This is a genomic window from Embleya australiensis, from assembly GCF_051903075.1.
Lineage (GTDB): Bacteria > Actinomycetota > Actinomycetes > Streptomycetales > Streptomycetaceae > Embleya.
The window spans coordinates 7,071,059-7,117,762 of the sequence record NZ_CP182422.1 but is presented as its reverse complement, the minus strand read 5'-3'; the positions used below and the strand labels follow the sequence as shown (position 1 = coordinate 7,117,762).

The 46,704-nt window shown below is 70.8% G+C and carries 38 protein-coding genes and 3 pseudogenes (1 of these 41 running past the window's edge); 20 read left to right on the top strand and 21 right to left on the bottom strand.

Annotated elements, in window-relative coordinates; all coding sequences use genetic code 11:
* Positions 1-470 precede the first annotated feature (470 nt).
* A complete protein-coding gene (locus tag ACMXN5_RS30390; RefSeq protein ID WP_439673348.1) occupies positions 471-3,650 on the top strand; it encodes a Helicase associated domain protein in 3,180 nt (1,059 codons plus the stop codon).
* 27 nt (positions 3,651-3,677) lie between these two features.
* Here the strand turns inward: ACMXN5_RS30390 and ACMXN5_RS30385 are convergent, their stop codons facing one another.
* Entirely contained in the window at positions 3,678-4,583 is a 906-nt protein-coding gene (locus ACMXN5_RS30385; RefSeq protein ID WP_439673349.1) for a nucleoside triphosphate pyrophosphohydrolase family protein, read from the bottom strand.
* A 115-nt stretch (positions 4,584-4,698) separates the two neighbouring features.
* Between ACMXN5_RS30385 and ACMXN5_RS30380 the strand changes: the two genes are divergently transcribed.
* Genes ACMXN5_RS30380 through ACMXN5_RS30365 form a run of 4 tightly spaced genes read left to right on the top strand, consistent with a single transcriptional unit; the run spans position 4,699 to position 7,166 of the window.
* A complete protein-coding gene (locus ACMXN5_RS30380; RefSeq protein ID WP_439673350.1) occupies positions 4,699-4,977 on the top strand; it encodes a phosphopantetheine-binding protein in 279 nt (92 codons plus the stop codon).
* Positions 4,974-5,396, top strand: coding sequence for a helix-turn-helix domain-containing protein (locus tag ACMXN5_RS30375; protein ID WP_439673351.1), 423 nt, complete (start codon positions 4,974-4,976; stop codon positions 5,394-5,396). The genes ACMXN5_RS30380 and ACMXN5_RS30375 overlap by 4 nt, the downstream gene beginning before the upstream one ends.
* A 26-nt stretch (positions 5,397-5,422) precedes the next feature.
* Positions 5,423-6,301 carry an ImmA/IrrE family metallo-endopeptidase gene (locus ACMXN5_RS30370; protein ID WP_439673352.1) on the top strand — a complete coding sequence of 293 codons (879 nt, stop codon included), beginning with the start codon at positions 5,423-5,425 and terminating at the stop codon, positions 6,299-6,301.
* Positions 6,302-6,344: 43 nt separating this feature from the next.
* Positions 6,345-7,166, top strand: coding sequence for a hypothetical protein (locus ACMXN5_RS30365; protein WP_439673353.1), 822 nt, complete (start codon positions 6,345-6,347; stop codon positions 7,164-7,166).
* A 3-nt stretch (positions 7,167-7,169) separates the two neighbouring features.
* On the opposite strand, the gene ACMXN5_RS30360 is transcribed toward ACMXN5_RS30365, so the two are convergent.
* Positions 7,170-8,240 carry a nucleotide kinase domain-containing protein gene (locus ACMXN5_RS30360; protein ID WP_439673354.1) on the bottom strand — a complete coding sequence of 357 codons (1,071 nt, stop codon included), beginning with the start codon at positions 8,238-8,240 and terminating at the stop codon, positions 7,170-7,172.
* 30 nt (positions 8,241-8,270) lie between these two features.
* Between ACMXN5_RS30360 and ACMXN5_RS30355 the strand changes: the two genes are divergently transcribed.
* Positions 8,271-8,609 (top strand): hypothetical protein, encoded by a 339-nt coding sequence (locus tag ACMXN5_RS30355; RefSeq protein WP_439673355.1) that lies wholly within the window; start codon positions 8,271-8,273, stop codon positions 8,607-8,609.
* 354 nt (positions 8,610-8,963) lie between these two features.
* Here the strand turns inward: ACMXN5_RS30355 and ACMXN5_RS30350 are convergent.
* From ACMXN5_RS30350 to ACMXN5_RS30335, 4 genes and pseudogenes are all read right to left on the bottom strand, one after another.
* Positions 8,964-10,242, bottom strand: a pseudogene (locus tag ACMXN5_RS30350) (IS256 family transposase).
* A gap of 166 nt (positions 10,243-10,408) precedes the next feature.
* Positions 10,409-11,053, bottom strand: coding sequence for a hypothetical protein (locus ACMXN5_RS30345; protein WP_439673357.1), 645 nt, complete (start codon positions 11,051-11,053; stop codon positions 10,409-10,411).
* Between the two features lie 382 nt (positions 11,054-11,435).
* On the bottom strand, positions 11,436-12,626 hold the full coding sequence (locus ACMXN5_RS30340; protein WP_439673358.1) for a hypothetical protein: 1,191 nt from the start codon (positions 12,624-12,626) through the stop codon (positions 11,436-11,438).
* A 40-nt stretch (positions 12,627-12,666) separates the two neighbouring features.
* The gene (locus ACMXN5_RS30335) at positions 12,667-15,066 is read right to left on the bottom strand and encodes a Helicase associated domain protein (RefSeq protein WP_439673359.1); all 2,400 of its coding nucleotides are present in this window, start codon (positions 15,064-15,066) and stop codon (positions 12,667-12,669) included.
* Between the two features lie 160 nt (positions 15,067-15,226).
* On the opposite strand from ACMXN5_RS30335, the gene ACMXN5_RS30330 reads away from it, so the two are divergent.
* The 4 genes from ACMXN5_RS30330 (at position 15,227) to ACMXN5_RS30315 (ending at position 20,756) form a co-directional block, all read left to right on the top strand.
* A complete protein-coding gene (locus ACMXN5_RS30330; protein WP_439673360.1) occupies positions 15,227-16,309 on the top strand; it encodes a TniQ family protein in 1,083 nt (360 codons plus the stop codon).
* 273 nt (positions 16,310-16,582) lie between these two features.
* Positions 16,583-17,314, top strand: coding sequence for a TnsA-like heteromeric transposase endonuclease subunit (locus tag ACMXN5_RS30325; RefSeq protein ID WP_439673361.1), 732 nt, complete (start codon positions 16,583-16,585; stop codon positions 17,312-17,314).
* Positions 17,311-19,614, top strand: coding sequence for a Mu transposase C-terminal domain-containing protein (locus ACMXN5_RS30320; protein WP_439673362.1), 2,304 nt, complete (start codon positions 17,311-17,313; stop codon positions 19,612-19,614). The genes ACMXN5_RS30325 and ACMXN5_RS30320 overlap by 4 nt, the downstream gene beginning before the upstream one ends.
* A gap of 71 nt (positions 19,615-19,685) precedes the next feature.
* Positions 19,686-20,756 carry a TniB family NTP-binding protein gene (locus tag ACMXN5_RS30315; protein ID WP_439673363.1) on the top strand — a complete coding sequence of 357 codons (1,071 nt, stop codon included), beginning with the start codon at positions 19,686-19,688 and terminating at the stop codon, positions 20,754-20,756.
* A gap of 431 nt (positions 20,757-21,187) precedes the next feature.
* Here the strand turns inward: ACMXN5_RS30315 and ACMXN5_RS30310 are convergent, their stop codons facing one another.
* From ACMXN5_RS30310 to ACMXN5_RS30290, 5 genes and pseudogenes are all read right to left on the bottom strand, one after another.
* The gene (locus ACMXN5_RS30310; protein ID WP_439677917.1) at positions 21,188-21,439 is read right to left on the bottom strand and encodes a hypothetical protein; all 252 of its coding nucleotides are present in this window, start codon (positions 21,437-21,439) and stop codon (positions 21,188-21,190) included.
* Between the two features lie 523 nt (positions 21,440-21,962).
* The gene (locus ACMXN5_RS30305; protein ID WP_439678127.1) at positions 21,963-22,208 is read right to left on the bottom strand and encodes a hypothetical protein; all 246 of its coding nucleotides are present in this window, start codon (positions 22,206-22,208) and stop codon (positions 21,963-21,965) included.
* A 58-nt stretch (positions 22,209-22,266) separates the two neighbouring features.
* A pseudogene (locus tag ACMXN5_RS30300) lies at positions 22,267-22,410 on the bottom strand (transposase); the annotation flags it as partial.
* A 66-nt stretch (positions 22,411-22,476) separates the two neighbouring features.
* Positions 22,477-23,088 (bottom strand): TetR-like C-terminal domain-containing protein, encoded by a 612-nt coding sequence (locus ACMXN5_RS30295; protein ID WP_439677916.1) that lies wholly within the window; start codon positions 23,086-23,088, stop codon positions 22,477-22,479.
* An 813-nt stretch (positions 23,089-23,901) separates the two neighbouring features.
* Positions 23,902-24,867, bottom strand: coding sequence for an alpha/beta hydrolase (locus tag ACMXN5_RS30290; protein WP_439677915.1), 966 nt, complete (start codon positions 24,865-24,867; stop codon positions 23,902-23,904).
* Positions 24,868-26,041: 1,174 nt separating this feature from the next.
* Here ACMXN5_RS30290 and ACMXN5_RS30285 point away from each other — a divergent pair.
* The 3 genes from ACMXN5_RS30285 (at position 26,042) to ACMXN5_RS30275 (ending at position 27,961) form a co-directional block, all read left to right on the top strand.
* Entirely contained in the window at positions 26,042-27,082 is a 1,041-nt protein-coding gene (locus ACMXN5_RS30285; RefSeq protein WP_439677914.1) for a CU044_5270 family protein, read from the top strand.
* Between the two features lie 80 nt (positions 27,083-27,162).
* Positions 27,163-27,315, top strand: a complete 153-nt coding sequence (locus tag ACMXN5_RS30280) for a hypothetical protein (protein ID WP_439677913.1) — start codon at positions 27,163-27,165, stop codon at positions 27,313-27,315.
* A gap of 16 nt (positions 27,316-27,331) precedes the next feature.
* A complete protein-coding gene (locus ACMXN5_RS30275; protein ID WP_439677912.1) occupies positions 27,332-27,961 on the top strand; it encodes a hypothetical protein in 630 nt (209 codons plus the stop codon).
* A 73-nt stretch (positions 27,962-28,034) separates the two neighbouring features.
* Here ACMXN5_RS30275 and ACMXN5_RS30270 read toward each other — a convergent pair.
* Positions 28,035-28,367 (bottom strand): annotated as a pseudogene (locus ACMXN5_RS30270) (nitrilase-related carbon-nitrogen hydrolase); the annotation flags it as partial.
* 51 nt (positions 28,368-28,418) lie between these two features.
* Between ACMXN5_RS30270 and ACMXN5_RS30265 the strand changes: the two are divergent.
* Positions 28,419-28,565: a hypothetical protein gene (locus tag ACMXN5_RS30265; protein WP_439677911.1), complete on the top strand. Its 147-nt coding sequence runs from the start codon at positions 28,419-28,421 to the stop codon at positions 28,563-28,565.
* Between the two features lie 612 nt (positions 28,566-29,177).
* On the opposite strand, the gene ACMXN5_RS30260 is transcribed toward ACMXN5_RS30265, so the two are convergent.
* Positions 29,178-29,897 carry a response regulator transcription factor gene (locus ACMXN5_RS30260; protein ID WP_439677910.1) on the bottom strand — a complete coding sequence of 240 codons (720 nt, stop codon included), beginning with the start codon at positions 29,895-29,897 and terminating at the stop codon, positions 29,178-29,180.
* Positions 29,898-30,166: 269 nt separating this feature from the next.
* On the opposite strand from ACMXN5_RS30260, the gene ACMXN5_RS30255 reads away from it, so the two are divergent.
* Positions 30,167-30,388 (top strand): hypothetical protein, encoded by a 222-nt coding sequence (locus ACMXN5_RS30255; protein ID WP_439677909.1) that lies wholly within the window; start codon positions 30,167-30,169, stop codon positions 30,386-30,388.
* Positions 30,389-30,502: 114 nt separating this feature from the next.
* On the opposite strand, the gene ACMXN5_RS30250 is transcribed toward ACMXN5_RS30255, so the two are convergent.
* The 4 genes from ACMXN5_RS30250 to ACMXN5_RS30235 form a co-directional block, all read right to left on the bottom strand.
* Complete coding sequence (locus ACMXN5_RS30250) at positions 30,503-31,954, bottom strand: sensor histidine kinase (protein ID WP_439677908.1); 1,452 nt, start codon at positions 31,952-31,954, stop codon at positions 30,503-30,505.
* Positions 31,933-32,544 (bottom strand): phosphatase PAP2 family protein, encoded by a 612-nt coding sequence (locus ACMXN5_RS30245; RefSeq protein WP_439677907.1) that lies wholly within the window; start codon positions 32,542-32,544, stop codon positions 31,933-31,935. The genes ACMXN5_RS30250 and ACMXN5_RS30245 overlap by 22 nt, the downstream gene beginning before the upstream one ends.
* Positions 32,541-33,221, bottom strand: coding sequence for a DedA family protein (locus tag ACMXN5_RS30240; RefSeq protein ID WP_439677906.1), 681 nt, complete (start codon positions 33,219-33,221; stop codon positions 32,541-32,543). The genes ACMXN5_RS30245 and ACMXN5_RS30240 overlap by 4 nt, the downstream gene beginning before the upstream one ends.
* Before the next feature lie 720 nt (positions 33,222-33,941).
* Entirely contained in the window at positions 33,942-35,093 is a 1,152-nt protein-coding gene (locus ACMXN5_RS30235; protein WP_439677905.1) for a DUF6183 family protein, read from the bottom strand.
* A gap of 1,083 nt (positions 35,094-36,176) precedes the next feature.
* Here ACMXN5_RS30235 and ACMXN5_RS30230 point away from each other — a divergent pair.
* Positions 36,177-37,232 carry a hypothetical protein gene (locus ACMXN5_RS30230; protein WP_439677904.1) on the top strand — a complete coding sequence of 352 codons (1,056 nt, stop codon included), beginning with the start codon at positions 36,177-36,179 and terminating at the stop codon, positions 37,230-37,232.
* Between the two features lie 527 nt (positions 37,233-37,759).
* Positions 37,760-39,463, top strand: a complete 1,704-nt coding sequence (locus ACMXN5_RS30225) for a type IV secretory system conjugative DNA transfer family protein (protein ID WP_439677903.1) — start codon at positions 37,760-37,762, stop codon at positions 39,461-39,463.
* A 279-nt stretch (positions 39,464-39,742) separates the two neighbouring features.
* Here the strand turns inward: ACMXN5_RS30225 and ACMXN5_RS30220 are convergent, their stop codons facing one another.
* The 3 genes from ACMXN5_RS30220 to ACMXN5_RS30210 all read right to left on the bottom strand — a co-directional run bounded on the left by ACMXN5_RS30220 (position 39,743) and on the right by ACMXN5_RS30210 (position 42,374).
* Positions 39,743-40,630 carry an aminoglycoside N(3)-acetyltransferase gene (locus ACMXN5_RS30220; protein WP_439677902.1) on the bottom strand — a complete coding sequence of 296 codons (888 nt, stop codon included), beginning with the start codon at positions 40,628-40,630 and terminating at the stop codon, positions 39,743-39,745.
* A 180-nt stretch (positions 40,631-40,810) separates the two neighbouring features.
* Entirely contained in the window at positions 40,811-42,040 is a 1,230-nt protein-coding gene (locus tag ACMXN5_RS30215) for an FxsB family cyclophane-forming radical SAM/SPASM peptide maturase (RefSeq protein ID WP_439677901.1), read from the bottom strand.
* Positions 42,041-42,206: 166 nt separating this feature from the next.
* A complete protein-coding gene (locus ACMXN5_RS30210; protein WP_439677900.1) occupies positions 42,207-42,374 on the bottom strand; it encodes a hypothetical protein in 168 nt (55 codons plus the stop codon).
* A gap of 403 nt (positions 42,375-42,777) precedes the next feature.
* Here ACMXN5_RS30210 and ACMXN5_RS30205 point away from each other — a divergent pair, with 403 nt between their 5' ends.
* Positions 42,778-43,011: a hypothetical protein gene (locus tag ACMXN5_RS30205; RefSeq protein ID WP_439677899.1), complete on the top strand. Its 234-nt coding sequence runs from the start codon at positions 42,778-42,780 to the stop codon at positions 43,009-43,011.
* Between the two features lie 393 nt (positions 43,012-43,404).
* Here the strand turns inward: ACMXN5_RS30205 and ACMXN5_RS30200 are convergent, their stop codons facing one another.
* Positions 43,405-44,649, bottom strand: a complete 1,245-nt coding sequence (locus ACMXN5_RS30200) for a DUF2716 domain-containing protein (protein ID WP_439677898.1) — start codon at positions 44,647-44,649, stop codon at positions 43,405-43,407.
* A gap of 954 nt (positions 44,650-45,603) precedes the next feature.
* Between ACMXN5_RS30200 and ACMXN5_RS30195 the strand changes: the two genes are divergently transcribed.
* Both ACMXN5_RS30195 and ACMXN5_RS30190 read left to right on the top strand, forming a co-directional pair.
* Entirely contained in the window at positions 45,604-46,431 is an 828-nt protein-coding gene (locus tag ACMXN5_RS30195; RefSeq protein WP_439677897.1) for a helix-turn-helix domain-containing protein, read from the top strand.
* A 75-nt stretch (positions 46,432-46,506) separates the two neighbouring features.
* Positions 46,507-46,704, top strand: the 5' portion of a protein-coding gene (locus ACMXN5_RS30190; protein WP_439677896.1) for a YybH family protein. The gene runs 174 nt beyond the window's last position; only the first 198 of its 372 coding nucleotides appear in the window; the start codon lies at positions 46,507-46,509; its stop codon lies off the right edge, out of view.

Here is a 46,704-nt window from a genome sequence, read left to right as displayed (position 1 = left end):
CCCGCGGAGCGGGTCCCCAAGCCGCTGCGCGGCTTGCGAGCGAAAGGCTGCCGCGTTGCGGCAGCCGGGTGGCGCGTTGCGCCACCCGGTGAAGGACGGCCGCGTTGCGGCCGTCGGAGCCCGCTGCGCGGCCTCCCGGTGTACCGCTGCGCGGTACACCCGAGCCACCCGCTGCGCGGCTGGCTCAAGGCCGCAAGCGGCCTGCCGGCAGCGGCAACCGGGGTGTCTGGGTTACGCTTTCGGGGCTCTGGCTCGTATATCTGATGAGCCATCACATTGGATCTGACGCATCGTCAGCTGTGATTTCCAATGCCTGACTCGACGTCAGTCGCAATCTGACTTGCCGTCATGTGGTGCGGTGGGGTTTCCCACGTCCGAGAAGTCCGGTGGGCTTCGCTTCAGGGTGACACATCGGTACCGAGTCACGCCGTCGGCTTGCATCAAAACATCTTCTACCCGAGTCTGTGATTATGAGCCCCTCGTACCGAGGCGTCGCGCCGAGCGTGACTCTACGCCGTCATCAACGCGAAGCCGTGCAGAACGTAGTCGCCGAGTTCCGGCGTCCGCTCGAGGAATTTCGGCTCGGCGACGGGCCGTACGCGGGCCGGCGGGCCCAGGTCGTGTCCGCCACCGGGTCCGGCAAGACCGACATCGCCGCGGCCGTGGCAGGCGAGGTGGCGCCGCGGGGGCGGGTGCTGGTCCTGGTGCCCACCCTGGGTCTGTTGACCCAGACCATGACCGCGTGGCGGCGCGCGGGGCGCGACGGGCCCATGGTGGCGTTGTGTTCGCTGCCGAACAGCGATCCGGTCCTCGTCGACGCCGGCGCGCGGGCCACCACGAACCCGTACCGCTTCGCCCTCTGGGCGGGCCGTACGCGGCACGTCACGGTCTTCGGGACCTACGCCTCCCTCCGGCAACTCCTGAAGGCCCACAAGGGCAACTACGGCCTCCCGGTACTCCCCTGGACCCTGGTGATCGTCGACGAGGCACACCGCACCAGCGGCTACCTGGGCAAGAAATGGGCCGCCGTCCACGACAACCGACGCCTCCCGGCGCAGCGGCGGCTGTACATGACCGCCACCCCGCGGGTGTGGGACCCACAGGCGCGTAGTGCGTACGCGGCGTTGGGGGCGCGGCCGACGTCGGTGCGGTACGAGGCGCCGGAGGAGTTCGACGACGAGGAGGTCGTCGAGGGCTTCGGGGGCTTGGAGGGGGTCGACGGGGGGTCGGAGGGTCTCGATCTGGTCTTCGATTTCGCCTCCGGTGAGGACGACGGGGACGAGGAGTGGGAGGCGTTCGCCGAGGAGACCCCGGATGAGGCCGAGGAGGAGGTCTCGGGGACTGTCGAGGATGTCGAGGCGGAGGAGCGGCTGGTGGCGATGCCGTTGCCGCCGGGGTTGGTGGCGTCGATGGACGACGAACGCCTCTTCGGCAGGGTGGTGTTCGAACTGCCTCTCGTCGAGGCTTGTCGCCACGGGATCTGTGCGCCTTTTCGGGTGATCCTGGTGGAGGTCACCGATGCCGAGGTGGAGGCCGCGGCGGCGGCGAAGGGCCTCGCGCTCAACAGGAACACGCAACGCCCCCAGGACGCGGAGGAGTTCCGGGGTGCACGGTTGGCGGCGTTGCAGACGGCGTTGCTCAAGACCGCCGCCGAGTACGGGCTGCGGCGCATCCTCACGTTCCATCACCGCGTCAAGGAGGCGCAGGCGTTCGCTGAGGGCCTGCCGAAGGCGTTGGGGCGGCTGCACGCGGCGGATCCGCGGACGTATCCGGGGTCGGTGGGCGCGGGGTGGTTGTACGGCGGTGACGACGCGGAGGTCAAGCGCGAGGCGTTGCGGGTGTTCGAGGCCGGTGTCGACGCGGACGGCGTCGTGGCCGAGCGGTCCTTCCTCGCGAACTGTCGGGTGCTGGGCGAGGGTGTCGACCTGCGGGTGGACACCGTGGTGTTGGCGGATCCGCGCGGTTCGGTGGTGGACATCTGCCAGGTCCTCGGTCGTGCGGTCAGGCCCTCGCCGGAGGGCGACAAGATCGCGTCGATCGTCGTGCCGATCTTCCTGCGCAGGGGCGAGACGCCCGACGACATGCTCGTCTCCCCCACCTGGGCGCCGTTGGCCCGCGTCCTGTACGCGCTGCGGTCCCACGGGACGGATGTCGTCGACGTCCTCGCCGTGCCCCAGGTCGACGGGGCGGCGCAGGAGACGGCCCGCCCGTTCGACGACGGTGACGACGAGTCCGGTGGCGAGGGCGGGCCCGGGGGGCGGGGTTCGCTGGTGTGGTTCTCCTCCCGGCGCGACCCGGTCCGGTTGGCGCGGTTCGTGCGTACCCGTGTCCTGGACCCTCAACGGCGCAACTGGCTGCGGGGGTACGCGGCCGCGGAGCGCTACCGCGAGCGGTTCGGGAATCTCGAGATCCCGCTGCACACGGTCGACATCGACGCGCACGGCGTCACCTTCCCCGTGGGGAGCTGGGTGTCGGAGATGCGGCGCGCGTACGCGAACGGCGGCCTGGATCGGACGCAGATCGCCGAGCTCGAGGCGTTGGGGATGGTGTGGGACGCCTACGACCGGGGGTGGCGGGACGCCCTGGCCCACGCCCGTGAGTACGCCCGGCTGCATGTGGGCCTGGCCGCGCCGGTCGACGCGATCATCGACGGCTTCCCCATCGGACGGCAACTGCAGAAATGGCGCCAGGGCAACGGCATGAAACGCCACCCGGAACGCGCCGAACAACTCGCAGCCATCGACCCCGAATGGAACCCCCGGCACTGGTCGATCGACTGGCAGCGCCACCTCAACCACCTCCGCCACTGGCAACAGACCCACAACCCGCCCGCCGCCCTCGAGGGCGGCGACGGCGCAGCGGCGGGTGGACATGAGCCGGGTGTCGGGGTGGGGGCTGGTGGGTCGTACGGCGCAGCGGCGGGTGCGGGTGGGGTGCCCGACGCGGCGGCGGTTCGAGACGGCGGGGGCGGAGGCGCGGCGGCGGGTGTGGTCGGGCCGGGCGTCGCGGGGCCCGGGCACGGGACGGCGGCGTCCCGGGGTACGACGGCGGGTGGGCATGGATCGGGCGGTGAGGTGGGCCTGGCCGGGCCGCGCGGCGCAGCGGCGGGGGTGGCTGGTGGGGTCGGGGTGCGTAGCGCGGCGGCGGGTGTGGCGGGGCGGGTCGCGGCGGGTGGTGTGGGGGCCGACGTCGGCGGTGGGGCGGCGGGGCCGGCGGCGGTGCGGGAGGTGGTTGTTCCCGGGCCCGGGACGGTGTATCGCGGGGTCGGGATCGGGCGGTGGGTCGAGCGGCAGGTCGCGGGGTGGGCGCGGTTGAACGCGGCGCAGCGGGAGGCGCTGCTCGCGGTGGGCGTTGTGGCGTCGGCCGTCGGGGTGGTGGCGGGGCGGGGCGGGGGGTCGGGTGGGCCGAGGGCGGGGCGCAGTCGGGACGAGGCGTTCGCGGTGGGGTTGGCCGCGGCCGGGGTGTTCTTCGCGCGGGAGGGGCATCTGGAGGTCCCGCGTGGGCACGTCGAGGTTGTGGAGGTGCCCGGGGGTGGCGGGGTCGAGGAGGTGCGGTTGGGGGTGTGGGTCACCAACACCCGGGCGCGGCGCGGGAAGTTGACGGGTGAGCGGATCGCCGCGTTGGACGCGATCGGGATGCGGTGGACGTGACGTCGGGTGTGAGATCCGGCGTGAGGTTCAGGGTGCGGTGTCGGTTCTCGTCGAGGGTGGTTCGGGGTGGGGGCTTTGCTCGATGAAGGTGAGTGTCTGGTGGTCCAAATCGAGTTCAACTGTGCCGCCGTTGTGCTTGCGGATCTGACGCCATACGTCGTAGCCGGTCATGATTGCTTTTTCCCAGTCGGCGGCTCTGAGGACGTTGACTTCCAGGTGGGCGGTCATCTGGTCGATCGTGTCGAGGAGTTCGTGGTCGACGTGGCGGGTGTCTTCGAAGAAGCCGTGGCGCGTGGCGTAGGTGAAGACCAGGGCGGATACGCCTTCTTCGATGGCGATTGCGCGGCCTCCGTCTTCGGCTTCGTCGACGCCGGGACGACTGCGGCGTTTGCGCTCCAGGAGGAAGCGGGTGACGGGCGACCAGCCTAGGACTGCGGCGTGCGCAAGGTGGAAGGCGTCGTGGAAGCGGTAGTCGTCCTCGATGTGGGATGCGCTGGTGAGGGGGTCACCTGCTTGGCTGCCGTCCTCACGGGTGAGTCGGACGCGGTTGTCTTCGGTGGGGGTGAACGTGAGGGTTGTGCGGCGGGGAAGTTGCTCGTGGGGCGGGTAGTCGGCGTCGAAGTGGACGCGTTCGAGGTCGGGGGTGACGCGCCATCGGTCCTTGGCCTTTTCGAGGCTGGCGGCGGCGACGTCCTCGAGGTCGAGGTCCAGTCGGTGGGCCAGGGCGGCGACGTACCACAGGACGTCGCCGAGTTCTTCGCGTAGTTGTTGGCGTCCGGTGGTCGTGCCGTCGCGCATACGCTTTTTGTAGGCCGTTGCGACCGAGCCGACTTCACCGACGAGACCGAAGAGGGGCACGAGGACGGGGTCGGCGTCCGGGGTGGGCGGTTGCAGGGTTTTCAGGGCGGCCTGCTGGTAGCGGGCGAGGTGCACGTACCCTCCGTCTAGCGAGTTAGGCGACAAGTCTGTCGGATTTCCCGACACGCTTGGTATGCTAGATGACGTCAGCCCGGCTGTCCGGGAGTCGCGAACACGGGCGGGTGTCGCCATGCCGGACGGAAGCGTCAGGGAGATCGTCGACGTCGTCGTGGAGCTTCTGGCGGAGCAGCAGGGTCGATCGGTCGACGAGTTGTACGAGGAACTTTCGTCCCAGGGTGCGGAGTTGCCGGTGGACTCCGTGTTGATCGTGGAGATCCTGACCCGTGTCGAAAACCGTTTTGGCGTGACGATCAGCGCGGATGCCGAGGCCGGAAGATCTCTGCGCTCCGTGTGGGCTTTCGCCGAGACCGTCCACGAAGCCGTCCCCGCGAAGGAGGGGCTGTCATGACCGCCGTATCCGAGCCTGCGGACGACGATGTCGAGCGTGCCCGGCTCGGGCAACGATTGAGGAGCACCCGCGATTATCTGGGCCTGTCCCAGCAGCAGGTGGCCGAACGGACCGGCATCCCCCGTTCGGCTGTCAGTGACATCGAGCGCGGAGTGCGCAAGGTGGACACGATGGAGTTGAAGAAGCTGGCGCGCCTCTACCGGTTGTCCGCGTCCTACTTCCTGGACGAGGACGAAGACGCGGATGCCGGTGAGCACGCCTTGGCGGGGATGCCTCGGACTCGCAAGGACTTGACGGAAGGGGACCGGATCGAGGTGGCCAGGTTCATCCAGTACCTCAAGGCTCGGCGTGCGGCCGAGGCGGAGGCGGAGTCCTCGGACGCTTCGGATGGGCCGTCGGCGTCCCCGGAGCTCCTTTGAGTTGGGACGAGGCGCACGGGATCGCGATGATCGCCGCAGCGCACGCCCACCAGAGCCTGAGGGTTCCCCGCGACGACTATGTGGACGTGTTCGCCGCTTTGAAGGCTGCGAATGTGGAAGTTGTCGCTCGAAAGTTGGGTCCGTTGTTGGGGTTCTACCTCGCGTCGGGCGACGGCGGGCCGGCTTGTCTGCTCAACGAGGGCTTGGTTGAAACCGACATCCGACACACCCTGGCTCACGAACTGGGCCATCACGTCCTGGGACACGGGACGACCCTGGATCACGACGGGGACAGGAGGTGGGGACGTTGGGGTGAGGACTGGCCGGAGCACGAGAAAGCCGCCGAAGCCTTCGCGTCCTGGTTTCTGATGCCGTTGCCGGCCGTCCGTGCGGCCTGCGCGCGTGTCGGTGTACGGCACCCGTCCAGCCCTGCGGACGTCTATCGGATCGCGCGCTGGCTGGGCACTCCCTACGCCACCACGGTGCGACACCTGGTCCGGCTCAAGGCCATCGGACGATCCACCGAGAGGATGTGGGTGAAAAACGCTCCGGCGGATCTGAAGAACCTGCTCGCGCACGGGCTCGGAATCTCCCCTCGGGCCCATGTCCACGCCCTGGGGCGTGGTGCTCATGATGCGCACATACGTGTGGCCGCCGGGGATCTGCTCTTGTTGGACTTCAGCGGTGCCTGGGACGCGATCCCTCCCGGCTTCGCGAACGAGGATCCGTCCGACCAGACGCAACTTTCTTGGGAGGGTGGCCCCGACGGCAACCGCGCCCTGTGGGTCACCGAAGAGTTGAACGGCGTTTCCACCCTGACTGCCACCTCCGGCGACGAGATCTTCCACGTCACCGTGTCCCCGGTACCGCGACGTCATGGCTCCGATCACTTCTGGGAGTCGTAGCCCGAACGCCGCGCGCCAGTGCTCCGTCGAGGGGAGACAGAAAGTGCACACCTTCACCGTCGACGCTCCCGACGTGTCCTCCGCCTGGCTGAGGGCCTGCGGGCGCCTGGCCGAATTCCCGGGCGCGAAGGGCTACCACACCGTCGTGCGCATCTCCGATCCGCGGCACGAACATCCAGATATGCGAGCCGAGTTGGAGCGCCTGCGCATCGCCAAGGACAAGTACCCGATGGAAGCGGTGATCAACACCCTCTTCCCCGCCGCGCTTGCTGCCTCCAGCAAGGATCACGCCGAGTTGGCCCGACGCTATCTCGCCATGTACGAGCGGCTGCGCAAAGCCGATCGGCGCAACGTCCACGGCACCTACTTCGGGCGGCTGGTGGGCCACCCCGGCCGCGACGGGAACACGGCTCCGGTCGACCAGTTGGGTGTGCTCATCGCGCGGCTACGGCAGCTCAGCCGCAGCAGTCGCTGGAACGCGGTGTACGAGGCCGGCACCGTCCACGTCGAGGACGGTCCGCCGCCGGTCGAGGAGGCTCCGACCGACCTGCCCATCCGCGACCTCGGGGGCGACACCCAGATGCTGGACTTTCCCTGCCTGAGTCACGTCTCGTTCCAGCTGGAGAGCGGCGCCGGCATCGTCCACACGGTCGCCTACTACCGCAGCCACTACATGTTCGACCGCGCCTACGGCAACTACCTGGCGCTCGGCAAGCTCAACGCCTGGGTCGCCGAGCAGGCGGGTCTGCGTCCGGGAAGTCTGATGGTCGTGGCAGGCGTGGCACGTCTGGATTGCACTCGAGAGATCCTCGCCCGGGTGAACAGGGCGCAGCAGCAAGAAGACCTGTTCGCTCCCCAGGGTTGACGCTCAGGGGCACGCCGACGCTCCGGCCGCACTCTCTGTCCCGGGCGCGTCGGCGCCGCCCAGTCCCCACTTCGGGGGAAACCACGGTGTCAACGGCGCGGAGTCGGCGCGGTAGACCTGCTTGATCCGTGCGCGGCCGCTGATCCCGGCGACGTCGGGGTGCGCGACCCTGGCGTACTTGTCGACCTCGCAGAACAGGTTCTGGCAGTCGATCAGTTGGAGTCGGCGGCGGCCTCCCAGCCGCACCGGTTCCAGGCCCAGTCGGGCGAAGTGCTCCTCCTGGGTGTCGGTCATGTAGTGGATGACCTCCGCCTCGATGCCGTCCGCCGCCGCACCGAACGCCTTGCGGATGCCGTCCTTGGCACCCGGGCCGGGCACGACGAAGTCGCCTTCCTCGAAGGGCATCTCGGCCGCGTAGTTCAGGTCGATCACGTACTGGTAGGCCAGGAACGGGCCGATCGCCGGGTAGCCGAGCAGGATCCGGTACGCCTCCTGGAGGCTCTTCGCCGCCAGTACCCGCGCGGGCGCGTTCGTGGCCATCATCGTCTCCAGCACGCGCAGGTGATTGGCGTGCTTGCGCGGCTCCCCCATGGCCGGCGGCGGGGTGATGTAGGCCGCCGAGTACAGCCGCCCACCGGACGCGAACGCCTTCGACAACACTTCGTCGTAACGACCGAAGTCGTAGTCCGCCCACGTCGGCGTCCCGCCGAGCGCGCCCACCAACAACTCCCACGTGGACGCCTTGTTGAAGAACTTGAACAACAGCGTGCGGAAGAACACCTCCTCCCAGCGCTGATCACCCCGGTAACTCACCCCCGCGATCAGCTGCTGACTGACGCGATCCGCCGCGCGGAAGCAGTTGGTGAACCGGTGACGGGCCAGAATCGGGTCGCTCGTCCACGGCGCGGGCGCGCCGGCCACCCGGGCGCGATACACCCGGTCGCGCAGCACGGCGAACCGCCAGTAGGTGTCGAAGACCGCCGTCGGCCGCAACCGCCGCCCCGCCACGACCACCTCGTCGCGGGCGCGATGAGCATGTTCCTCGGCAGCGGGGCTGGCCAGCAGGGAAGGCATGCGTTTGAATATATATTCAATCTATAGTCGATGAACAGGGGCGCCGCCGTGGGCAGGTCCGTGGAGCGGGTCCATCAGGGGACGCGGCGCAAGGTCCTGCTCACCTGGCCGCAGGAGATCGACGCCCGCCTCGACCTTCTGGTGCGCATGGCCACCGAGGCGGGCGAGCGCACCAACCGGTCCGAACTGCTGGCCGCCCTGATCGCCTCCACCGAGACGACCCCGAAGAAACTCGCGGACACGCTGCGCGCCTATCGACGACTGGACCCGGAGACGTTCACCGCCGCCCACGACCGGCCCGATCTGCCCACCGTGCGCCGCACCGGACCCAAGACCACGAGCGGGGACACCACCGCGCCCACGCCGTAGCCGCACGCCCCCGCGGCCGCCGCCACGTGGACCGGCCCGCCGGCGGCAGATGTTCCCGCCCGGTCCGCACCGCACGGGTGAACCACCACCGCGTCTCGACGCGGCGTCCGACGAAGGCAACGACACGCGGGTTCAACCCCCCCACACGACACCGAGGACACGGCCCGACCCCCACGACCACGCGCCGGCCGCAACAGGAGCCCCCGGCAGTCGAAGACGGCTCACCCTCGGCGGAACGGGGCACGACATCGCGTGCTCTACCGCTCGCCGCCCCCGTACACCGCACCGCCGGGCCGGCCCCACTCGCGGTTGCGGGTCTGTAAATCGAACGGTGTAACGGGGTTGATGTAGTGGTCAGTTGCGTCCGGCGGACAGGCGTCCGTCGAAGGCGATGTCGAAGGCGTTCAGGGCTGCTTTCCAGCGCATGGTCCAGCGTTTGCGGCCCTGACCGGTAGGGTCGAGCGACATGATCGCCATATAGACGCACTTGAGGGCGGCCTGCTCGTTGGGGAAGTGTCCGCGCGCCTTGACCGCCCGCCGGATCCGCGCGTTGACCGACTCGATCGCGTTGGTCGAGCAGATCACCGTGCGGATCTCCGTGTCGAAGCTCAGGAACGGTACAAACTCCGACCAGGCGTTCTCCCACAGCCGTACGATCGCCGGGTACTTCTTCCCCCAGGCGTCGGTGAACTCCACGAAGCGTTCGAGTGCGGCCTCCTCGGTCGGAGCCTGATAGACCGGCCGCAGGGCCTTGGCGATCTTGTCCCAGTCCTGCCGTCCGGCATAGCGAAAACTGTTCCGCAGGAGATGGACGACGCAGGTCTGGACCACGGTCCGCGGCCAGACGGCCTCGACGCTGTCGGGCAGACCTCTGAGCCCGTCGCAGACGAGCATGAGCACGTCCTCGACGCCGCGGTTCCTGATCTCGGTCAGCACGTGGAGCCAGAACTTGGCCCCTTCCGCGCCCGTCGCCGGCCCACAGGCCGAGGATGTCGCGGTGGCCCTCGGCGGTGACCGCCAACGCGACGTAGATCGGCCGGTTGGCGACCTTGCCGTCGCGGACCTTCACGTTGATGCAGTCCACGAACACGACCGGGTAGACGCGGTCGAGCGGCCGGTTCTGCCACTCGGCCATCCCGTCGAGGACCTTGTCGGTGATCGTGGAGATCGTCTGCCGCGACACGTCGGCCCCGTAGACCTCGGCCAGGTGGGCCCGGACCTCGCCGGTGGTCAGACCTTTCGCGGACAACGAGATCACCATCTCGTCCACCCCCGACAGACGCCGCTGCCGTTTACGGACGATCCTCGGCTCGAACGACCCCTCGCGGTCTCGCGGCACCGATATCTCCACCGGGCCCACATCGGTCAACACCGTCTTCGCGCGGGTGCCGTTGCGCGAGTTCCCGCTGTTGTCCCCGGCCGGATCGTGCTTCTCATACCCGAGGTGGTCGGTGATCTCACCCTCGAGAGCGGACTCGAGGATCCGCTTGGTCAGCTGCTGAAGCAGCCCACCCTCACCCACCAGATCCAGACCTTGGGCACGGGCCCGGCCCACCAGCTCGTCGATCAACCGGCCGTCCACAGCGTCATCGACGACACCTCCAACCGGGCTGTCCTGCACAGGCTCTGACATCACGTCAGTCATCTCTCGGCGTCACTTTCATGATCAAGTTCCACCGTTAGTTTTACAGTCCCGCGGTTGCCGGATCGGGCGGGTCCACCGCACGTCGCGGAAACCAACGGCCCAGCCGAGGCGCGACACAGGGCGCACCCACGCGCGAGTTCGCTGGTGGAATCCCTTACGTGGACGACTCCCACGTCTTGGCGAAGATTCGTTCCAGGGTCCGATACATGGGCGAGGACACGGGGTACTTGACGACCGCGCAGTGTCGGCCGTGCTCGTGCGCCGAGTAGGGCGTGAAGTAGGCCGCCCGTTCGGTCAGACACACCCGCCCGATGTGCGGGGCGTCGAACCTTCTGAGTTCGATCGTGCCCGCACTCGTGTACGGGGCCACGAACGCGACGTTGGTCTCGATCTGAGTGTGCAACAGGCCCGAGCCGTGACTGCGATCGAACGTCGCGAGTTCCGCCTCGCGGTCGGTCGTCCAGCGGGCGTCCCGGCCGGTTCCGGTACACGGCAGCAGGAGCCGGACCCGGCGCCCGGTCGTACCCGCGGCCGCCAGGAGAGGAGCGAAAGTATCCCGCTGCAGCTCGTTTCCCCGGCCGGTCAACAGGTCCACGCGACGAGCGCGCGCCAACTCCCTGCGGAAATCCTCGTCCGCCTCGACCTTCGTCGGCCACGTCTGACCGAAATCACCACGCGTCAATCGCGCTACCGCCCGGATCAACAACCAACGAAAACGTCCCGACCACAACACCGCGAGTGTGACGGTCAGCCCCGTGGCCGCGAGTGAGGACAACACCCCCATCAAGAACTCGTTCACCACCCACCCCCTCGCACGTCATACCCCGCCGCCCGCTCCGACCAAGCCCCGGGAAGACGAACAACACATGCGATTCGCGACATCGGCGCCACCCGAGCGGATGCGCGACTCCTTTGGCGGCCGGGAACGATTCGTGACGACCGCGTCGCCGGCCACAGGCCGGCTCGCGTCACAAGGGAATAGGTTCCCGGCCGATGTTCGTCGAATCGGTCGGGGACCGGTCGGTCGTGCCGCCCGAGAACGCACACGTGCGCCAGCCCACCCATCGAGCCCGTGTCTTGCTCGCCGCTCCCGTTGCACGGTTCGTCGACGCGTGGGGAGGCCGGGTGGGCCCCTGAGCCGAGCAGAAGCGTGACGAGTGAAGGGACGGCGCAGCGGGGCGCTACGGGGCGCGGGCGTCACCGTGCCACTGGTCGAGGCGGTCGGGGAACTCGGATGCGTCGTGCGGGGTGCGTTGTTTATTCAGGATCCGGTCGGTGAGTTCGACGGTGGCGAGGTACCACCAGAAGATCCAGTCGAGGAAGGCGTCGTCGTAGTCGGCGCGTTGGTCGGCGCGGCCGTGGCGCAGGTCGTATCGGTTGGCGATTTCGAAGAGGAATCCGTCGTCGGGTTTCCCGGCCTCGGTCTTGATGAGGTCGCGGCGTTGTTCGAGGATTCGGGCGAGGGCGACGATGGCCGAGCGTTTGTGGTCGCGGGTGGCCCCGCGTGCGCGGAACAGGGCGATGGCGTGCTCGGTGCTCGCGCGTGTTCGCGGGTCGGGTGTGTTCAGGACCCGGTGGACGAGGTCGCCGCGGGCGTCGTCGGTGAGGGCGACCAGTCGGCCGAGGTCCTCGCCCTCGTCGGCGAGTCGGTAGTCGATGCCGGCGTCGTGGAGGAGGTTGTTGATCCTCCATCGGTACAGGGCGCGGCCGGGGGCGGCGTTGAACTCCTTGTGGTGCCAGCCGCAGCCGGAGTAGGAGTGCATGTCGCGGTTGCGGGGGCGCGAGACCAGGTCGTGGAAGACCTCGATCAGGCCGAAGAAAACGTCGTCGTCCCATGCGTCGGGGTCCAGGGGCCACAGGTTCGCGTGTCCGAGGTGGCGGTCCAGGATCCGGGAGCGGTCCGGGAGCGGATCGGGGTCGTCGACGCAGTCCCGGCCGAAGACCTCGACCAGGTAGCCGTTGGTGTCGAGTTCTTCGACGAGGCGAGCGAACTCGCGGCGTTCGCCGCCCTTGTGGCGTGCGTGGTCGGACGGGGCGCCGTGGCGTTGAGGCCAGTACGGGCGCGGTCGGCGGGCGTGGCGCAGTTCGGCTGCGCGGTCGATCAACTCGCGCAGCCAGGTGCGTTGGGTGTACGCGGGAGGCGCCTGTCCCGCGGGCGGTTTCGGGGACCAGGGGTCGTCGTCGGCCCAGATGGTGGAGGATTCGCCGACCTCGTCGAAGTCGCCCACCGCCGTGGTGCCGGCGAACGCCTCGCCCAACAGCAGTCGTGCGCGTTCGACCCACTGACGGTGGTCCGAACGCGAGATGCGCTCGGCCTCGGCCGTGAACAACGCGGTGGGCCACACGAGTTCGTACACGCTCACATCCAGCACGGGACCATCCTGGCCGAGTGTGTACGGGATCGTCCCCGAATTAGCGCGGCTGCGTGCGGGGTCGCGACCTTGCCGTCGTCGGTCGGGCGCTGTGCAGTTCGATCGGGGGTGAGGGGGCGGTGAGGCCTGGCTGCCATTCCATGCCGAGTGCCTGCAGGGCGTCGAGTTCCGGGCGGGACAGGCGTGTGACGTGGTCGGGGTCGCGCAGGGCGGCGATCGCGGCGCCGAGGGGGATGCGGTCGCGGCGGACGCGTTCGACGTGGTCGGCGGGTACGCGCAGGTGACCGTGGGTGCGACGGAACCGGCGGGCGGCGCGCAGGAGGTGGCAGAACTCCTTCTCCCCCGAACTGCGGGGATTGCGCAGGCCGATGGCGAGGGGGTCCGCGGGCAGGAGACCGGCGAGTTGCTCGCGCTGGCCCGAACGCAGCGCGGGGAAGGCGTCGAACTGGGCGTCCAGCCATCGGGTCAGGTCGTCGGCCTCGGCCTGGGCGTGGGTGAGGGGGATGGCCAGGGCGCCGCCGCGGGCCCGAACGAGGGCGGCGGCGTGCATTCGCTGCCAGGCGTGCGGCCAGGCGGGGTTCCAGTGGCGGTCGATGCCGGCCAGCGCCTGGGCGTAGCGGCGGGGCAGGGTGCCGGCCGTGTGCTTGGCGCGTTGGTGTTCGAGCCAGGCGCCCAGGGGTTGTTTGCGGAAGGTCTCGGTCGGTTCGGGGAGCAGGTGGCCGTGTCGGTGGCGCCAGGCGCGGGCGAGGGCGAGGTGGTGCTCGGCGCTGTCGGCGGAGTGGGGCCAGCTCATGCCGAGTTGGGCCAGGGCGCAGATGCGTTCTGGGGCGAGGTTGCCGGCGGCTTTGAGGGAGCGCTGATAGCCGATCCACCAGCCCAGTTGGAAGCCGTTCTCGTCGATGTGGTCGCTGTCGACGTCGAGTAGGCCGTGGCGGGCGTGGTGGCGGGCGGCGGCATCCAGGCCCTGGAGCCACAGATCGGGAGAGGGGTCCATGGTGCGTAGCCCGAGGTGGGCGGCGATCTCGTCGGCGCGTTCGGGGTGGGGTGCGGGCAGCGGGGTGTGTTCGAGGGGTTCTCGGCCGTTGCGGGCGATGCGGTGGAACAGGTGCTCGTCGTGGGCGCGCAGGGCGATCATGACTTGGTAGAGCAGGTGGTAGGGCGTGCCGAAGGTGGCGTCCCGGGGGTGTTCGCCGGGTCCGAAGAACACCGGGATGATCAGGGTCGAGCATTTGGACATGCCCGGGGCCAGGCGCAGCGCGCGGCCCACGCCCTGGACGATGTCGATCGTGCTGGACTTGGGGTCGGCGAACAGGACCGAGTCGGCCAGGGGGAAGTCGACGCCCTCGATGGCCAGTCGGCAGTTGCAGAGCACTTCCAGGTCGGTCGCGTGCCGGCCGGGGGCGAGGTCGCGGGGCGGGCGGGCGAAGCGGTCCATGCGGCGGCGGCGCTCGGCGGGTGTGTGGCGGGAGTGGACGGCGGTCGCGCACAGGCCCTGGGCGTGGCGGCCTCCGGCGTGGCGGGCGGTGTCCAGGAGGGTGTCGGCGAAGGCGTCGGCATGGCTGATCGCGCGGGAGAAGACCACGGTGCGGCTGATGCCGTGCAGTTCGCGGGCGCGTAGCAGGGCGAGTTGGGCGCCGGCGATGCGCATGCCGCCGGCGGCCGGGTCGTCGTCGTGGTCGGGGCGGCCGGCGAGCAGGGTGCGCAGTTGGGTGTCGTGGATCTCGGGGGCGCAGATGCGGTAGTCGGCGAGTTGGCCCTCCTCGATGGCCTGGGCCAGGGAGTAGCGGAAGACGACGGGCCCGTACAGGGATTGGTCGTCCATGGAGGCGATGGGCTCGTGGGAGAGGGGGCGGGTGACGTCCCAGATCCTGGGGGTGGCGGTGAGGTAGAGGCGGTGGCGGGCGGGGACGGCGTCGTCGTCGTGGATGGCGGCCCATTGCTTGCCCAGGGCTCCCGCGGTGCGGTGGGCCTCGTCGACGACGACGATGTCCCAGCGCGGCAGGGCGAGGTGGAGGTGGGCTTCGATGATCCTGGGGAGGGAGGCGTAGGTGGCGAAGACGGTGACCGGGCCGTCGGCGGTGCGTACGGCTCGGGCCAGGACGGCGGGATCGGTGGTCATGGTCATCAGGCCCTGCAGGGCGGGGTCGGCGGGCTTGTCGTCGCTGAACAGGCCGACGTAGGTGCCGGGTCGGCCTCGGGCGTACCAGCTTCCGGCGGTCTGCTGGAGCAGCGGTCGGGTCGGGCACAGGACCAGGGCTCGCCCGTGGGGGGCGCGCCGGTGGGCGATGCCCAGGGCGATGAGGGTCTTGCCCGTCCCACAGGGCGAGACGAGGGTGCACCGCGCGGCGCCCAGGGCGAAGGCGTTGCCGGCGGCGTCGATGGCGTCCTGCTGGCGGCCGCGCGGTTCGATGGTCAGGTCGTGGACGCGTGGTGGCGGCAAAGGGGGGCCTCCCGGCGGCGCCGGCGCGGCGCCGTGCGGATGCGGCGCCGTCGAAGTGCAGCGTGGGGGAGGAATCGACGGGCGGGGCGGCCCCTGCCGGGGGTTCGCTCGTTCGAGTGAACAGCTCTGGTGGCGATCGGTGTCGGCGTGCTATCCGGCCGTGGAGGGCGGAACGCGCGAAGGGGCGGCGGCGGTGGCCGGAGGGTGGGTGGAGGCCGGGACGTGGGGCTCCTCGCGCGGTTGGCCGCTCGCGGTGCGGTTCGTCGCGGACGAGTCCACCGGCTCTTTCCTGTCGCGGTTCGCCCGGGCCAACGGCCGCGGCGTCGGGGACCTCCTGCAGGATGTGGGCGAGGGTGGGATCGGGCGGTCGCCGGTCGAGCCGTGCCTGGCGGAGGTCTACCTCAGCCGCCCGGCCCTGGAGCGGCTCGCGGTGCTGACCGGCCGCCGGGCGCAGGTGCTGCAGCGGGCGCTACCGAACCTGCGCGATCCGCTGCTGCTGGCGGACGAGGGACCGCGGTGGCACTACCCGTGGACGCCCGCGGCGGGGTCGCTGGTGCGTGCCTGCCCCCGGTGCGCCGCCTCCCGGGGAGCCGACGGCGCGTGGGTGGTGGCGCGGGACCCGTGGCGGGTGTGTCTGCGGCATCGGCGGTGGACGGACGCGGTCCGCGCCGGCGGGCCGGCCTGGTTCGACCTGGCCGCGCTGCCCGAGGTCACCGCCGCCCGACTCGGGTGCCTGCGCCTGGAACGGCGCTTCGGGCCCACCGGGGCGGCGTTGGTGGCCGACGCGTTCGCGATCGCCGGATGGTGGTGGCGCCGCGCGCCGCAGGCGCCGTGTTGGCGCCGCCGCGAGCGGTGTCTGGGGGTGGGCCCCGGTGCGGTGCGCACCGCCGTCCTGGTCGTGACGCCCGAGGCGTTCGCCCTCGCCCGGCTGCTGTTGCGGCACGAGCGGGTCCGCGGTGCGCAGGGCGGGCAGGACGTCGCTGCCGAAGCCGAACTGTTGTGCGCGGCGCGGGCGGTGGCCGGACGGTTGCCGCTGGCGCCGCGGGTGGCGCAGCAACCGGTGGCGGAGTGGTTGGCCCGCCACCACCGCATCCTCTCGGGGACCGAGGACCACGGCGGGGTGCGGGTGGGCCGACGCGAGCCGGTGCGCTGCCTCGTCCACGGTCGGGACGAGGCGCAGGCCTGTCTGAGGGAACGCACGTGCCTGCCCTGGCAGTGGAGCGACCTGCACACACGACCGTGAACGCCCCGGCGGCCGGGCTGTGTTCGGGCGGCGAGCGATTGCCGGCCCCGCCCCGGGCGTGGGGGCCTCGCCTGGCGGGCCTCGCCTGTCCGTGTGGCGGACGCCCCCCGATCGCCGGCGCCGCTCGTAGCGCGTCGCGCGGCGGTTCGGCAAGCGCCGGGGCACCGCTGTCACCCGTGGGAGTGAATACGCGGCCATCGGGTCCCGGGCCGCCGGGTGTCGCCGACGCTGGTGGGGACGGTTCCGCGCCGAGATGCCCGAAAGGGGGCCGGTGTGCCGGAGATCTCCATCGCCTACACCGACGAGAACGGACGCGCTCTCGAAGTGCCCGCGGATCGGGCAGGTGGCATCGCGTTCGAGGAACTCCCCCATCCGCGGCCCCCGATCGCCCATCGGGGGCGGCGCGGCTTCGTCACGGATGGCTGGGTCTCGGGGACCGGGCGGACACTGGCCCTGGGCTCGCTGCGACAGCAGCACGTCGCGATGCTCCTGGACCGGGACCCGTCCGTCGGCGCGTTCGCCGCCGGACCGGTCGAACTGCGCTGGAGCGCCGGGGGCCGGGAACACGCGCTGCGGCCCGACTTCCTCGCCCGCCTGACCACCGGTGTGCGCGCCCTGGTGGCGGTGGTGCCCGACCGCCCCGCCACCGATTGGGACGCGAGGGTCCGTATCCTGCGGGCGGCGGCCTCGCAGGCGGGCTGGCAGGTCCGTACCTTGTCCCCTCCGCGCGGTGTGCGGCTGGCGAACCTGCAGCTGGCTTTCGCGGCCCGCGACCCCAGGGGCCGCGACGAACGGCAGGCCCGGCTGCTGCTGGGCGCCTTCGCCCGGCCGCGGCCTCTCACGGACGGCGCGCGGGCCTGTCCCCTGCCCACCCTGGTCGCGCTGGAACTGGCCTGGCACCTCATCTGGCGTGGTCGCCTCCACGTCGACTGGGACACCCCCATCGTGCCGGACTCCTCGCCGGCCTGGGCCGCCCGACCGGCCCCGGAAGGCGGCCGGCGGTGAGCCCGGCCGCGGTCCGCACCGCACCGCCGCCGGCGCGCGGTGACCGTCTCGAGCTCGGCGACCGGGTCCGGCTGCGCGGGCACGTCTGGCGAGTCGTCTCCTGGCAGGGCGAGAGCATCTCGCTGGCGCCCGCGGACCGAAACGACACGGAATTAACCGCCCTGTTCGCCGCGCTGGTGGGCGCCGAGGACTTCGCCGTGCTGGACCGCGCGGACCGGCCCCTGACGCGCACCGAACTCTCCAGCCGCACCGGGCAGTTCGACGCCCTGCCCGTCGAGGTGCGCGCCGATGCCCTGCGGTGGCAGCGCCACGTGATGGAGGTCCTGCACCAGCAGGCGCCGAACGTGCCCGCCACCGGCGTTCCGCACCCGGCCTACGACCCCGCGACGCACACCCTGCAAGAGCGCTACCGGGCCAAGGCGGCGCAGTTGTCCGCGCTGGGATGGGACGTGTCGCACCACACGGTCGAGCGCAAGTGCCGGGCCTGGCGCAGGAGCGGACCCATGGGACTGGTCGACCGGCGCCGGACGCGACCCCCGTCCCCGTGCGGACGCACCGATCCGCGCGTGGTGGACGTGCTGTGGCAGGTCCTGGACGCCGAGGCGGGAAAATCGGCCGGCACGGTGACGCGGCTGTGGGAACTCGTCCGGGCGCGGGTCGCACGCCGCTACCGAGCGGAGATGCGCGACCCAAAGGAGCGTCGGCGTCTGACGGTGCCACGCGCGACCTTCTACAGACTCCTCCACCGCCTGGGCGTCACCGTCGAGGACGTGGCCGGGTCGACCGCGCGGCGCAGCGCCGACCGGGAGCGGCCCCCACCCCCGTACACACCCACCGCGGCGCGGGTGCCGGGTGAGTTGATGCAGATCGACACGACCGGCCTGGACGTGCTCGCGATCGGCGACGACGGTCGGCCCACCCAGGTCGAGGCCACCGTCCTGATCGACGTCGCCACGCGCACCATCGCCGGCGAGATGATCGTGCCCAAGCGCTCCGGCCACGGGCCGCACGGCAACCGCGTCGGCGGGCGGGCCACCCGCTCGCAGGACGCGGTCTTCGCCCTCGCGCAGGCCCTGGCCCCGGTCCCGGCCCGGGCGGGCTGGTCGCCACTGACCCTGATGGAAGGCTCCGACCTGCCCTACGAGGAGTTGCTGGCCGCCGATCCACGGATGGCCGGGGCCGCGGCCCGACCGGTGATCCGCCCGCGGACCGTGGTAATCGACCACGGGAAGGCCTACACCGGCAGCGCGTTCTCCTCGGCCTGCGCCGAACTGGGCATCGAGGTACGGCACGCCCGCACCCGGACCCCCACCGACAAAGCCATCGTGGAACGCGCCATGCGAACCATCAAGACGCGGTTCGGCCAGTGGCTGGCCGGCCACACCGCCCACCGCCTCGAACTGCGCGGCAAGAACGTCGAGCGGCAACCGCTGTGGCGCATCGACCAGATCCAGGACATGTTCTCGCAGTGGATCGCCCTGGAATGGCAGCAGACCCCACACGGCGGCCTGCGCAGCCCCTACACACCCGGCAAGCTCCTCACCCCGAACCAGATGTACGCCGCCCAGATCGCGCGCTGCGGCTACCGGGCCCTGCCGCTGACCCAGGACCAGAACCGCAAGCTGCTGCCCGCGGTGTGGGTGACGGTCGACCGCAAGGGCTTCCGCATCGACAACCGCACCTACAACCGCGGCACCGAACTCGCCCCGTTTCGCGGCAAGTCCGGCATCCCCGGGCGGCGCGGCCGGTGGGAGGTGCACTACAACCCCTACCGGCCCGAGGTGGCCTGGCTGTTCGACCACCGCGCCCGAGAAGGCGAGGACCCCTGGGTGGAAGTGCCCTTCGTCCACCGCAGGCTCCTCGACGACCCGTGGACCGAGGACCTGTGGGCGCAGGCGAGGGCCGCCCACGTCGCGGCCGGCGGCGACCGCCGCGACGAGGCGGCCATCTGCCGGGCGGTGGGCGAACTGCGCGAACGCGCCCGCCGCGGCCGGCCCGCGGCCGAACGCCGGGTACCCGCCCCGCTGTTCCGAGGCCCCGACGTCGACGTGGACACCCCGCCCCACGACCCCTACGCCGGCATCCCCGACGTCGATCCGAACACGATCACCCCCTACCGCAGCCTCGACGTCCCCGCCGCCGACCTGTTCCCCGACCCCGTACCGCCCACCGAGCCCCTTCCCGGCGAACTACCGGACCACATCGGCTTCCTCAACTGGGACATCGCAGAACTCGACCCGCCCGGCCCGAACCCGAAACCGCCCGAGAGCGCCGGCGACGACGAAGCGGGAGGGCCGTGAGCACCGCGCCCGCGAAACCCACCGCGGCCCCGCCGAGTCGCGCCCCGACCGGACCGCCCGAACCGGAACGGATGACGGTGCGCATCGGCTGGGACACCGCCGTGCACCGCCCCGCGACCATCCCCGACCTGCGTGACTGCGCCCCGGCCGGCACCCCGGTCGGCGACGACGACCCGCGAATGCTCTACCACGGCACCCTGGGACCGGTGGCCACCGCGGACATCGACCACGGCCTGAAGGTGGCCAGGCGACTGCTGCGGGCCAACCGACAGACCACCCAGACTCCCGCCCACGCCGCCGTCGACGGGGAACGGGGCAGCGGCAAGACCACCCTGCTCCACGTCGTGGGCCGCGCCCACCAGGGCCGCGTCGAGAAGTGGCACGGCATCGACGCCAACCGCATCCCCGTCGTGTGCATCAACACCCCGCCCACCCGCGACGACCTCGTCAACTGGTCCGCGCAGATCGCCGTGTTCCTGGGCTGGGACCTGTACCGCAGGGACCCGGACGGCAAGACGGTACAGCGGACGAAGGACTGGACCGGACCGGTCGTACACGTCCTGCGGGCCGCGAAGACCCGACTCCTCCTGGTCGACGGCATCGACCGGTTGCGCACCGGCGACATCGGGCCCGCGTTCGCCTTCCTCGACTTCCTGGCCGCCGAGTTGGGACTGACCGTGTTGTGGTGCGGCACCGGCTCCCGCGAGGTCCTGCGCGAAGCCCGCGGCGACCCCGACACCGACACCGGAACCCTGCTGCCCCGAAACGCCGCCCCCACCCTGTGGGTCCGCCCCGTCCCCTACACCGGCGCCCGGCCCGAACCCTGGCTGCGGACCCTCGACGGCTTCGACGAGAAACTACGACTGCACCACCACACCCGACACGACCTCCTGACCCACGCCACGTTCCTCCACAAGGCCAGCGAAGGACGCATGGACGTCCTGGCCCCGCTGATCTGCCAGGCCGCACAGATCGCCATCGAGAACGGCACCGAAGCCCTCACCACCGCCGTCCTGGCCGAAGCCGCGGAGTTCCTCGGAACCGACACGACCTACCGGGACCCCTCCCCCGCCGGCACTCTCCAGGACACCCCACAGGACACCGGGCCGCCCGGAGGAACCCCACCGGAAACACCCGGCTGACCGACCACACCGCCACGCGTCCGGCCGCCCGCGGCAACCACCCACAGCCGCGGCGCACACCCCCGCCCCGGGGCCGCCGCCCCGACGGTTCCCCGCCACGACCGCCCCCGGGACACAACCCCCGCCCGCCCCGTCGCATGGCCGCCGGCACGCCGCACAGGCCCACCCGCACAACACCCCACAAAACCCCGACCGCGACCACCACCGCGGCCCACCCGAACACACACAAGGCAGTCTCGCTCCACCCGCCGAAATCTCATTCCCCCTGCAAGATCAACCACTTACCCGCCCCCGACCAGCCGACATCCCCCACCACACCCGAAAAACGACCTCCCCACAGGTCGAAACATCCATCTCACGGCACCAGCAGCAATACAGACCACACAGCCACAGAACCAGACAAAACCAGCGAGACGGGACAGGCCGCCGAATCAGTACCGGCCGTCTCGGTCGGTCGCACGTTCCGAGTGATTGTTGAGCATTCTGCTCAGGGAGATGAGCCGTCCGCCCGCAAGGGCCGCGAACCGTCCGCTCACCCGGACGTCTTCATATCCGCAGACACTCCTCGACGCCCTCGTGGTCTCCGGGGGCAACGCCCATTCCAGGGCGACACGCCGCACCGGATGCTCGGGCGGGGTGTCGTAGACGATCTCGTCGAACTCCTCACGCCGTGCCTCGGGCAACGCGGGGCGGATACCGCCCACCCTTCGCGTCAGCGTGATGTCTCTCCCCCGGCACGCGCGTCCAATCCGAATCCGCCATGGCCCCCAGCGTGCCGGCGCGAGGACGAAGATCGGTGGACGGCACACACCACCGGCCGACGCGATCTCCCGGACGACGAACGCGAACGACACCCGGGGCAAAGGAACCCCGCACGGTGCCGGCTCGGCCTGCGGCTGGATCGACGAGATCCTTCGGAAGTGACCGTGACGCGTACTCCGGATGCCGATGGTGATCTTTTCGGCCTCGCACGGTCTACGCGCGGGCCCGGTGCCACCGCACTCGCGAGGCGACGAAACAAGAGGCCCCGAGCCGGGGACCGGGCATCCACCGGCGCCCTCGAGGCGATCTCGCCCTCCGCCCACGGGTCATTCAACGGTACGGTCTCGCAGGCGCTCGTCTCGTCTCCGCGCAGGACGGTGCGGTCTCACCTGCGGTACACAGTCCAGCCGGCCTCGGTAGCCCGGGCAACGTGCTTGGGGCACATCACCCGTCCCCGGTGACGGTGAGGAATGCCACCGAGCCGACCGAGACCAGGGCGACTCCGAACAGGCACCAGTAGCGCGCCGCGCGGACCGCCGATTGGATCTGGTAGACGTGCGCCGTGGCCGGCAGCCGGCGCACCAGAGGATCGGTTCTGGCGATGTTGGCGTGGACTCGGCGCAGTTGCTCCTGCCACTGGGCGCAGCGCTGCGGGTTGTCCTCCGCGAGCGCCGCGCGGCGGATACTCACGGCGATCCGTCGGTGACGTAGCAGGTCGTCGATGCTGGTGGCCGTGGAGCACCCACGACTCGTACCGCTCCGGCACGTCCCGCCAGGCCGTGCCGGTACGAAACTTCCCCACGATCCCATCGAGCACCCTTCGGTCGTCCAACCGCTTCCGACCCCGCTCCGAGACCGGAAACAACGGACGCACGAACTCCCACTCAGACATCGGACAGTTCATGGCGACGTATCACTCGCCCATGACCCACCATCCAAGATCATTTGAAGACACGGCCTAGCGGCGCGTGGCACCGGTCTGGTCGGTGCTTGCGAAGGCGCCGGCGAGGGCGGCGGCGTGGGCGGCGGCCGCGGCGCGGTCGGCGAGCGCGGTATCGAGTGATCGGCGTACGACGAGCATCCGGTAGTAGACCGGCGCCCCCAGCGCGGCGATGAGTTCGATGCCGTCGGTTTCGGGGGGCAACTCGCCGCGTGCGATCGCACGTTCTACGATCACGGCGGCGCCGGCGTTGCGCTCGGCGAAGAAGTCGTGCAAGGCACGCTCCGCCGCCGAATCCCTGGTGGCACCCGCGACGATGGTCTCGATCATGGTGCGAAAACGGATGTCGTCCCGATACAGGGCCACGATGGACCGCGACAGTGCCCGAAGGTCTCCTTCCAGCGATCCGGTGTCGGGGAAGGGGATCTCGTTGAAACTGATCCACGTCAGGAGATCCACGATCAAGCCCTCGACCGTGCGCCAACGCCGATAGATGGTGGCCACGTGCACACCGGAGCGACGAGCCACGTTCTCCATGGTGAGTCCGCCTTGGTCGGGCTCACCGAGTTCCGCCAATACCGCGCTCAATACCTCGGCACGGGTACGCGCCGTGCGTCCACCGGGGCGCACGGATCCGGGCGTGTGCGTCGACTCATTCGCTGACACTGGACCCCACAACGGTCGAACGATCTCGCCGGTAGAACACGGGCGGGATACCCGCGTTCGACGGTGGCCACCCCCGCGGCCGCCGTCCACTCGGTCGTGTGACCCTAGCCGCCCGGAACGCGGTCCATCGTCGGCGGGCCGGATGGTCGACGGCCCGGCGTATGACGAAAGGGCGGACCGCGCGGACGAAAGGGGGGTCACACGGGACGGTCGGGTCCGTCGTCGGGTCATCGGTCATCCTTCGACGCCTTGGCACAGGGCTCGGACGAGTCCTCCGTGGCGGGGAGGTCGGCCGGACGCACCCCCGATCTGCCGAAACAGACGCACCCCCGATCTGCCGAAACAAGCGACCGGGCACTGCCCCAAACATTCGCCTCAACGCGATGAGGCTCCTGTCAAAAGCCCTTGGGGACTCTTCTTCGAGGGCGTCCGAGCAGGGTAGGGAAACCGGCGGGCACGCGGATGCGCCCCACGCGGCGGGCGGGCCGCGTCTGCTCTCCGCCTCGTGGCGCGACGCGTCCGCGGCAGTGATGGGGCATGGCGACCCGACTGCGGGCGACTTCGGCAGGTCCCGCGCGTCCGGCCGACTTCGTGCGTCGGCCGGACGCGGGATCGGGGCGGCGCCCGGTCCCGGCTACCCGGACACTGAGGTTGGAAGGGGCCCGATACCGGTGGCCACGTACGGCTTCCGGCCCTTGCTGCGGCATGAGAAGACGTTCGCTCTCGGGTGGGCCCCTCCCAACGCGTGGCTTTCGTGATTCCTCCGAGGCGCCGGCGTCAGGCGGTGCGAACCTGCCGGGGGTGACTGCCGCTCTCGGCCATCCGTTGCGCGGGAACAGGTGCCGGTCCGACCGCGAGGTGTTCCTCGAAGAACGACGTCATGAGTCTCAGCGATTCCGCGAACTGCTCGTTGTAGACCACGAAGTGGCCACCGGGCAGGATGGCGAGCCGCTTGGGGTGCAACGCGCGTTCGTACGCCGCGAACGCGAGGTCGCTGTGCGTGAGAATGTCCTGCTGTGCGACGACCATGAGCAGCGGCGTGGGCGAGATGCGCCGGATATAGTCCCCCGGTTCGTATCCCGACAGCAGCTCGATCGAGCGCACGGTGATCTCGTTGCGCCACGTGGCGAGGCGTTCGGGTTCGATGGACTGGTACCACGCGTAGGTTTCGCGGTCCGCCATCGCGGCCATCGCGGTCGGATCCTCGGTGATCAGCGGGATGACACCGGGCTCCGCGCCTTGGAAGCGCGCCAGGCGGTCCTGGTCGAACATGCGCCGAATCTCGCGCATGGCCTCGGAGTTGATGAATCGGGACAGGGTCGTCCCACCGCTGATGACCGGGACCTGCGCGTACACGCACTTCACCCGACGGTCGATGGCACCGACGACCAGGACATGGCCACCGGAGAAGCTGGAGCCGAACACACCGATCCGGTCCGAGTCGATCTCGGACCGGGACTGCAGGAAGGTGATGGCGTTTCGGTATCCCTGTATCTGCGCGGCCGGGTCCGCCTCCTGGCGCGGCAGGCCGTCGCTCGCCCCGAAGGAGGGATGGTCGTACAGAATCACCGCGATGCCGGCACTCGCCAGATGCTCGGCGATGGTGTCGGTGTACTGCTCCTTTACCGCGCCCAATCCGTGCGTCACCACGACCGCGGGGTGCGGAGCCGCTCCGGATTCGGGAATGTAGAGCCAGCCCCGAAGCGTCGTGCCGTCGGAGTCGAACTCGATGTCCTGGCGCATCCGCGCTTCCTTTCGACAGATGTGGCCGTGATCAACGTGCGATGGTCGGACGGCGCCGGGCGTCGGTGGCAGTACGCGCCCCGGGGCCGGGATATCCGCGTGCTCCGAGCGTCGATCCAGCCACGGCGCGTGCCGCATGTCGTAGCCGTGGACGAGCCCTCGGAAGAACTCGGGAGCCGTGAAGAATCACCGGATGAGACCGCACCGTCCACGCCCTCGAGCCCCGCGTGTGTCTTGTCGTGCATCGGTGTGCCAGGTGTGAACACGATCATCCCGGGCGTCGAAGGGCCCAACCTCGCTCGAGACGTGTGCGTTCGCGAAGTTTCGGGGTACGGCGTGGCACGCACTTCCGGCCCGGCGCCCACACTAACGCTAGTTCTCTCGTATTAGTAGTCCCGAGGTTCCCGCCCACTCCCCAGTGCGGCACAGGGCACACAGTCGGTGCGTCGTCGCAGTGGGGCCGGACGTCGTTCACCGGGGCCCGCTGCGGACCGCGTCCATTCCCCCTCCCGCCACGGCCGGGCACGCGAACGCCGGGACCGGCGGCGACTGGCCGGCGAGATCGCCCCGGACCGGACTGCCGGACCCGAGACCGCACCGGCATCGGCACCGGCACCGCGAGAAGCCCGTCCGGCCGTCAGGTCGGCGACGTCGAGTACCGGTTCCGGCCCCGAGGCACGGCTGACGGATTCGGGCCATGCAGCCCGGAATCGACCCGATGTGCTCATGGTGCGCGGCTCGAACCCTCCACAGGCGGCCCGGAGTTCGGCACGAAGGCGGGTGTCCGTGATCCCGTCGACCCCGCACACCACACGTTGATCGCGACCAGGGCCTCGCCGACGCTGTCGGAGTCGTCGTCGCCGGAGTCGATCGCCCAGCACTCCGAGAGTCGATGCAGCCCCCGAACCGTGTCCGCAGCCCTCGACGGGTTCCCGTGACGCAGGTCAGTTTCGTGCGCCGGGAGGTCGGCTGTCGTCACCGGCCCGCCGGTTCGGGATCGCATCGGCGCTCGACCTGCCGGTGGGCACCGTGCGCTCCCGCCTCTCCCGTGCCCGGGCCCGACCGCGTGGGCCGGCCGAGGGGGAACTGCGGGCGATGCGAGGCACCTTCGACCCACCCGGCGTGGCGACCGCGTCACCCCCTCCGTCCGTACGATTCTCCGGGAGTCGGCCCCATGACGCACCCGCCCCGCCCGCCCGGCACACCCTCCTGCGCCGAGGCCGCCGAACCCACCGACGTGACCAACCCCGGCGACAATGCGATCGAAGCCGCGCCGGCACACGATGCACGGCCCACCTCCGAGCGGCGGAGACTGCTCGAGGAGCACCTGATGCGCGAGATCACCGAGGACCTCGCCCGCTCCACCACCCGACGGCCCGCACTCGGGCGCCGAGTGCCCAGGTTCGTGGCTCCGCTCGGCGCGGCCGGCGCGGTCCTCGCGGTCGTGACGGCCGTTGCCCTCCTCGGCACTCCCGGCTCCGGCGCGTCCGGACCGGGCCGCACGCCCACGATCCGGGCCGACTCGGCCACCGCGCCGACGATTCCCCGCCCGGGGCAGGTCCTCTATACCGAGTCCGAATCCTCTTCGTGGCCCGACTCCGATGCATCGCCACGGCGTATTCCGCCACACATCCGCAAGGAGTGGGTGTCCCAGGACGGGCGCCGCGTCTTCATCGACGAACCCGGGGCAGGGTTGCACGGGTTGTCGGTCAGCGATCCACCGCTGCGCTGGAACTACCTCGAACCGGCCGCATCGGTCCCGACTCCGGACGCCCTGACGGCGGCGATCCGGCAGCGCAACGCGGACACGCCGGGAGAGATCGATCAGGAGGCGTTCCGCGAGATCGCGAGCGTCCTCTCCCGGGGTGTCCTGCCCCCGGGCATGCCCACCGCGCTGTTCGAGGCCGCGTCCCGGCTCACGGGCGTGGAACGCACCGACGACGCCGTCGATGCACGCGGGCGGCACGGCATCGGGCCGGCCCGTACCGACCCGCGCGGCGGTGTGCGCACGGAACTGGTCCTCGACCCCACAAGTCGCCTCCTCCTCGGCTCACGCGGAGTGCTGACCCACCCCGACGAGAACCACCCGATCGGGACGGTCGTGTGGACATCAACCGTACTCAAACGCGACATCATCGACACCATGCCGGCAGACCCAACGGCCGGGATCAACGGTTCGCACACGTTCTCGATCGCCCCGAAGCCTCGATCGTGACGGCGCCCGCACAACCGCGCGGAGAGCCACAAGAGCAACGGGACACACGATCACCGACCGCACCGGAACGCAAGGACGACATGACCGGCACCACCACGCCCACACTCGCGCCCGACGCGCTTCCGGACACCGCCGCAGGGCCGGAAGCCGCCCTGGGCAAGCGGCACTTCCGTGATCGGATCCGCTCCGGACACAGGTCCTCGACCATCTCGCCATGGCCCTTCCGGTGCTGATCCTGGCCTGGCCGGCATGGGGTGGCACCGGCGGTGGATCACCGACGACGGGCTGATCTACGTACGCGCGGCCCGGCAGATCCTCGCCGGCAACGGTCCGGTGTACAGCCCCGGCGAGCGCGTGGAGACGTCGACCGGCACGTTGTGTCAGTGGCTGCTGGTGCTGCTCGACGCGTTCGCCCCGGGCGATCCGGCCCGCGTCGCCGTCTACGCGGGCCTGGCCCTGTCGGTCGCCGGGTCGCGGCTCGCCCTGTCGGGCACCCGTCGACTACTGCGCGCGGAGACCGGCCGGATCCTCGTCCCCGCCGGCGCCCTCGTCCTGGTCGCACTGCCCCCGGCCTGGGACTTCGCCACGTCCGGACTCGAAACCGGCCTGCTCGTCGCCTGGATCGGCCTGTCGTGGCGGTTGCTGATCGCAGGCGATCCCCGGGCGTGGACGACCCGACATCGCCTCGGCGTAGCGGCGGTGTTCGGGCTCGGCTTCCTGATCCGGCCCGAACTGGTCGCGACCGCACTGGTGTTCCTGATCGCCCTGGCTTTGGTGTCGGGATCGGGACGGCGCGCCGTCGTGGCGATGTTCCTCGCCGCCGGCGCGCTTCCCGCGGCGTATCAGGTCTGTCGATGGGGTGGTGGCCTTCCGGACTGAAGGGCGGGACGGCGGCCGGAAGACGGTCGGCGATGAACAGGCAGTCGTGCCGGCGATCTTCGGCAGTGGCTGCGACAAAGGGTTCGCCGTCGGGGGCCCAGATGCCGGAGGTGCCCTGGTACCGCCAGGCGCCGGCGGGGACCTGTTCCCAACCGCGGCGATTGGCGTACGCGATGAACAGGCGCCACATGCAGGCCATGGCGGGGATGACGGGGCGGGTGGCGTCCTGGTAGGGGACCTGGCTCATGGTGCCGTCGGCCAGGCGGAAGTGCCCGTTGGCGGCGGCCTGCCCGATCACGACCTGCGCGCCCTGTTCGGCCAGGAACTGGTACAGGGGTGGGAACTCGCACTCGTGGCAGTTGAGGACGCCCGCCACGATGCCATTGAGGCTGACGACGGGCGGCAGGTCCTACCCGAAGGAGTAGTTGTGGCGCCTGCGGACCCGTACAGGTGGGTCTTGCGGTCCGCGATCGGCCGAACCCACCCGACCGCCCGCCAAGCCGACGCGCGTACCGCACTGCTCGCCGAATCCCACGCAAGCATCGTCACCGCCGAGTGGACAACGCTGCCGAGCGTCCTCGCACAGACCCACGCCCGCGGCTGACAGACCATCCGTACCAACCCGATAGCGTGCGGCGGCGATCCGGTCCGGACGCCCCGCCACGAGGACGATCGCGCCACCATGTACCCGGCGCGCTTCACGGCGGCGCGCCTTCGCCATCGCGCTGTCCCGCCATGGTCGACGGCACCGGGACCGGGATCAGCCGGGTGAACACGGTCGAGGCCGTGCCTGTCGCCGCGAGCCGACCGCCGGCGCCCTCGGCCGGCTCCCGGGTCGACCACTTCCCCGTGTCGCCGGGGTGAACCCGGGGCGTGTTCCGGGCGTGCGGAACACCGGCGGCCCGGCCACCGGAACGGGGGTCCTCCTCGGGGTGCGACATCCGACCCGTGCGGTGAACGTGCGAGTGCTCGCTGAGGGTGCAGGCCAGGGGCGCGCGCAACCGAGCAGATCCTCGACGTCCTCCTGGACAACGTGCGAGAGTACGGAAGCGGCACGGTACGCGTCACGCTGCGCGAACTCGGCGCCGCGGTGGCCGTCGACATCCGCGGCGAGGGAACGCCCACCCTCGATCCGGCCGGCCTGTTCGACCGGAGCACCAGCGGCACCGGCCAGGGCATCGGCCTGTCCCTGGACGATCGTGGCCGCCACCGCGAATCAATCGGTAACGACCAGCCTGTACCCGACCCCGCGCACCGTCTCGATCACGGGCCGCCGGCCGGGCGCGCCCGACGCGCCGGCGGAACCCGCGCCCGGGTCGCGACCTTCGCCGCCGATCTTGCGCCGGAGGTAGCCGACATACACCTCGACCACGTTCGCGGGCCCCTCGTAGTGCGCGTCCCACACGTTCGCCAGGATCTCCGTCTTCGACAGCGCGTCGCCGGCCCGACGCATCAGGAACTCCAGCAGCGCGAACTCCCGTGGGGTCAGCTGTGCCTCCTCGCCCTCGAACTCGACGCGGCGGCGCGCGGGGTCCAGGGTCAGGCCGCCCACTTCGAGCACGGCCGGTCGCACCGGCGCTCCCCGGCGCACCAGCGCGCGCAGGCGCGCGATGAGGACCACGAAGCTGAACGGCTTGGTGAGGTAGTCGTCCGCCCCCAGGTCGAACGCGTCCGCCTGGTCGTATTCGCCGTCCTTCGCGGTCAGCATCAGTACCGGGGTCCACACGTCCGCCGCGCGCAGCCGTTCACACACCCGGTAGCCGCTCATGCCCGGCAGCATGATGTCGAGCACGATCACGTCGTAGGTGTTCTCGGTCGCGGCCCACAGGCCGTCCGTCCCCGTGTGGACCACCTCGACGTTGAAGCCCGCGTCGACCAGCCCCAGCCGCACGGTCTCCGCCAACCGCACCTCGTCTTCCACCAACAGCACCCGCACCCGATACCTCCGCCGCCCGCGCACCGGCCGCCGGGACCGCCGACCGTGCAGCGAGCACATCATCTCGAACCCAAGAAGACGCTGAGACAGGGCAACGGTGCGTGCGTCCGTGTCGTCCCGGGGCGTTTGCCTTCTCAGCATCTTCTCAGCCGCCGGGTGGTTGGCTGCCGGTGAGGGTGGCCGGACCGGGCCGCGGTTGTGTGACGTCGGAGAGAGAAAAGGCAGTGATCACCCGTTCGAGTTCGCCGCGTGCTCGGCGTGGAGGGCAGATGCGACTCATCGCGCCGGCGGTTCTGGCCGCGGCTGTGGTGGCCATTTTGATGCTGCCGCCGATTGCGGCTCAGGAGCCGAATTCGCGCCCCCGCGACAGCACGGCCGACGCTGTGCAAGCACCGCAAGCGCTGCACGTGGCCGCCGAACACGCGGACAACTTGGTCGACAAGCTTCGGCACACGCACGATGCGCACCCCACGCCGATGAACCCCTGCTGATTCGAAGCCGGACTCGCCAAAGGCTCCGCAGGCTCCCAAAGGCTCCGCGGATTCAGGGCGCGGCGCACATTTCGCGAGCCCGGCCCGCATCGACTGTCGCCCACCCTCGGCGAATCAGCGGTCGGTGGCCTCGTCACCCGCATCCACCGGCAGGACCACCCGGAACAGCGCCCCACCCCGCGCCGAGGCGAGCACCTCCACCGTTCCCCCATGCGCGGTGACCACCTCACGGGTGATCGCCAACCCCAGTCCGGTACCGCCCGAATCGCGGCGCCGGCTCTCGTCCAGTCGGACGAACCGCTCGAACACCCGCTCCCGCTCCTCGACCGGGATGCCGGGCCCGTCGTCGACCACCTCGACGATCGCGTTGCCGTCGACTTCGCGCAGGGTGAACCTCACGCTCCGCTCGGCGTGCGTGGCGGCGTTGTCGGCGAGGTTGCGCAGTACTCGGCCGAGTCGATGGGCGTCGCCGCGCATCCGTACCGGAGTGATCGCTGCGGTCACGGCCAGGCCGGGATGCTGGGCGGCGAGCCGGTGTCGCTCGGCATCGAGCAGGTCGTCCAGATCCACGTCGGCGAAGCGCGGTCGCAGTTCGCGCTCATCGGCGCGGGCGAGCAGGATCAAGTCGTCGACCAGGCGCTCCAGGCGCGAGGTCTCCGCGGTCAACAGTTCGACCATGGCCGTGTCCCGATCCGTGAGCGGGTGCGTGCCCAGCACCTCCAGGCCCGTGCGCAGCGTGGTCAGCGGGCTGCGCAACTCGTGCCCGGCGTCCGCGACGAACCGGCGCCGCGCGTCGACCTGCTTCTCCAAGCGGTCGAGCATCTCGTTCATCGTCTCGGCCAGCCGGGCCACCTCGTCCCGCGCCTCGGGCACCGGGACCCGATCGCCGAGTCGGGCCGCGCCGATGCCGGCCACCTTGCGCCGGATCGCCTCCACCGGTCCGAGCGATCGCCCCACGAAGGCGTACGTGGCGCCGGCGACCACGACCACGAGCACCGGATACCCGACGATCAACAGCGCGGCGGCGTCCTCGACACTGTCCCGGATCGGCTCCAGGGACTCGCCGACCACCACGGTGTACGTCCCGTCCGTCAGGCCCACGCCGAACGCGGCCACCCGGTATCGGTCCTCGTGGCCGATGATCCCGCGCCGGCCCTCGTTCAGAAGCCGGCCCGCCGCCGGCCGGGCGGCCGACATCGGCAGCCGTCCCCTCAGCGTGCCCGACCACGCGAGCACCGTGCCGTCCGGACGCAGCACCTGGACCAGAGCCGACCCACCTCGCTCGGTGGGGAACTCGCCTTCCGGTATGCCGGTGCGGGCCAGGTCGGCGGCGACCGTCCGGGCCTGCCGGCTCGCGTCGGCGTCGATCGTGCGTTCCAAGGACCGCCGGTAGAGCAGGACGAACGCGGCGATCGCCACGGCCAGGACCAACGCCACCACCACGGCGGCGGCCAGCGCCGACCGGGTGCGCACGCCCGCGTGCCGCCGGTACCACCCACGTACCTGCGCCCACCGGCCCGCCGGCACGGTGCGGCCACGCCCGATCATCGCCCGGCGGCGACCCACGGACGCATCCGCGAGTCCCGCATTCGCTCCACCAAGGGCGCGGCCCGACCCGCTGCCAGGGTCAGCGGCCACGCGAACAGCACCCCGACCAGGAGACCGACGAGCACGTCGTGTGGATAGTGCACTCCCACCCACACCCGGGACGCCGCCATCGCCAGTGCCGCGACCGCCGCGAGAATGCCCAGGACACGGTTCAGCAGCCAGATCACGGTCGCCGCCGCGGCCGCGATCACCGCATGGTTGCTCGGGAACGACCAGTCGCCGGAAGCCGGACAGCTCTCGACGGTGAACGAGTTCGCCATGGTCTGACAGGGCCGCTGCTCCCGCACCAGACTCTTGAGCCCGGTGTCCAGCGCGTACACCAGGGACACCACCAGCGGCGCGCACAGCGCCCGCGCCATCCGTACCGTGTCCTGCCCGCGCGCCGACCACCACGCGAGCACCATCAGCGCCACGAAGACGACCAGGCCGTACGCGGTCCAGTCGTCGATCACCCGGTTGACGAAATCCGGCGCCTGCCGGGCCCATTCGGTCACCCGCGTGTACAGCCCGCCGTCGACGGACGAGCCGGAGAGGGCCGACTCGGTCATGATTCCTCCCGATGCCCGGCGTGCCGAGGTACGGTGTTCGGCTTCCGCCGTCGCGCCTTGAGTATTTCGAGGGCGATGGGAGTCAGCGATACCAGGACCACCAGCGCGACGATCGGCAGCAGGTAGGTATCCACGTTGGGCACCGACGAACCCAGGCCGTAGCCCGCCATGACCAGTCCGATCGCCCAGACCGCCCCGCCGAGGGTCTGCCACAGCGTGAAGGTGCGCACCGGCATCTCCAGCACGCCGGCGAGCGGGTTCAGCACGGTACGCACGATCGGTACGAAGCGGGCCAACACCACCGCCTTGGCGTGTCCGTATCGGGCCAGCAGTTCCTCGGCTCGCTGCACACCCTCGTGCAGGCGCTTGTTCCTGTACCGGGCGAGCAGCGCGCGTCCGCCGCGGCGACCCAGGACGTACCCGACCTGCGCGCCGATCAGGGCGCCGGCCACGGCGGCGAGCAGGACCTGCCACAGCGTCAGGTGGACCCCGGAGGAGCTCGACACACACAGCAGACCGGCGGTGAACAGCAACGAGTCACCGGGAAGGAAGAAGCCGATCAGCAGACCGGTCTCCGCGAACAACACCACGGCGATTCCGATCGCCCCGAACGCGGACAACAACGAACTCGCGTCCAGGACGTTCACGGCCAGGCCGGACACGGCCGACGGCGCCATAGTGCTCCCTCTCATATGTCGCCGATCCGACGTCGTTTCGACCACGTATCGACGCACCGGTGCTCTGTCCCCGAAACCATCGCGGATCACGCCTGAGAGAACGCTGAGAGCAAGGGGCGCCGGGCGGCTCGGTGCGGGTCGGCGTGGGCCGGCCCGGTGGCCTCCGCGTGGAGGACCATGATCGAGACGCCGTGCTCCGTGTCGTGGATCCCCCGGGCGATCCGGGCGATCCGGGCGCCCGCGGCGTGACGCGGGCCGTGTGCGTGAAGCCGGCCGCCGCTGCGGCCACCGCCACGCGGGCCGTACCGAGTGACCTGCCCGACTCTGGCTGCTGCTGCTCACCGCCGGCCCGCACGCCCGCTGGGCTTTCTCATCGCCGGCGGCGATCCGCATGTGTGGACCGTCTCCAAAGACCCGGCCTCGTCCAGAGCGAGAAGACGGCGCACCACCAACCGGCGTGTCAGGGCACGGCCCTGAGACGGGGACATGGGTGACGCCGCTTGCGCGGCGGCAGCGGACGGTGGCGGGGTGCGGGAGCCGTCCGGGATCCAAGGCACCGGCGGCGGAGACGACTTCGCGCTGATGAGCGCAAGCACACTCCGCCCTCGAGCCGGCCGACACAGGAATGCGCATCCCCACGACGCTGATGGGAAGTGGCTGTGACGCATATTTCGTATTTCGGATGCTGTTGGCGATCTTCGCCGGGTGCGCGGGGCCGGGTCAGTCCACTTCGCTGGTCGCCAGGATCGCGATGCCTGTGTGGTCGGCATCCAGGACCACGAATCCGAGGTCCATGGCGTCGTCGGCGAACCATTCGTTCTCGTGCGGTCGGACGATGAACCGCAGCCAGCGGCACTCGGCGGCGTACCGGATCGCCTCGGGGAACGGCACGTCGTCGGTCAGTCCCATCAAGGCGTACAGGCCGCGCCAGGCGTTGAGTCTGCCGTAGGCGCCGAGTTGGCCCGGGCGGAGCCCGCGGGTGCCGAACGCGGTTCCTGCGTCTGCGGCGATGTACAGGTCGCCCAGCACGTGGTCGCCGGTGATGTGCAGGGTGTGCACCGTGTCGGGCGTCGTGCCGACGAGACAATCCGCAGGGAGCGCGGACAGCAGGGCGCCGTTGAAGTCGCGTTGGTCGAGCGGGGCGGCCACCGTGAAGAAGCGGACCTCTTTCTGCCTGATGGCGAGGATCGGGGCCAAGGCGGCCTCCGTTCGTGCGGGGTTGATCGGCTCGCGCGCCGTACGGCCCGCCGCGCCGCCGGACGGTGTGGGCGGAACGGGCGGGTTTCGTTCGGCGTCCACTCCATCGACCATGCCGATGGTCCCACCGGAACCGTCGAGCCGGCGGAGCCTGTGCTCGAAGGGGTAGGACTCCAGGGGCAGCCACGCCAGTGGATGGCCGAGCTCGACCAGTCGGGCGTGGTAGGCCCACGCCGCATTCCAAATGTCGTGCGGGCCGCCCGACGGCACGATGCGGGAGATACGCGTGAGCTCCTGGAGCAGGCAGGCCCGGAACTCGGCAGCCAGGCCGAGCTCGAGGGGCGGTTCGCCGAAGAGCGTCATCAGCGCGCGCGGGGTCAGACCGCGAGCCTGGGCGAGTTGCCGTGCCATGCGGCGGACCAGGAAATCCGGCGCGTCCCCGGGGTCGCCGTCTTCGGCGAGATCGTCGACCAGGCGCGCCACCAGGGCAACGCCGGCTTCCGAAGGATGGTGTGTGCACAGCAGGAGCATGGGATCGAGAATCTCGTGCGGGACGCCATGGTCCCGTCGCCCGGTGGCAAGTTCGTACAGGGCGGCCGGGTAGTTCTCGGCACGCCGCCGCCACACCTCGTCTTCGGAACTCGTCTTCGCCGGTCGTCCGCCTTCGTCCGTCACGACAGGCTGGACGCTGACACCGGCTGGGTCCCCGCCCGGCCCCGCGCCTTCCGGAGATCGAACGGCGAAAATCACCGACAGCGTCCCCTTCCCGTGCCAGAGCCCACTTCCACGTCAATCAATATCCCCTACCGGTGGCCTTTCCGGTGCCGCAAGTGGCCAACTATCGGTCAACAGACCGACCGACCATGAATCGTCACCGAGCATCGACCTGCGGCTCCCGGGATGCCACCGGCCAACTATCGGCCGAGGTCACATTTGCGAATGAAGCACGACAGTCCGCGAAACGAGCCCACTGCCTTGGTCGACCTGCGGATTCTCCGGCTGCGGACGGCCGTCGACCTGCTCCAATCGCAAGACGTCGTGCTCCAAACTCGCAAACCACGGCGCTCCGTCACAGCACTGATGACCAAGTAGTCCTGTCCGCACAAGTCCGTTGTCGACTGGCCGAGTTGGTCTGAGGCAGGGCAAGAGAAGGCGGGGCTCTGGGTCATCGGTAGGCGGCGGCGACGGCGAGGTAGATGCCCAGGGTGGTGGCTGCGATCGCCCGCGCCGGTGAGAATCGCCTGGGGGATGCCCACGCCGGATCGGTGGGCGAGCAGGCCGGCGGCGACGGCGAGGTTGAGGGCGGTGGACAGGGCGAGCAGCAGGGACAGGATCTGCAGCGGGCTCATCGCGTGAACTCCCGGTGGCGATGGTGGAGGGCCCGGGGCGGGCCGTGCCGGACGGGACCGACGCTGACCGTCCAGGCGGCCGTCCCACAGGAGTCCACGGTGATTGGGACACTTCGCGATACGAAGTTGGTTTGTGAGGACGACAGTTCACGCCACGACCGGGATGCGTGTCGGTCGGGGTGTCCATGGGGGGTCGGACACGCGGCCGGTGGGAGGATGCATCCGCGATGACGGGACCGGCAACGCGGGAACCGGGCTATGCCGAGCTCATCACCGCGCCGGCCGCGTTCCGCGCCGAGTGCCTGCACCGACAGCCGTCGGACCGTATGTTGGCCGGTGTGGTGGGGTCAGCCCGACCACGATCGGGGGGCGGCTGCGCGGTGATCGGTTTCCGCAGCAGCCCGACCAGTTGTTGGCCGTGGTGCGGGCGATACGGGCCCAGGCCGAGCGGGCCGGACTGGCCGGCGACCCCGTGGCGGTCGCGGTGCCGGACGAGCGGGCATGGAGCCGTGCCTACCGAGGCGAGGCCGGCCGACGCGCGGACGGCACCCGGGCCGCGGTCCGGGCGGAGCAGGCGCGGGCGGTGCTGGAGCGGATGCGACCGGGCCGACCGCTGGCGGAAGAGGCCGACCCGTTCGCTCTGGAAGTGCACCACGCGATCGACTCCCGGACCGCCGGGTTGCCCGTCCTGCCGGCATACGTGCCACGCGAACACGACCACCTGCCGGCCGAGGCGGTGACCCGGGCCGCCGCCGGAGCCGACGGGATCGCGGTGCTCGTGGGCGGCTCGTCCACGGGCAAGGCCCGCGCCTGCTGGGAGGCCCTCCATCTCCTGCGCGAGCGGGAGGAGGGCCGGCGGCTGTGGCATCCCGTCGACCCGAGCCCACCCGGTGCCGCGTCGGCCGAACTGGGCTACCTCGCCCCGTACACCGTGCTCTGGCTGAACGAGGCCCAGGAATACCTGACCCCCGCCCCGCACGGCGAAGAACTCGCCGCGAGCCTGCGCACGGCGCTGCGCGATCCGCGGCGGGCCCCGGTCCTGGTGCCGGCCACCGGCGGGCAACCTTGTGCCCGGGGCGCGCTCGGCGCGTGGCGGGCCGTGCGCTTGCGGACACGGCTCCGTGCCGAGCTATGGGAAGGGCGGTTCGTCGGCGAAGTCCTCGGGTCCTCTCCAGGTATCGCCGAATGTGGGAACCGTGGGGCGCGGGGCGGGGTGGAGCATGTGGTTCAGGGGCGTGTCGTCCCGTGCCGGCGAGGTGGTGCCGCGAGCAGCCGACGCGGGCGTTGCATGCGCAGCACGGCGGTGCCGGACCGCGGAGGCGATGAAGAACGGCACCACCAGGGCGGCGGGAAACAGGTTGCTTCCCATGACGGACACCGAACTCGACATGTTCGGGCAGCGTTTGCGTGCCGTATGTGGTTCCGGGCCACGGTGCGGGAACCCGCGCGTGTGATCGACGGGTGATCGCGGTCGCCGTGTCGCCGGAGCGCGAACAGGCGTCCGACGACTCGAGTGCTCGGTCGCGGATCGGCGGAGTTCGGGCTCGGGTGTCGAAGGCGAGGTGGTCGGCGTCGGCGGGTTCGGCGGTGTCCGGGGCGTCGGTGCGGGTGCCGCCGTCCTGGAGGCGGGACTGGTGCGGGCTGGTGGCGGCGATGTGCTGCTGGTCGTGTTCGGGGGTGCCGGCGGGGTGGGTGTCGGACGATTCTCGTGGTCGCCGGCGGCGCCCGATGGTGACCGGTGTGGTTCCTGTGGTCGGGGAGGTATGAAAGCGCGGTGGGGTACCGGTTCGCGCGAAATACTCCCGCGACGCGGCCCTTCGCGGGACCGTCTTGCTGCGCCGTGTGTCCACGCGCCTCGCTCACACCGGGTTCGGCGGGCTCGCCGCACGACGCGGTTCGCGGGCGGGGCCAAGGCCCGTCGTCGAGATCGCTCCGGCCGCCCTGGCCGGATCCCCTGGCCCCGGCCTCGCCATCGTCCGGACAAGGAGAAAGATGACCGGCACCATCCGACGCCGCGGCCCGGACCTCACCGGCACGTGGTTGGCGGCGCTCCTTCTCATCGGCAACCTGGTCACGGTGCTCCTGCTCCCGCCCCTGGCCGACCTACTCGTGGCCGCCCTCGCCGGCCGGCAACCGACCGGGGCCGAACTGCTTCGCTCCTATGGGGACCCCGCTGACTCCCGCTTTCCGCCGCCGGGCGTGATCGCGCTCTCGGTCGGCCTTGTGCTGCTGCTCGCCGCGATCGACGTGCGCTTGCTCGCATACCTGCGCGGCCGCGATCGGCGCCGGCACGTGGACTCGACCGCTCGGCTGTGGACTCGTCGTGCCGACGTTCGGCGCGTCGGCACCGAAAGCGTGCGCGCCGCGGCGGCACGGATCGCGTATCCCGTCTCGACGCCCGGGGTGTACGTCGGCCGCAGCGTGCGCGACGGGCGCGATGTGTGGGGCTCGTGGGAGGAGGTCCAGGTGGACATCTGCGGTCCGCGCACCGGCAAGACCACCTGCCGGGTCATCCCCAACGTCGTCTCCGCCCCGGGCGCGTTGGTGGTCACATCGTGTAAGCGGGACGTGGTCGACGCCACCCGCGAGGTGCGTCGGCGCAACGGTCGGGTGTGGGTCTTCGATCCACACGAGGTCGTACGCGAACCTCCCACCTGGTTCTGGAATCCACTGGGCATGGTGGCCGGCAACCTGAAGGACGCTGTCGGTGTCGCGGGTCTGATCGCGTTCACCCAGCGCGACACGCACACGCGATCGGACGGGTACTTCCAGCCGGCGGCGCAGCATCTGCTGGCGATGTTCCTGCTCGCCGCCGACGTGGACAAGCAGCCGATCACGGCGGTGCGACGTTGGTTGTTGCGTTTCGACGACGACGAGCCGGAGACCATCCTGCGCGGCGCGGGGCACCTTCTGGCCGCCGAGGCGTGTGCGGCGACCCGCGCGCTCCCGGCGGACCAGCGGGCGGGCGTCTACGGAGGGGCCGCGCAGCTCGTGTCCTGGTTGGCGGCTCCCGAGGTGCTGCCCTGGATCACTCCGGGCGAGGGGCGGGAGGAGTTCGATTTCGTGGAGTTCGCCGCCGGCACCGACACGCTCTACATTCTTTCCGGCATGGACGACGCGAGGGCGAATCCCGCCGCCACGCTGCTGACCGGGGCCATGCTGGTCGCCGCCGAGTATCGTGCGGCGGCGTGCTCGGGCGGCCGGCTGCCCGTCCCCCTCCTGGTGGTGATGGACGAGGCCGCCAACACCGCGCCGCTGCCGATCCTGCCCGATCGGCTCTCCCACTACGGGTCCCGGGGCGTGGTGGTGATGATGATGCTCCAGTCCTGGGCACAGGGCGTACACGTGTGGGGCGAGGCCGGCATGGCGAAGATCTGGAACTCGTGCTCGGTGCGGGTCTACGGGGCCGGCGGCTCGGAGAGCGAGATGCTCCGGGCCCAGTCGGTGTTCTCCGGCCGATTCGAGGCGCGCACCACCGCGCTCACGTATGCGTCCTCGACCTGGTGGGGTTCGACGGTGACCAGGGCCACCCGGCCCGAGGTCGTGCTCGACGTGGCGGACCTGGCCGCGTTGCCACGTGATCGCATGCTGGTGCAGATCAGCGGCGGGAGGCCGCTGCTTGTGCGCTGCATACCGTGGTGGGAGGGTCCGCACGCCGACGCGATCCGGGCCTCGATCGCGCTCCACGGCCGGTGACGGCGCCGCGCCGCGAGTACTGCTCTGCGGTGCCGACGTGCGTGCACGGACGCGGGCGGGTAGTGGACGATCCCGAAGGGTCGTCAGGACAAGCATCGCGGCGCGTTCGTCCGCGCCGAGCGCCCGGGCCGGCGCGAGGTGGGGACTCGGAGGCCGTGGGGCGGCCGGGTACACGTGGCGGTAATGGGTGGCGCCGGAGCGGCGGGTCGGCCGGCGGGTCGCCACGTTCCATCCCGATGTGTGGGACCAACTCCCCGACGACCACGGTTTGTTGGAGGCTCAGGGAGGGTGTGGGTCCTCCTCGCTCGCGGGCGCTGCCGGTGCTCGATGGACGCCCATCCAGGCGGTCGCGAAATCCACGTACGGCCGGACCGGCAGCAGGAACGCGTGCGCCGCGCCCACCCGACCGCGAGTGATCGCCTCGGGATGCCGCTCCTCGAAGTCCCGCCCCAGCTCCGGAAAGTCGTGGTCGCTCAGTGCCACGTCGGGGAAGGAGAACCACGAACTCCCTTCCGAGGTGGCGATCTTGCAGGTGTAGCGGCGGCGCGACCGATGAGGGTGTCGGTATTCCGCCAGGTGGGCCACGGAAACGACGCCCCATCCGACGCCGATCGCGAGCACTGTGGCCCGCGCGTCGTACAACCGGCCCATCGGTGAATCCGGGCCGAAATGCGTCCTTCCGTGGCCTCGGGTGACCTCTTCGGCCCGGCCGCCCAGGGCCACGACCGCGGCCAGCGGATGGTCGCTGCGCAGCGCCCGGTCGTCGGCACGAATCGACTCGGCGAACGCGCCCATCGCCGCCGCCACCGACGCGTGCGGGTCCCGTGGCCGGTGCAGATAGTCGGCCAGCTCCTCGACCGTCCGGCCGGCGGTCGCGTCGGCGAACGCCTGGGAGGTGATCGAGTTCTCCGGCGTGTACGCGGGCACCACCAGGGTTCCGTCGCTGCCGAGCACGGACCGGAACGCCGATCGGAGATCCTGCGACTCGGCTCCGGGTCGGCCTCGACCGCGCACGGCGCGCATGGAGCTGTGCACCATCACCGTGTCGCCTGCTCGCAGACCCAACTCGGACAGTTCTCGGGCGAATTCGATGGCCCGGGCCGACTCGGCGCGGCGCGGTGTCGAGTCGGTGTACCGGGACGGGTCGGAGCTCGGTGCCGCGAACACTGCTGCCTCTCGGGGGAATCGGCTCGGCCGTCGTCCGGTCGTGGCGTGCGCGATTCGACTGCGTCGGACCATGCGAACGGGCCGATCGGGCGCGGTCCGGACGGCGCATACCTCTGCCGCGCGGTCCGAATCACCCACGGAGGGGGCTGCTGCGCCCGCTCCGTGAGTGAAGGCGTGTCGTCACCCGCTTGGCGGTGCGCTCGCCAGGTCCTCGGCGACCCTGGTCCGCACGTGCGCGATGACTCGCTTCATGTCCGGGCAGTACACCGTGGGATTGAGGAATCCGCTGCCCGCGCGATAGCGGTGGATGAAGAAGCCGCCACCGCAGACATCGCGGATCGCACACGAGCGACACGTCGGCGACAGGCCCTCGATCCCGATCTGGCGAGCCACCACCGCCGGGTGCCGCAGCGCCGCGTCGAGCGGGTCGGTGAGCACCGACAATCCGGTGGAAGCCGCGCCGTCGTACGCCGACTTGATCGTGTCCACCTGCTCGATCCCACCGTCGGTGTCGATCGTCACGGTGGTGGCGGGACCGATCCCCACCTGTTCGGACCGGGTGTGGCCGCCGAGCACCAGACTCAGCAGATCCTCGAACAGCTTGACCCGGGTCTCCTGACGCGGTGCGTCGTACCAGCGGTCGAAGGCCCGCACGATCCAGTCGCCGTAGGGTGTGCGACTCGACCCCTCCTCGCGCAGTGGCGGCGGAGACGTCCAGTTCCCGTGCGGCAGCACGAAGTCGAGCATCGGCGGCGCGTGCGTCAGGAGCGACTCGTACACCTCGACCGGATCGTTCGCCACGTCGATGACGCACAGCAGCCCGCCGAACAATCCCGGCCGCGACGGATCGCGCAGCCTGGCGACCGCCTCGGTCACCGCCGCGTGGCTTCCGCGCCCGTCGGCGAAGCGCCGATGGCGGTCGTTGGCGAGTTCGCCGCCGTCGACACTCACGCCGACCCGGAAATCCAGTGCGTGCAGGGCGTCGAGCATGCGGTCGTTCAGGAGCAGACCGTTGGTCTGCACGCCGAAGGACACGTGTGTGCTCGCCGGCACCTCGCGGCGTACGGCCTCGGCCATCCGCGTGATCAGGGCCGGTCCCGCGAGCAGCGGCTCGCCGCCGTGCACGATCAACTGCACGCGCTCCTGCCCGTGGGCGCGCACGTGTTCGCCGATACGGGCGGCGGTACGGTCCACGACCGCCGTCGACATCGTCTTGGCGCTCGACCGCCAGGATTCGTCGCCCATCTCGTACAGGTAGCAGTAGTCGCACGCGAGATTGCAGCGGCTGTGCATCTTGACCACGAAGTGGGTGAAGGGCACCGGCTGCCACGTCGTACCCGGACCGTCGGGATCGAGCAGGTTGGCCGGCCATTCCGCCGACCTGCGTATGGGCGTTTCGAGGTTGACCACAGTGTCTGCTCCGGGTGGTTCCGAGGATGGCACCGGCGCGATCCGTGCGGGTGGGCGTGTACCCGGCCGGGTCCGGCGGTCCTCGAGGTGCCCGAGGACCGCCGGGGCATCAGCCGTTTCGTCGATCTCCCGGCGTCGTGTGCCGGTCGATCGAGGGGGTGGCTGCTTACTCGCCGCCGACGAAGCTGTTGTAGCCGATGCGCGGACCGCCCGCCTCGGACTCGGCGGCGACCCGACGCAGCGCCACGGCCAGCGGGGACTCGCCGGTGCGGTCGAACGCGGCGGGGGCGGCGGGGGTTTCGGTGACGGTGGGCGTCGAGTTCACGGGGTTCACGAATGGCTCCTGTGTTCGATCCGGTGGGGCGAACACAGCCTAGGAGAACCGAACTTCGCCGGCTCCTGTCGTGAACGGAACTCGCGCGATCGGACCCGCCTCCGCGCTCCCGTACCCCGCTCGGGCGTCGAGATCCCGATCCGGTCGGTGTTCCCGGCTCCCGCTCGGGCCGACCCTGCCGGCGGTGGTCAACGCCGCGCGGCGGCCGAGGTCGATCGAGGACCGTTACTGCGGCGGCGCCTCCCGCTCCCGCCCCCCGCGCACTCCGGGCGAGTCGACCCGCCGCCGCCAGACCGCGATATCGGTCCGCCCGTCGCCGTCGAAGTCGGCGCTGACTCCGTTTGCCGCTGCCGAGCCGGCGGCGGCGAACGGCGGAACGGGGCCGGGGCTGTCGAATGCCGGAATGGACCCCGGGCCGTCGTCGGCGGCGACGCGCGCCGGAAACGGGCTCGGGGTGTCGTTGACGGTGGTGGGTGCCGTGGACGTGCCCGTCGAGGCCACCGACGCGGTGGCGGGCAGGCAGGCGATCGCCCCGAGTACCGCGGCGGACGCCGCGAACGTCCCGACCCTGGACCTGGATTGTGCTCGGGACGGCTCGGCGTCCGTCCGTCGTCGACCCATCGGTCCCGGGCGGTGAGGGTCGAGACGGTGGCCGAGTGGCAGGAACGCTGCGGCCGGGGTGTACTCGTCCCCGGCGCCGACGTGCCGCTCGAGCAGGGCCCGTGGTCGGGGGTCGAGCGCGAACGGCAGGCATGCCCGTGGTCGGCGAGCCGGCCGCCTTCGGCACGATGTCCAAGGGCAGCGTGGCTCCTGGGGGCGCAGGTGCGCGGCGTATCGGTGAACCGGACCGGGTCTCCGGGTCGACGGCGGGTCTGATCGTGGGCGACAGCCGGGCCCGGCCCGGTGGGGAGGTTGGTGCAACGAGCGCCCCCGCGCGGCCTCGGTGGGGATACGTTCCACCGGTGCGTGGCAGGGAAGTCGGTTCAGGCGGGATATGTCCGGGCTGGTGACGGAGCGTCCGCCCGAGTGTTCAGCCGAAGGTCCAGACGCCGCCGCCGAGTAGGTGGTCCAAGTCGTTCGCGACCTGCTCGATGAGGTCCTCTCCGAAGACGACGAGGGTTTGTTCGGCGTAGTGGGCGAACGTGCCGAGGCGGGCGTCCGCGGTGGCGAGGAATTGGAACTCGTCGTCTGCGATGGCGCCACCCGGCCAGGGCGGCTGTCCCGGGCCACCGACGCGGTGCGGGTCGAACTCCCAGCCATTGAGAAAGGGGCGACACTGGTAGACCCATTCGCCGGGTCGGACGCAGGCGCGCAGGCCCCGCTCGATGACGCCTTCGGCGGCTGTGATCGCCGGAGCGCCGCGGTCGAGCATGCCGTGGAACCAGCGGCGCGAGTCGAGCGGTGCGGTATACCGTCCACTCCCGCCGGCGTAGTCGAAGCCGACGCGGGCCTCACAGCGACGTGTTATCCGTGCGGACTCGGCGTCGTGGAGGGAGTGCCTCGCGGGCGGGGCCGCGGCGGGCTCACCCGGCGGGGTCCAGTGGTGGGACCGGACCGTCGTGACGTCCCGAAACCCGACGGCCATGAGGGCGCTGCGCAGTTGCCCGTCGGCCTCGGCGAGCAGAAACCCCTTCGCCGGCGACTGGAACCGCTTGGCGAGTAGTTCGGGGCGTGGCGCGGTCAGGCCCCCGACCACGGCGAACGCGGTGCCCCGAACGGACTCCAGCCAGCAGGCCGCGGCAACCCTTCCGCAGTGGGTCAGTACACGGATGTCGATGTCCCGGTATGGGATCGAACCCATCGCGTGCCAGGCGGACAGGGGAAGTCGGTGCGGCCCGGACTCGGCGGACAGGTCCAGCGCCTGCTGCGCCTGCGGCTCGTCCCACCGAACCGATTCCACTTCCCACTCCGGCTCCAGGTGGGGAAGGTCGAGTTCGGCGACGTCGCCGAGCAGGACACTGCGCTCCCACCCCGCGGTGAAACCCGCCGCTTCGAGCGAGGCCGTCAGCCGCGACGCTTCGGCGTCGTGGGCGAACACACGCCACTCCACAGGTTCCACACGGGCGGCCGCGCTCTGCCGCACTTGCGTGGCAAGCCGGGCGACCGAGGTCGAGGCGTCCAGAGCGAGGTGGTCGACGATGCAGTGGGTACCGTAGTGGGTGAGCGTCAGCGGTCCGATCCGCTCGACCACTGTGCCGAACCGCGGCTGCGCCGAACCGGAGCCACGCAGGATGCGATCGTGCGCTGCCGGCAGTTCCCCCACGTCCAAGGCCACCACGGCATTCAAGCAGTGCGGTTCCCGCGAGACCATCGGTTGAATGCGAACGGGCCTCATCGAACGAACGTGATTCCGCTCGGCCGGGATGATCGACCCGTACCGGCGGGGGCGGTCGACGTTGACGTCGGCCCGACTGTCGGTCAGCACGCGCAATTCGACGGCGTGCTCTCGTCGTTCGGGCCCAGCGCGGTCGGGTTCCGGCGTATCCGAGTCTGATCGGTGACGATGATGGCGTCCTTGGCATCCGTCTTCCCCACGGGCCGCGGCATCGCGGTCCCGGTGTAGCGGGTCCCGTGTCGCCCAGCGCCTCGGCCAATGCCGCCGACAGGATCGCGGAGTTCTCCTTCGGAGTTGCGGTGCTTGGTGCACAGCATGAGGCGCGGCACCAACCACCGGTATTGCTTGGAGTTCACGGCCGCGTTCGGCCCGGCCCGCCGAACGGACCGCGTCGAGGCGGCCGTCCTCGACCTTTCCAGCCACTGCGCGAGCAACTGGTCGGCGGATTACACACGGTCAGCGCCTCGTTCATCGCCTCGGCCGCCGGCTTGGGCCGCCGCGCCCCGAGCGTGGCACGCAGTGAGCGCACGGACTCGCGGTGCACGGAAAGTTGGTCCGGTTCGGATGTGTCCGCACGGGGTTCGGGGTGCGTGCACGACGGTGGCGGCCTGCGGGTACGGCATCGCCGTCCGGGACGCGTTGGGGCCGCACGCGGGCGTCGGGTTGTCGGCTCGCCGTGACGGCGGCTGCGACACACGATCCGCGACCCCGCGAGACGGGCGGTACATGACGCTCATCGCTCGGCAAAACGTGTGTGGCCGACCGGGGAGGGCGGGATCGGGTCGGTGCCGATGCGGTGGGGGTGGTGTCGGCGTGGGTGATGAAGGTGTCGATGGCCTGTTGGGGGTTGATGCCGTGGCGGTCCCTGCGCGCCGACTTTGAGAGTCTGGTGTGATGGCGGAATTGGTGCGGGTGGTGGGAACGGCCCATGTCGGTGTGCGGGATCTGGTCGCCGACGACTACAGCGGTACCAGGGAGATGGTCTCGTCCGGTTCGCTGCTGGTGCCGGCCGAGCCGTCGGTGTCGCTTGTCTTCAACATCACCGAGCCCGCCGCAGGCGGGCCGGACGCGTTCGTGACCGGTACCGGGCACATCTTCCGGAGTGCGCAACGCCCGTTGCGGAGTGCGGGTGGTGCGGCGCAGGGGCGAGAGTGGGTCGCGGTGAGGTTGAGTCCGCCGGGGGCGTACACGGTGTTCGGTACCGCGGTGAGCGAGGCGGTGGATTTCGGTGAGCTGTTCGGCGGCGTGGGGCGGGAATTGGTCGAGGCGATGCGGGAGGCGCCCGGCCGGCCGGAGCGGTTCGCGCTGCTGGACCGGTTTCTGCTGGAGAGGGCGGACCGGGGTCCTCGTCCCGCGCCGGAGGTGGCGTATGCGTGGCGGCGGTTGGTCGGGACCGGCGGGCGTATCCCGATCGGTCGGCTGGCCGCCGAGGTCGGATGGAGCCACGCGTACCTGATCAAGCGGTTCCACCGGCAGCTCGGCCGACCTCCGAAGACGCTGGCCCGGCTGCTCCGGTTCCGGTCGGTGATGCGCCGGATCCGCCGCGGCGAGAGCTGGCAGCAGGCGGCCTTCGATGCCGGCTACTACGACCAGTCCCACCTCGCCCGCGACATCCGCGAGTTCACCGGCACCTCCCTCACCCGGTACCTCGCCCGCGCCCTGCCCTGCGGCTGCGTCACCACGGGTATGGGCGAGACCGGCGCGCCGCCCCAGGTCAGGTGAATTTCGTCCAAGCCCGGACGGTCGGGCCGCGCATAGCGTCGCGGTGATCCCGCACGCATACGAAGGAGACCGGCCATGACCGCGCTCAGCCCCGAGGAACTGAACTCCCTGTACGAAGCCCGCGTCCGCGAGGGCGACCTCGACGGGCTCGTCCGCCTCTACGAGGACGAGGCCACCTTCGGCGGCCCGTCCGGCCTCGACCGGGGCGTCGACGCCATCCGCGAGAGCCTGGCCCGGATGCTCGCCATGAAACCGGGCTTCACCGTGAGGTCC

Coding starts and splice junctions, on each gene's coding strand:
- ACMXN5_RS30390 (WP_439673348.1), top strand. CDS start 471: ATGAGCCCCTCGTACCGAGGCGTCGCGCCGAGCGTGACTCTACGCCGT.
- ACMXN5_RS30380 (WP_439673350.1), top strand. CDS start 4,699: ATGCCGGACGGAAGCGTCAGGGAGATCGTCGACGTCGTCGTGGAGCTT.
- ACMXN5_RS30375 (WP_439673351.1), top strand. CDS start 4,974: ATGACCGCCGTATCCGAGCCTGCGGACGACGATGTCGAGCGTGCCCGG.
- ACMXN5_RS30370 (WP_439673352.1), top strand. CDS start 5,423: ATGATCGCCGCAGCGCACGCCCACCAGAGCCTGAGGGTTCCCCGCGAC.
- ACMXN5_RS30360 (WP_439673354.1), bottom strand. CDS start 8,240: ATGCCTTCCCTGCTGGCCAGCCCCGCTGCCGAGGAACATGCTCATCGC.
- ACMXN5_RS30355 (WP_439673355.1), top strand. CDS start 8,271: ATGAACAGGGGCGCCGCCGTGGGCAGGTCCGTGGAGCGGGTCCATCAG.
- ACMXN5_RS30315 (WP_439673363.1), top strand. CDS start 19,686: ATGACGGTGCGCATCGGCTGGGACACCGCCGTGCACCGCCCCGCGACC.
- ACMXN5_RS30290 (WP_439677915.1), bottom strand. CDS start 24,867: ATGCGCCAGGACATCGAGTTCGACTCCGACGGCACGACGCTTCGGGGC.
- ACMXN5_RS30285 (WP_439677914.1), top strand. CDS start 26,042: ATGACGCACCCGCCCCGCCCGCCCGGCACACCCTCCTGCGCCGAGGCC.
- ACMXN5_RS30280 (WP_439677913.1), top strand. CDS start 27,163: ATGACCGGCACCACCACGCCCACACTCGCGCCCGACGCGCTTCCGGAC.
- ACMXN5_RS30275 (WP_439677912.1), top strand. CDS start 27,332: ATGGGGTGGCACCGGCGGTGGATCACCGACGACGGGCTGATCTACGTA.
- ACMXN5_RS30255 (WP_439677909.1), top strand. CDS start 30,167: ATGCGACTCATCGCGCCGGCGGTTCTGGCCGCGGCTGTGGTGGCCATT.
- ACMXN5_RS30245 (WP_439677907.1), bottom strand. CDS start 32,544: ATGACCGAGTCGGCCCTCTCCGGCTCGTCCGTCGACGGCGGGCTGTAC.
- ACMXN5_RS30240 (WP_439677906.1), bottom strand. CDS start 33,221: ATGGCGCCGTCGGCCGTGTCCGGCCTGGCCGTGAACGTCCTGGACGCG.
- ACMXN5_RS30225 (WP_439677903.1), top strand. CDS start 37,760: ATGACCGGCACCATCCGACGCCGCGGCCCGGACCTCACCGGCACGTGG.
- ACMXN5_RS30205 (WP_439677899.1), top strand. CDS start 42,778: ATGGACCCCGGGCCGTCGTCGGCGGCGACGCGCGCCGGAAACGGGCTC.
- ACMXN5_RS30195 (WP_439677897.1), top strand. CDS start 45,604: ATGGCGGAATTGGTGCGGGTGGTGGGAACGGCCCATGTCGGTGTGCGG.